We start from the raw sequence: 56,905 nt of genomic DNA on the forward strand, positions 1-56,905 counted from the left end.
CACGTCGAGGAGGTCTCCTCCTTGCCCGTGGTCCAGCCGGGTAGCCGGTTCAGACCGAAGTAGTACTCCGTACCCTCGGTCGTGGTGATCTTCCAGTGCTCGCCGTTGTTGTCGCCGTTGTTGGTGGCGTAGTTGGCGCTGGTGAGCTGCTCGACCTTCGCCCCGGACTCGGAGGCGAAGTGCCACGTGCCGTCCTTGTCGCTCTTGACGAGCGTGCTGGCCGAGCCGTTGAGCATCACCGTGGCGTTCTCGAACGCCCAGCACTGCTCCCCGGAGGTGCTGTGTCCGTCTTCCGAACACGGCTTGTACGAGCGTTCCACGTAGCCCGGTTCGTAGCTGAAGCCCTCGCCGGCCCAGGAGCCCTGGTTGTTCGTCGCGGAGGTCCGGCCGTCGGCGGACTGGGAGGAGTAGCCCAGGCCGACCGTCGGAGACATGCCTCCCGGCGTCGGAACCATACGCATCGGGTAGTTCCACGAGAACGCACCGGAGGAGTTCGCCATCGACCAGCTCGCCGAGGGGGAGAGCGGGGTGGCCTTGTAGTCACCCTTAGACGACGAGGCACCGGCAGTCAGCGCGAACACGCTCGCGCCGGTGCTGGTCGGTGCCGCTGCCACCTGTGCGCTGACCGTGCGAGCGACCGGATCGTTGGTGGACCCCATCGTCTTGTGCGTCGCGGCGCAGTCCTTGCTGCCCGGCGCCCGTGTCGCGGCGCAGGCGGGGAGCTCGATCAGCCGGAGCCTGGAGCCATAGGCCCCACCCGCGCCGTCGGCGAACTTCGAGTAGTCGAGCGAGAGCCCCACCGGTGCCGCGACGGCCCCCGCGTCCGTGCGCTCGACGGTGAACAGGGCAGCGCTGCCCCAGCGGGCGGCGTCCTTCTGCCCCAGCGAGGTGATCTTGATCTTCGACGGCGAAGGCGCTGCTTGGCGGCCCTGACCGACGGCGCGCTTCACGGTGATCGGAAGGCCACCCGCATCGGCTTTCGAGGCGGGGGCCGCACTTCGCGCCGTTCTGGCGGCGGTGGAGGCAGGGGGGAGGATGACCTCTGCGCTTCCCCGCTGTGGCCAGACGGAACGGTCAAGCGTCGTGACCGCCGCCTTCCTGGCCGCGTCGGAGCCCTTCGGCTTCGCCTTGGCCGCGTTCTTCCCCTGGATGGGGTCCGGGTTGTCGGAGAAGCCTGGAAGCCGGGCGGCTTCGGGTTGCGAGGGCACTGCTTGCGCAGCGCCTGCCGACAAGGCAAGCGCCAGACCGATGACTGTGCCTGTCACCGCACGCCTGGGCATGCGGGAGGCGAGCAGTCGGCCGCGTATGGGCATGACAAGACTCCGCAGAAGATGAAGGTTTACGGATGGAAAGCGAATACAGGTGCCGCGAGCCCAGGGGCTCGCCGGGATGGCGAGCCCCTGGCACCGCGAGCAGCGCTAGATGTTGGGGTTGGGATACAGGTCGACGAGCTGGGTGATGCCGATCTGGTCAAGTGCCCCTGTGTAGACCCGAACCTCGTCGACGGCACCCGCGAAGTGCTCCGCGGCGCCGCTCTTCGTGGATCGGCCGAGTTGCAGGCCACCCGAGGTGGGCCACGGCGTCCTGTCCAGGCGGACGTCCTCGGGGAGGCTCTGGCCATTGACATAAAGCCGTACCTGCCGCGTCACCGCGTCATGGACCACGACGATGTGGTCCCCCGGACCGTCGACCGCGGGCGGCTGGCCGGAATGGGTCAGAACGGTCGCAGACGCGCCGGCGGTATCGGACGCGCGCACCACCACCTGCCACCGCTGGGTCGGCGCGTCGTACCTGACGACGAGGCGTTCCGCGTTCTGCCCAGGGAGCGAGAGCAGCGTCTGGGACTGTGTGGCACCGGTCGAGGTCAGCCTCGCCCGCGCGCTGACGGTGTAACTGCCTTCCGCGGTCAGAACCCCTTGTGCGGCGCCTGCCCAGTCGTCCACGCCGTCGAACTCCATGTGCGCGTTACCGGACAGGGGGGAGGGCGGGTTGTCGGCCGGATTGCCCATCTCGTAGAGGACCGGGCCGTCCACGGTCAAGGCCTGGCCACCGCTCTGCAGATTGGGAACCGAGCCGTTGTCGAGGGATTCGAACTGCCAGTAGGCCCTGCGCTCCGGCCTCACCTTCTGGAACTTCTCGATTTCTTCCGGAGTGACGACCCGTGTGTACGCGCGGACCTCGGCGAGTTTGCCCTCGAAGTTCTTGCCATAGGCACCGGCAGTCAGACTTCGCCCGATCTGGAAGTCCTCACCCGCCGGCATGGTCGTGGACCGCGGAGCCGTCGCCGGTGGCAAGTTGTTGACCCGAAGGGAAAGCTTCTCCCCGGCGGGGGCGTTGGCGTCGAAGATGCCTGTCAGGTGCACCCAGCGGTCCGGGGCCACGGCTCCGTCCGCCTTGACGCGCCAGTTGGTCGTCGTCGTGCCGTCCATGCCCGGTGCGTCGAAGACCCACGCGCCGGCGGTGGCGTCGTACCCCAGGAAAAAGCCGGCGCCGTCCGTGCTGTCTTGGCTGAGTACGGCCATGTCCCGGGCCGTGGCCGCGGGGTTGACCCAGGCGCTGACGGAGAAACTCTGTGTCGTGTCGACGACGGAGGCCCGCTTCGACGGCTCGGCGTCCCCATCTGCGTCATGCACGGTCAGGAAGGCGTCCGGGGTCCCGTCAAGACGTGCGGCGCCGTCGGGCACCATCGCGTCGACTGCCTCCCTGCCCGGACCATCGGCGCCGAAGGTCACACCCGGGCCGGCCGCGGCCGCGAGTCGGCCCATCTCCTCGTGAGCTTCGGTGGACCCTTCCGGGTCACCCAGGTTCCACTGGCCGACGGGTCCGTCGTCGACGACCTTGAACGGGTGCTGCGTTATCCCACTGGTCCTGCCGGCACCGTCGAACGCCTCCACGTAGAGCTTGTGCAGCCCCCATTTCATGGGCGTCCATGTCCGGGACACGGCCTGTCCGCCGGTCGTCGGCACGGTCTGCGCGGTCTCGTCGTTGAACCAATACCGATAGCCCACCACATCCGCGTCGACGGCGTCGAACGTGAAGGTTCCGGGCTTGCCCACGCCGCTGCGCCATACCTCGTCGGCCTTGTAGGGATCGCCGGACACCCTCGGAGCCGTCGGTGTGAGCCCGTCGCGCTTGACGACGCATCGCCCGGCCGCGTTCGCCGAACTCCAGGGGCCCCAGTTCTCACCGTCATAGGCGCGGGCCTGCCAGGAGATCGTCGTCTCGGAAGGGATCCCGGTCTCGGTGCTCCAGATTCCGCTCAGAGGGAGCATTCCGGCGGCGCCGTACACGAAGGAGAGGTCCGCGCCGTTGTTGGTGTTCTCGTTGTTCAGATAGAAGTAGTGCGTACCGGGCCGCCACACGCCGACGGTGTCGACCTTGTTCTGGTTCCAGTCCCCCACCACCGGCTTGTCGCCCGGGCTGCCGTAGCGGATCTCGTGGTGGTTGCCTCCCGCGCTGTTGGAGTTGCGCAGGTAGACCATGATGTTGGTCGAGTCGTACATCCCGATCGTGTCGTAGCCGTCACCGTTCCAGTCGCCCGCGAGGGGCGTCATCCCGGTTGCTCCGTACACGAAGGGCACGCCGTCGGCGACGTTGTTCGTGTGCTCGTTGTTCAGATAGAAGTAGTGGGTACTGGGCCGCCAGACACCGATCGTGTCCGAGCCGTCCCCGTTCCAGTCACCGACCACCGGGATGTCACCCCCGCTGCCGAACGTGAGGACGTGGTTGGCGGCCGCCGTGTTGGAGTCGCGCAGGCGGAATGTGCGGGTGGCCGGTTCGTACAGGCCGATCGTGTCGATGCCGTCACCGTTCCAGTCCCCCGTGAGGGGTACGGTGCCGGCGTCGTCGTCCACGGGCTTGGTGTCGGGCCATCCCGCGTTCGGCGTGTTGCGGAGGTGGAAGGTCTTCGTAGCCGGTTCCCACATGCCGACACCCGCGCCGAGTACAGGCTGGGTCACCTGGTGCGAAAACGTGGTCCCGGCGTTCGGGGACTTGTAGCCGGTCTCCGCGAAGTAGTTCTTCTCGGCGCCGGCCCTGTCCTTGTAGAAGACCTGGAACTGCATCTTCACCTGGTCGGTCTGCGACGAGCTGTGATCCGGGTCCCGAGCCTCGGCCCGCAGCTGGGGCAGCGAGTCGACGTAGGGCGCCTTCGTGGCGTCGATGACGCACCTGCCACCAGGGTTCGTCGACATCAGCGCGGTGGAGACCTGCAGGGGCGGCGTGTTGTACGTGATCGAGAGGTAGCTGTTGCCGCAGACGCGCTTCCAGCCGTAGTAGGTCGTCTCGTCCTTCGCCTTCAGGCCGAGCGACATGCTCGACCATCCGCCCGTTGCGGCCGCCCGGGCCTCTTCCAGCAGTTCGCCGTTGCTGAAGTGCAGGTTCGCCTGGCTCGAACACGCCGTGGGCGAGATCTTCTGGTCCACCGTCATGAGGTAGTCGGACCAGTCGCCCTGCGTGTTGGACCAGTTGCTCGCCGAGGTGACGGTGTGGTTCTGCCCGCCGATCCGGTACAGATCGAGCGGTTCGGCCTTAGCGTCCGCCCAGTACACGGCTCCGACCCGGGCGGAGAACGATGTGCTGAGGATGTTCTTCCCGCTGTAGAAGGACATGGGGAAGCTGAAGAGCAGACGGCGCACACCGATGCCGGAGCATTCGGCGGGGTTGTAGTTCAGCGGGCACTTGCCCACACCGGCGTGACCGGCATACTTCCAGTCCTGCTCGTTGGGCATGCCGGACATCACGGATGTCCACGCCGTGGTTCCGGTGGTGCGCGGAATAGGATCGATCACGACCGGATAGACCGTGTCCTTACCGCGCAGCAATGCCCGGTCCGGGGTGAGGCTGATCGTGTCCTTGGTGACGTCCAGGGCGACCGGAGCCTTGCGGCCGCCGTCGGCGGGGTCCAGCTCACCCTTCGGAGCGGCCGACGTCCCCGTAGTGAAGGCGGTCCGTGCCGCCGTCTTGGCGACGGCGGAGTCCCACATGACGGCGCGGCCCGACTCGAAGACGGTGCCACCGACCGCGGCGTCGACAGCCTGCAACGTGCCGCCCGCCGTTTCCGTGACCTGCAGACCCTTGGTGGACAGGCCGAATTCGACGCGGTCCAGTTCCGGGTTGGCGGCGGCCTCCGCCGTCTTCACGACGAGGTAGTGGGCGAAGCCCTCCACGTCGGCACGGACGGCAAGGTCGACTCCGGGCAGCACCTCCGCGTAGCGGGCCGTGTTCCCCTCGACCGTCGGCTGGGGCAGCGCGCCTCCCGGCCAGGTCAGCGCGTACTCGCGACCGGCGCGGCTCATGCGGGCGAACGGGCCCTGTCCACCGCCGGAGAACTCCAGGTCCACGGTGGCAGCCTTGGGAGACCAGCCGCCGTCGCTCCTCCTGGCGAGCGAGTCGTCCACCGGAACCCAGGAGTCCCCCCGCTGTGTGCGTACGGGCTGGGCGTACTCGCGCGCGGTGAACGACCCTTCCGGGTTCGCGAACACCTCCCGGCGTTCCTGCCGCAGGCCGGTCACCTCCACCTGCCGGCCACTCGCCCGCGCCGCCGCCTGGGCCAGGTCGTCGGTCGGCGCCCCGCCCGACTCCACGGCCGCGTCGAGAGCCGCCTTCGGCGGTGCGTCCTCCTCGCCGACGGCGGCGGCCGGAACCGCGGCCGCACCGGCGGTCAGCAACGCCGTCAGCGCACCGATCGCCACCCCCCGCGTCGCTCCCCAGCGACGCCTGCCCCACCCCATGTGCACTCACTTCCTGAAGGAACCATAAAGATCGCGTAAGCGTATGTGAACGCAACCTTCACAAGAGGGAACGGACAGACGGACTTATTTTCCGCATGCATGCGAATCACCCGATCCAGACAAATCACTTTGTGAGCTGCGACACAGGGGATTCCGCGACCTACAACACAGCGCCGGAATCCACCAGCACAATTCACGACGGCCGGCCGCGGAAAGAAATCCAGGCAGCCACCCACAAAGGGGAGGTCCGAAGACGAGGCCGCCATGAGAGCGGCACGCAAGGCGAGGGGGTCCCAACCGCCCACGGTGTAACAACCTGGGTGGCCAGGCGCACCCTGAAAAAATACCCCCTGTGGCGATTTGACCGGCAAAGCGCTCCACACCGGCTACGGGGCAGCCGCTTACGCAGCGATCCGCCGATCTTGTGGCAGCGTGATACGTTCCCGGCAGGGACAATTTCAGTTTGAATCGACCGTCAGCCCAGCCGTCCGCATATCTCACACGGCACGAGGGCTCGCTAACCCCTCCAATGGTGATCACGAAACGGGCACCCATGCCTTCTCACCTGGGAGGCTTTTAGGGGTACGGAATTTCTACTGCCACTGAAGACCGAAGCCTGCCCGCAGCGGGCTCGGCCACAGCATCCGACGCAGCGCAGTCCTCGCGTTCCCGCGAAGCACGCTGGGCCATGCCGCTGGGCGGCACCCGCGTGGACTCGCTGACCGGCCTGCGCTGGTTCGCCGCCCTGGGCGTGTTCTTCTTCCACACGCGGTGGTACTTCGGCGAATCCGAGGCGCTTCTCCACCTCTCGGCGATCGGCTACGAAGGCGTCCCCTTCTTCTTCATCCTGTCCGGCTTCGTCATGGCCTGGGTCGCCCGGCCCGAGGACACCACCCTCAGCTACTACTGGCGGCGGTTCGCCCGCATCTGGCCCCTGCTGGCGGTGACCACGGCCGTCGTGGTGGTGCTGCTGAAGTGGTGGTGGCACCTGCCGGTGTCGAAGGTGGACATCCTGTACACGCTCACCTTCGCCCAGGCGTGGAGCGCGGACCACTTCATCTCCCTGAACGCCGTCACCTGGACCCTGTCCGTGGAAGCGTTCTTCTACCTGCTCTTCCCCTTCCTGTACTGGGTCCTCTCGCGCTGCTCCTCGCGGCTGCTCATGGCGTTCTCGGTGCTCTCCGTCGCCGCCACCGCCGGCACGCGTCTTCTGACAGTCCGCTACGACTTCTCCCCCGAGACCGAGCGCTTCATCGTCGCCTCTCCCCTCTCCATGACGTCGATGTTCGTCATGGGGCTCTGCGCAGCCCTCCTCGTGCGGCGTGGCTGGAAGCCGCCCTTCGGAGTCGGGGTCGCACTCTGCCTGGCAGCAGGATCGGTCCTGCTGTGCTGGTTCTGGCTGCGTCATCCCGACGCCGTGCCGGGGATCGCCCCGAAGTACGGAGTCTTCGACACCCTCCTCATGCCGGCCTTCACCCTGCTGATCGTCACGGCGACACTGCGGGACGTGGGAGGCAAGCGCTCCCTCCTTCGTTCGAAGCCGCTGGTCAAGCTCGGCGAGTGGTCCTTCGCCTTCTACATCTCCCACGTCGTCATGCTGCGCGTCTTCGGCCACATCGGGATGGTGCCGAGCGGAGGGCTGCGCCGGGACGCCGTGGAGGTCGTGATCGTGGCCCTGGCCACCGTGGTCGTCGCCGCGGTCCTGCACGAGTGCGTCGAGAAGCCGGCCGAGCGGCGGCTGCGGCGGCTGATGCCGTCCCGCGGAGCAGCCGCGCGCCCCTCCGTCTCCCCCTCGTCCACGTGACCCACCCCACCACCCACAACCGCCCCGCACCCCCGACAATGGCCGTGTGATCACTTCGGCGCCACGAAGCGCGCCCGGCAACGGCAACAGCCATGGCAAGGGCAACGGCAAGGGCAACGGCACCGGCCAGCGCCGGGCCGAGGTCTCGCCGTACGTCGACCTCACGCGTGACGAGTGGAGTGCGCTGCGCGACAAGACGCCGCTGCCGCTCTCCGCGGACGAGGTCGAGCGGCTGCGCGGGCTCGGGGACGTCATCGACCTCGACGAGGTACGGGACGTCTACCTTCCGCTGTCCCGGCTGCTCAACCTGTACGTGCAGGCCACCAGCGGCCTGCGGGGCGCCCTGAACACCTTCCTCGGCGAGAACGCCGAGCAGCGCGGCACGCCCTTCGTCATAGGCGTCGCCGGCTCCGTCGCCGTCGGCAAGTCGACGGTGGCACGGCTCCTCCAGGCGCTGCTCGCCCGCTGGCCCGAGCACCCGCGCGTGGAGCTGGTGACCACCGACGGCTTCCTGCTGCCGATGGAGGAGCTCAAGGCCCGCGGGCTGCTGTCCCGGAAGGGGTTCCCCGAGTCGTACGACCGCCGGGCGCTGACCCGGTTCGTCGCGGACATCAAGGCCGGGAAGGACGAGGTCACCGCCCCCGTCTACTCCCACCTGATCTACGACATCGTCCCCGGCGAGCGGCTCGTCGTGCGCCGCCCCGACATCCTGATCGTCGAGGGGCTCAACGTCCTCCAGCCGGCGCTGCCGGGCAAGGACGGCCGCACCCGGGTCGGTCTGGCCGACTACTTCGACTTCTCGGTGTACGTCGACGCCCGGCCCGAGGACATCGAGGGCTGGTACCTCAACCGCTTCCGCAAGCTGCGCGACACCGCGTTCCAGAACCCGTCCTCGTACTTCCAGCGCTACACCCAGGTCTCCGAGGAGGAGGCCCTGGACTACGCCCGCACGATGTGGCGCACCATCAACAAGGTGAACCTGCTGGAGAACGTGGCCCCGACGCGCGGCCGTGCGACCCTCGTCGTCCGCAAGGGCCCGGACCACAAGGTCCAGCGGCTCTCCCTGCGCAAGCTCTGATCGCCCGTTAGGGTGCGGCCATGCTGCACCTTCGGATGATCGTTCCGGCCGACCGTACGGACGCCGTTCTCGACCTGATCGGCGAGACCGTGGGCACGGCCCATCTGGCGGTGGTCTCCGGGGCCGCGCGCGACCCGGCCGGGGACATCGTCCTGTGCGACGTGGCCCGCGAGGCGTGCGACGAGCTCCTGCACCGCCTGCGGAAGCTGGGGATCGACAAGGACGGCTCGATCGCGGTCGAGGACATCGGCGTGTCCCTCTCCGAGCGTGCCGAGCACGCCGAGAGGGAGGCACCGGGCGAGGGCGCGGACGCGGTGGTGTGGGAGCAGCTGACCGAGGCGACCCACGAGGAGTCCACCCTCTCCTACACCTATCTGCTCTTCATCTGCCTGGCGACGATGATCGCCGCCTGCGGTGTGGTCCTCGACAACGCGGTCCTGATCGTGGGCGCGATGGCCGTCGGCCCGGAGTTCGGTCCGCTCGCCGGGATCTGCACGGGGCTGGTGCGGCGCGCTCCGAGGCTGGCCTGGCGCTCGCTGAACGCTCTCCTCGTGGGATTCGCGGCCGCGATCGTGACGACGACCCTGTTCAGCCTGCTGATGGACGCGACGGGCCAGTTCGAGGCGTCCATGCTCAACGAGCCGCGCCCCAACACCGGCTTCATCTGGCAGCCCGACCCCTTCTCCTTCGTCGTGGCCGTCCTGGCGGGGGTGGCCGGCATGCTCTCGCTGACGTCGGCGAAGTCCGGGGCGCTGGTGGGTGTCGCCATCTCGGTGACGACCGTCCCGGCGGCCGCGAACGCGGCGGTGGCCCTCAGCTACGGCGAACTGGGCCAGATGTGGGGCTCCGTCGAGCAGCTGCTCCTGAACCTGCTCGGCATCATCGTCGCCGGTGTCCTCACGCTCGCCTGCTGGAAAATGCTGTGGCGCACCCAGCGGGGGCGGATGACCCGCCCGCCGGGTACGCCACAGGACACGCGCGCACGGGACGCGCGAAAGAGCTAGCCCAGCGCCGACTTCACGACGTCGGCCAGGCGTCCCGCCACCGCGCGCGCCTGCTCGATGTCGGCCGCCTCCACCATGACCCGTACCAGCGGCTCCGTCCCGGAGGAACGCAGCAGCACGCGGCCGGTGGTGCCCAGCTCGCGCTCGGCCTCGGTGACGGCGCCGGCCAGCTCGGCCGACGTGGTCACCCGCGACTTGTCGACGTCCGGCACGTTGATGAGGACCTGCGGCAGGCGCTCCATCACGGCGGCCAGCTCCGCGAGCGACCGGCCCGTGGCCGCGACCCGGGCCGCGAGCATCAGGCCGGTCAGGGTGCCGTCGCCGGTGGTCGCGTGGTCGAGGACGATCACGTGGCCGGACTGCTCGCCGCCCAGGGCGTAGCCGTGCTCCTTCATGGACTCCAGGACGTACCGGTCGCCGACGCCCGTCTGCACCAGCTGCAGCCCCTCCCGCTCCATGGCGAGCTTGAAGCCGAGGTTGGACATCACGGTGCCGACGACGGTGTCGCCGCGCAGGGTCCCCGCCTCGCGCATGGCGAGCGCGAGCACCGCGAGGATCTGGTCGCCGTCGACCTCCCGGCCGGCGGCGTCGACGGCGAGGCAGCGGTCCGCGTCGCCGTCGTGGGCGATGCCGAGGTCCGCGCCGTGCTCGACGACCGCGGCCTTCAGCAGGTCCAGGTGCGTGGAGCCGCAGCCGTCGTTGATGTTGAGCCCGTCGGGGCTGGCACCGATCGTGACGACTTCGGCGCCGGCCCGGGAGAACGCCTCGGGCGACACGCGCGCGGCCGCGCCGTGCGCCTCGTCGAGGACGACCTTCAGCCCGTCGAGCCGGTTCGGCAGGACCGCGATGAGGTGGGCGACGTACTTGTCGAAGCCCTCGTCGTAGTCGCGGACCCGGCCGACGCCGGCGCCGGTCGGCCGCTGCCACGGGGCACCGGTGCGGTGCTCCTCGTAGACGGACTCGATCCGGTCCTCCAGCTCGTCCGCGAGCTTGTGGCCGCCGCGGGCGAAGAACTTGATGCCGTTGTCGGGCATGGCGTTGTGGCTCGCGGAGAGCATCACGCCGAGGTCGGCGCCGAGCGCGCCGGTGAGGTAGGCCACGGCAGGGGTCGGCAGCACGCCGACGCGCAGGACGTCCACGCCCGCGCTCGCGAGGCCGGCCACGACGGCGGCCTCCAGGAACTCTCCCGACGCACGCGGGTCGCGACCGACCACCGCGGTCGGGCGATGGCCTTCAAAGGTGCCCGCCTCGGCGAGCACATGCGCCGCGGCGACCGACAGACCGAGCGCGAGCTCCGCCGTCAGATCCGCGTTGGCAACACCGCGCACACCGTCCGTGCCGAAGAGTCGTCCCACCACTGTCCTCCGAAACTGCTACGAAAAATTGCGATCCCGTACGGATTCCTTGACGGCCGATGCCCGTTTGACCGCGAAATCCGCCCAGAAGTGCCCGAGGTGATGAAAAGACGTACGCCCCGGCAGCACGGGCAGTGCCGCCGGGGCGTACGTACGAACCAGGACGAGCAGGCGCGATTTAGCGCTTGCTGTACTGCGGGGCCTTACGGGCCTTCTTGAGACCGGCCTTCTTGCGCTCGACCGCACGGTCGTCGCGGGAGAGGAAGCCGGCCTTCTTCAGGGCGCCGCGGTTGTTCTCCACGTCCGCCTCGTTCAGCGCACGGGCCACGCCGAGGCGCAGGGCACCGGCCTGACCCGAGACGCCGCCACCCGCGATGCGGGCGATGACGTCGTAGCGGTTGTCGAGCTCGAGCACCTTGAAGGGCTCGTTGACTTCCTGCTGGTGCACCTTGTTGGGGAAGTAGTCCTCAAGGGTGCGACCGTTGATCTTCCACTTGCCGGTGCCCGGAACGATCCGGACGCGGGCGATGGCGTTCTTGCGACGGCCCAGACCGGCGGCCGGCTGCGGGTCGCCGAAGCGGGACGCCAGGGACTCCGAGGTGTACTCGCCCTCGACGGGGGCCTCGGACTCGAAGGTGGTGACCTCGGCGTAGGTCTCCTCGCCCTCGATGGGGTTCTCAACAGTGGTCTCGGCCACGATGCTCCTCAGATTTCTTTTCGTCTTAGGGGGTGGCCGGAACTACTGCGCGACCTGGGTGATCTCGAACGGGACCGGCTGCTGAGCAGCGTGCGGGTGGTTCTCGCCCGCGTAGACCTTCAGCTTCGAGAGCATCTGACGGCCGAGGGTGTTCTTGGGGATCATGCCCTTGATGGCCTTCTCGACGGCCTTCTCGGGGTTCTTGTCCAGGAGCTCGTCGTAACGGACGGAGCGCAGACCACCCGGGAAGCCGGAGTGGCGGTACGCCAGCTTCTGGGTGCGCTTGTTGCCCGACAGGTGAACCTTGTCGGCGTTGATGATGATGACGAAGTCGCCCATGTCCATGTGGGGGGCGTAGATCGGCTTGTGCTTGCCTCGCAGGAGGTTCGCAGCCGTGGTCGCCAGACGGCCCAGGACGATGTCCCGCGCGTCGATGATGTGCCACTGGCGAGTGACATCGCCGGGCTTGGGGCTGTACGTACGCACTTCGTAGCCTTCGCTTCTTCAGTGGATGGAGTCCAGACACACCTGAAGCGATCATGCAGCTGGGGCCTGCACTGCCGGGAACATCGCCCGTATGCGAGCCACTGGTAACTGCTCCAGGGAACCTGCGTAAGGGCCCTTCGCGTGAGAACGACGAAGCCACTACGCATAACAAACCGCAACAGTACCCGCGCCCCCCCGGACGGGTCAAAACGCGCCGCCCTACCGCGCCCGGTCCACCCGCCGCTCGTCCCACACCGGCTCGGTCGTCTCCCGTACGACGCCGTCCGAGCCGAAGACGAGGAACCGGTCGAAGGTCTTCGCGAACCACCGGTCGTGCGTGACGGCCAGGACGGTCCCCTCGTACGACTCCAGGCCGTCCTGAAGGGCCTCCGCCGACTCCAGGTCGAGGTTGTCGGTCGGCTCGTCGAGCAGCAGCGCCGTCGTCCCGGACAGCTCCAGGAGCAGGATCTGGAAGCGGGCCTGCTGGCCGCCGGAGAGCTTCTCGAAGGGCTGGTCCCCCTGCCCCTCCAGTTCGTAGCGCCGCAGGACGGACATGGCCCCGCCCCGGTCCTTGGCGTGCTCCGACCACAGGATGTCCACCAGGGTCCGGCCCTGGAGCTCCGGGTGGGCGTGGGTCTGGGCGAAGTGGCCGGGCACGACCCGGGCGCCCAGCTTCCAGGTGCCCGTGTGGGCGACCGCCGGGTCCCCGGCGAGCAGGCGCAGGAAGTGGGACTTCCCCGACCCGTTGGAGCCGAGGACACCGACCCGTTCGCCGTAGAAGATCTCCAGCGAGAACGGCTTCATCAGGCCGGTCAGCTCCAGGTTCTCGCAGGTCACGGCGCGCACACCGGTACGGCCGCCGCGCAGCCGCATCCGGATGTCCTGCTCGCGCGGCGGCTCGGGAGGCGGGCCGGCCTCCTCGAACTTGCGCAGCCGCGTCTGGGCGGCGGCGTAGCGGGAGGCCATCTCATGGCTCACCGCCGCCGCCTGGCGCAGGTTGACCACCAGCTTCTTCAGCTGCGCGTGCTTCTCCTCCCAGCGGCGCTTCAGCTCCTCGAAGCGGGCGAACCGCTCCCGCCGCGCGTCGTGGAAGGTCGCGAAACCGCCGCCGTGCACCCACACGTCCGACCCGGCCGGCCCCGGCTCGACCGCGACGATCTTCTGGGCGGCCCGCGCGAGCAGCTCCCGGTCGTGGGAGATGAAGAGCACGGTCTTACGGGTCTCCCGCAGCCGCTCCTCCAGCCACCGCTTGCCGGGGACGTCGAGGTAGTTGTCCGGCTCGTCGAGCAGCAGCACCTCGTCCGTACCCCGCAGCAGGGACTCCAGGACCAGCCGCTTCTGCTCGCCGCCGCTGAGCGTGCGCACCTCGCGGAACTGCGCCTTCTCGTACGGGACGCCCAGCGCCGCCGTCGTGCACATGTCCCAGAGGGTCTCGGCCTCGTACCCCTGGACCTCCGCCCAGTCGCTGAGCGCCTGCGCGTACCTCATCTGGGCGGCCTCGTCGTCGACCGTCATGATCAGGTGCTCGGCCTCGTCGACCGCCTTCGCCGCCTCGCGGATCCGCGGCTGGGCGACGGAGACCAGCAGGTCGCGGACGGTGCGCTCGTCGCGCACCGAGCCGACGAACTGTGGCATGACGCCGAGCCCGCCGCTGACGGTGACGGTGCCGCCGTGCGGCTGCAGCTCACCGGCGATCATGCGGAGCAGGGTGGTCTTCCCGGCGCCGTTGGCGCCGACGAGGGCGACCACGGCGCCCTCGCCCACCCGGAAGGAGGCGTCGGCGAGCAGCACCCTCCCGTCCGGAAGGTAGTACTCCAGATGCGCGGCCTCGACATGTCCCATGAGGGGCATTGTCGCCGCCCGCACCGGTGTCTCCCAACCGGTTTAGGATGCGCGGCATGAGCTTTGGGGGACCGCAGTGGCCGCAGGAGCCGCAGCAGCAGCCGTACGGACAGCAGCCGAACCCGTTTCCGGGGGCGCAGGCGCCGGGGACCCCGGACTGGGGCGCCCTCGCCGACGCGTCGGCGGCCCGTAGCCGGCGCAAGCGCTGGCTGACGATCGGCGGCGGCGCGCTCGCCACGCTCGCGGTCGGCGCCATCGTCGCCACCGCGATCGTCAGCGGCGGCGACGGCGACCCCGCCAAGAACGGCGGCACCACCCCCACCGGCTCTGTGGGCCCCAGCGACTCCCCCACGCCGGAGCCGACGTTCTCCTCCGTGGCCCCGCCGCCCCCGCCGGACCCCATGGACTACATCTCCGACGAGAAGAAGGACAAGGCACCGCTCAGCGCCGAGGGCCTCTTCCCGGGTAAGAAGTTCACGATGAACGACCGCGCCTACACGAAGGGCGCGACCTCGGCCACGAACAACTGCGCGAGCGTCACCCAGGGCGCGCTCGGCTCCGTCCTGCAGAAGAACGGCTGCGACCGGCTGCTGCGCGCCACGTACGTGAAGGACGGGGTGGCCATCACGGTCGGCGTGGCCCTCTTCTCCACCGAGGCCGAGGCCCTGAAGGCGAAGAGCCAGGCCAAGGGCGGCATCGCCCCACTGACGGGCGCGGGGGTGGCCGACTTCTGCCGCGCCACGGTCTGCCTGCGCCGCGCGAACGCGATCGGCCGGTACGCCTACTTCACCCAGGCCGGCTTCACCAACGGCAAGAAGGTCACCTCGGCGGACAAGGCCGTCTTCCAGGCCAGCGACGATCTGGGCACCTTCGCCTTCAACCAGATCTACGCCCGCGGCCGCACCCAGGCCGCGGCGGCGGCGGGCGCGCCCGGGGAGTGAGGGCGGCGCTCCAGGAGCTGGACGGTCATGAGGTTCAGCCGCTCGGTGCGGACCACGGTGAAGCCCTGCTTCAGCGCCTTCTCCTTGTCCCGGGGCATGTACGCGTACGGATCGCCGTTCCCTGGCGAGACGAACCACACCCGGGCGGTGTCGGCCAGGTGCGCGGCGGGCGGCTCGTACTCGTACCCGTAGAACAAGCCCGTCTCCTGCGGTGGCTGCTTCAGCAGCACGTCCCTCGGACGGGAGCCGTCGCGTAGCTGGTACGCCAGGGCGAGGCGCGAGCCGAGGCTGCGGTGGAAGACGATGGCGTCGCCGGGTCGCTGGCCGGCCTTCACGACCCGGGCCGCGCCCTCATAGTCGGGCTCGAACGCCGGGTCCTGCCGAGCCTGCACCAGCGCGGGCACGAGAGGGACCGCCAGGAGGGCCGAGGCCGCGGCACCCATGAGCGCTCCCCGCGCCCACCACCAGAGGCCTTTGCGGCCCTCTCCGGTGAGCACGTCGTGACACCGGACGGCGCCGGCCGCCGCCAGCAGCGTCCAGGCGGGCACGGTGAACAGAAGGTACCGGGGCAGGAAGAGGTGCAGCCATCCACCGGTCAGGGCGGTCGCCACCGCCGGCAGCACTGCCCAGAGCAGGAGGAAGAGGCCGGTCCCCGGGCGTGGTCCGGGGCGGCGCACGGCCCACAGCCCCAAGAGCGCGAGCGTCAGGACCACGCCGAAGGCGACCCCGGACCCGAACAGGTCCACCCCGAACATCCGCAGGTCCCGGTCGGTCACGTCGTTCCAGCCGATCTGGCCGCTCTGCGCCGAGCCTCGGTACACCATGGGAAGGACGGCGGACGTGCCGACGAGCGCCGCGCAGCCGAACGCCCACGGCGCTACGGGGTCACCGCCCCTGCGGGCGTGCATGACGGCCAGGGCGTGGGCCGCGAGGACGCCGAGCGCGACCATGTGGCTGAAGCCGGTCAGCGCGACCGCCGCCGTGTACCCCGCCCAGGTCCGCAGCGACGGCCGGTCGAGGGCGCGGAGCAGCAGCAGCGTGGCCGTCAGCGCGAAGAGCATCGCGAAGGCGTAGGGGCGGGCTTCCTGCCCGTACCGGGTGACGGTCGGGACCAGGGCGAAGAGCAGCCCGGCCACGACTCCGGTGCGGGTGGTCAGGAGCCGGCGGCCGATGAGGGCCACCAGTCCGGCCGAGGCCCCCATGGCGAGCGCCTCGGGGAGGCGCAGGGCGGCCTCCGAGGTGCCCGTGAGCCAGGTCCAGGCCCGCATGGCGGTGTAGAACGGCACGAAGACGATGTCGATGTTGCCGGTGAGCCGGGTGAAGTCCCGGTACGACAGGGTGGTCGCCCACCAGGTGGCGTACTCGTCGAACCACAGCTGACGGCGGCCGAGGCCCGGCACGATGAGCGCCAGTGCGAGGGCGGTGGGCGCCAGGAAGCCCGCGAGCGCGCGGCGCCGGTCGGTTCGCTCGAACGGTGGGTTCATCGCTTCACCCAGATCCGGTAGTCGCCCGGTCCACCGCCGAGCCGGTACGGCACGACGCCGAGCAGCCGGTAGCGGCCGCTGTCCTTCAGCGCCTCGGCGACGGCCGCGTCCCCGGGCGAGCGCCCGTCCTGCACGACGAGGTCGAACCGTCCGACGTCGAAGGCCTCGCGGTGACCGGGCAGGGCGCCCCCGCCGTCCCGGTAGCCGATGCCGTGAAGGGAGGTCCAGTGCGTCCGGTCGGTGATGTCCCGCAGGTAGTAGGCGGCGACGTCGGGCTGGGGGGCGAGATAGCGTCCGGCGCCCGGGGTCACGTACTGCCGCAGCGACGCGGTGAGCCGGTCCGACTCGGGCCAGGAGACGAAGCGTTCGGCCGACTGGGCCGCGCCCAGGCAGAGCGTGAGCACCCAGAGGCCACAGGCGAGCTGCGGATGACGGACGTGGGCGCCGACGAGCCTCGTCAGGCCGACCCCGGCCATCGGCGCGGCGAAGAGGAGGCCGAACCCCAGATGCTTGTACAGCGCGACGTGCGTCGCGAGGTGGATCTGGTACGCCGGGGCGAGCAGCGCCGTCCCGCACAGCAGCAGCCCCAACGACACCCGCCAGGCCCGGCCGGGGACGCCGGACGCCCGGGCTCGCGGTGACTCGTTCATCCGCCCGCGGCGGGCGTACGCCACCGCGCCGAAGCAAGCCGTCAGAAACAGCAGACCGCTCCAGCCCGCCGACTTCGCGAGGAGGTCGAGGACCGTGTCGGTGCCGTGCGCGCGTGCCGTGGTGGTGGCGCGGACTCCGTCGAGCACACCGGTCCACCGGAGGCCCGCCACGAGGGGGACTCCGGTGCCCAGTGCGAACAGGGCCGCCCGGACCAGACCCGCCGCCCTGCCCCGGTGCGGCCACGAGACCAGCGCGGCGAGCAGGACCAAGGTCGGCAGGTACAGCGCGGAGGCGTATTTCGTACCCACCGCGAGCGCGGCGACCGGCGCCGCGAGCAGCACCATGGCCGGGTGCGCCCGGGCGGTCCGGACGGCGATCCAGGCCGCCAGCGCGAGCAGGAAGACCGTCGGAGCGTCGTACGTGGCGAAGTTGCCGAGCACGATGGTCGACTGGGTCACCGCGTACAGGGCCGCCGCCGCGAGCGCCGCCCGCTCGTTGAACAGCCGGCGGGTGAGCGCGTACAGCAGCGTCGTGGCGCCGAGCATGAACAGCAGGCTGAGCAGGCGGGCGCCGGTGAGTCCGAACCACTCGTCGACCAGGGCGGCGAGGACGGGATGGAGGACCGGGGACCCGGAGAAGTAACTCCCGTAGTCCGTCGGCAGCTCGGTCCCGTGCAGCAAGTGCGCGATCTGCGCGTGTCCGGCGCTCAGGTACACGGCCTCGTCCTGGTGGGCGGTGTTCTCCAGGCGCAGCGACAGGGCCGCCTGCAGGGCCAGGACCGTGAGGAGGACCGCCCGCGCGATCCACGTGCGCCGCGGACCGCCCGCCGCGCTCCAGGCCGCTTCCGGGGGGCTCGGGACGCTGTACGCCGGTTCGCCCGGGGGCCGGGAGGCCGGGGGGAGCACCCCGGCCCGTGGCTCGGTGGAGGTCATGAGGCCCTCCGGACGTCGAAGCCGTAGAGGTCGTCGGCGGCCAGGCGCCTGAACTCGTCGAGCCCGTCCGGGCCTCGGGCCAGCCGCCAGTCGGCGCGGGGCGCCTTGTGGTCGAACCAGACGAAGCCGAGGATGTCGCGGTTGGCGCTCACCCCTTCGAACAGCTGCCGCATGTCGGCGCTTCTGCGTCCGCCGGGCTCGGCGGCCGTCTCCAGGATGAGCAGGGGCTTGGAGCTGAACCCGCGGACCTGTTCGATGGTCGGCCCGAAGAGTTCGGCGAAGGTGTCCGGCGGGTCGTCGTAGGTGAAGTAGCCGACCATGCCCACCCAGTCGACGAACGCGTCTCCCGGGTAGTACGGCTCCAGCGGCACGTCCTTCACGGGGTTGACGACGTTCGGCGACCAGGCCCAGATCACGTTGGCCGCGCCGACCTCCGTGAAGACGTCGTGGATGTGGCGCCAGGCGTCGACGTAGACCTCGGGCGTGGTGTGTTCCGTTCCCCACCGGTCCCAGAAGCCGTTCATCTCGTCGGCGAAGGTGATGACGACGGGCAGGTTCAGCTTCCGTACCGCCGTCGCGTACTTCTTGATGTAGGGGTCCGAGGCGCCGGAGGCGATCTCCTTCAGGGAGGTGCCGAAGGGCTCCCAGGACACGACGGTCAGCGCCCCCGACTGCCAGGCGTTGCGCACACCGCTGATGTCGAACCCGTCGCCCCAGGCCGCGTAGTAGCCGATGAGGTTGGGGCGCTTGCCGACCCTGCCGGCGTAGTCGTCGACCGGCTTCATGGAGTTCGGCGCGCCCGCCACCGACGTACCGAAGTACTTCTTCGCCGGGTGCAGCAAGGGCCGCACGTCGTAGGGGAGTTCGAGCGCCGGCTTGGGCGCCTCGGGGTGCGGGGCCGGCGCGGCCGTACGCGGATCCGGCGCGCATCCGGTCAGGGCCAGCAGCGCAGCGAGGAGCAGCGCCGCCGCTGCGGTGAGACGCGGGCCCATCAGTCGTCCCCTTCCGTCCGGGGGTGTACGAGAGCCCGGCCGACGATCAGTGCGTAGAAGAGTCCGGAGGAGAGCAGCAGGGCGAAGTCGTAGGCGTCGAGCGTGAGCGTCCGCCAGATCGCGGCCGTCACCCAGACCACGGCGGTGCCACCGCCCCAGACCCACAGTCCGGCCCGGAACCGTCCGGTCCCGTCCCCCCTGGCCTGGCTGGATCCGGTGGCCTGCCAGCCCCTGCGCCGCCCGCCCAGGCAGTCCCAGATCGCGAAGACGTGCGCCCAGCCGTACATCATGCGGACGGCCCAGGCCTCCAGGCGGTAGGGGACGCGGTGCCACAGGGGGAAGACGACCGTGGTGTAGACGATGCTGGGCAGCACCAGCCAGAGGAACTCCACCCGGGGTTTGTCCGGGAAGGCCAGCAGCAGCACGATCGGGACGAGGGGGGCGGCGAAGGTGAAGAGCGCCGTGTGGAGGTAGTAGAAGAACCCGGACAGATAGCACAGGCGGCTGCCGAGGGTGAGCTTCGCCTGCCAGAACTTCATGCTGCCCAGCAGGCTCATGGAGCCGGCGCACCAGCGGTACTGCTGGTTGAAGAAGGCGCCGGCGGTGTCCGGGCACACCCCCGCCGACAGGGCGACGGGCACGTAGCGCAGGTCCCAGCCGAGGCAGCGCAGGTCGAAGCCGGTGTGGACGTCCTCGGAGTGCTCGATCAGCGTGGTCCCGCCGTTCTCCGCCAGGGCCGCCCGCCGGTAGACGGCGCAGCTTCCGACGCAGATGGCGCCGTCCCGGCCCTGCCGGGAGACCTGGACGGCGCGGTAGAACAGTTCCTGTACGGCCCCGGCTCCGCGCTCGATCCAGTTCTGCGCGTCGAGGACCCGGAAGTACTGCGGTGACTGGACGATCGCGGTCCGCCCGTCCGCCTCCAGGTACGGGAGCAGCTCGTCGAGCAGGTCGGCGCGCGGGGCGAAGTCGGCGTCGAGGACGAGGATGTAGGTGCCGTCCGACCGGCCGAAGCCGAAGTGCAGATTGCCCGCCTTCTTGAACCAGCCGCGCTCGGGTCGGCTGCCGTAGCGGAAGCCGAAGTCACCGGCCATCGCGCGCAGTTCGGGGGCGGCCGAGTCGTCAAGGACGTACGGCACGCAGACGCCGGGGTACCGGTCGGCCAGTGCCCGTACATGGGTCCAGGTGTTGTGCAGCACCTCGATGGGCTCGCCGCACACCGGCAGGAAGACATCGACCGAGGGGTGGGCCGCGGGCCGCCAGGAGCGCACCAGCCGGCGGTGCCGGGCGAGGTCGAAGTCCCGGCTGAAGGCGTTCACCCGCAGGGAGACGAGGTAGTAGACGACCGTGAAGGCGAGCAGGGGGGCGAACATCCACAGCAGGGGCGTGGAGGACGCCAGCCGGAACTGGCTGACCGCCAGGCAGCCGACGCTGACCAGCGAACTGGCCGTCAGCACCCAGAGGTGGCGCCGGGCGTAGCCGTCCCGCTCCTCGTCGGTAGGGGGTGCCGGCAGCAGGCCGGACGGAGCCGATCCCGGATCGTCCCTCGCCGGCCGCGGTTCTGGCCGTTGTCGTCCTGTGGCGAGCCCGGTCGCACGGGCGGCCTCGGTTGCACTCATCTGAACTCCCGACCGCCCTCCTCGCACCGAACGAGGTGGCGTGCCGGAAATCTATGGCGGGAGGGGACGGGCGCCCTGGCGACGCGGCTGCGCGCGTTTGCCTTTTAACCCGAAATGCCGGAATAAATGATAAGTCAGCAGCAGCCACTTCCGGGCAGTGTCCGCCTGTTGCGGGCCTCCACGTTGCGGGCGGCCAGCAGGTCGTCCGCCGGGTAGCCGACCTCTTCGAGGGTCAGCCCGTGCGGCCGCACGACGTGAACGGCCGAGTCCCGCACGCCCGCCGCGAGCACCTTCGCCGGCCAGTCCACCGGCCGGTGCCCGTCACCCACGAACAGCAGCGCGCCCACCAGCGAACGGACCATGTTGTGGCAGAAGGCGTCCGCCTTCACCGTCGCCTCCAGCACACCGCCGGGCCGCCGCTCCCAGCGCAGCTCCTGGAGCGTGCGGATGGTGGTGGCACCCTCGCGCCTCTTGCAGTAGGCGGCGAAGTCGTGCTCCCCCACCAGACGCTCGGCGGCGGCGTTCATGGCGTCCATGTCGAGGGTCCAGTCGTGCCAGAGGACATGGCCGCGCAGGAGCGGGTCGACCCCGCCGGGGTTGTCGGTCACCCGGTAGGCGTAGCGGCGCCAGATCGCGGAGAAGCGGGCGTTGAACCCGGCCGGGGCCTCGGTGAGCCGCCAGATCCGGACGTCGTGGGAGAGGCGTCCCGCGAGCCGCCGCAGCAGCTTGTCCCGGTGCTCGGCCCACAGCTCGACGGGGAGATCCACGTGGGCGACCTGCCCCCGCGCGTGCACACCGGCGTCGGTGCGGCCGGCGACGGTCAGCTCGTACGTCTCCTTGGAGCGGGTCACGGTCTTCAGGGCGTCCTCGATGTCACCCTGGACCGTCCGCTGCCCCTGGGCCTGCTTGGCCCACCCGGAGAAGTCCTTGCCGTCATAGGACAGGTCGAGCCGGATGCGTACGAACCCGGCCTGCACGTCGTCGCTCACGCGCTGCTTCCTCTCGAACCCTCTGCGTACGGGAGCGGGCCCGTACCCCAGGGGTACGGGCCCGCCCACGAGAAAAACGGAAGAACGCTTACGCGTCCTTCGCCTCCTCGGCCGGAGCCTCGGCGGCGTCCTCGGCCTTGGTCTCCTCGACCTTGGCCTCGTCCGACTCCTTGACCGCACGCTTGGTGGCGGCCTCGGCCTCGGCGACGGTCGCCTTCTTGGCGATCTCACCCTCGACCAGCTCGATCACGGCCATCGGGGCGTTGTCGCCACGACGGTTGCCGATCTTGGTGATACGGGTGTAGCCACCCGGGCGCTCGGAGTAGCGCGGCGCGATCTCGGTGAAGAGGGTGTGGACGATGCCCTTGTCGGTGATCGTCTGCAGCACCAGGCGACGGTTGTGGATGTCGCCCTTCTTCGCCTTGGTGATCAGGCGCTCGGCGACCGGACGAAGGCGGCGGGCCTTGGCCTCGGTCGTCGTGATGCGGCCGTGCTCGAAGAGCGACTTCGCCAGGTTGGCGAGCAGCAGACGCTCGTGAGCGGCGCTGCCGCCGAGGCGGGCACCCTTGGTGGGACGCGGCATGGTGATTCTCCTTGTGATCTGCACCGGCCGTATGAGGTACCGGTGTCAGTGTCCGCGCGGGCGTCTGCCCGACGGAGATCCGGGCTACCCCCGTAGGGGGGCGCCCGGAGGGGGCGCGGGGCGGTGTCGATGTGCGACTCCGTCGCGTGGGCGCGACAAGCCGCAGCGCACCCGCACCCGAGGTACGGACCGGAACGGCCCGAGCTCTTAGTACTGCTCGGTCTCGACGAAGCCCGCGTCCGCGTCGTCGTCGGCGCCGAAGGCGTCGGCGGCGGCGGTCGGGTCGAATCCGGGCGGGCTGTCCTTGAGGGCCAGGCCCATGCCGGCCAGCTTCGCCTTGACCTCGTCGATCGACTTCGCACCGAAGTTGCGGATGTCGAGCAGGTCGGCCTCGGAGCGCGCCACGAGTTCACCCACGGAGTGGATGCCCTCACGCTTGAGGCAGTTGTACGAACGAACGGTGAGCTCGAGCTCCTCGATCGGCAGCGCCAGGTCGGCGGCGAGGGCGGCGTCCGTCGGGGACGGGCCCATGTCGATGCCCTCGGCGTCGATGTTGAGCTCGCGCGCCAGACCGAACAGCTCGACCAGGGTCTTGCCGGCGGACGCCATGGCGTCACGCGGCCGCATGGCCTGCTTGGTCTCGACGTCGACGATCAGCTTGTCGAAGTCGGTGCGCTGCTCGACACGGGTCGCCTCGACCTTGTACGTGACCTTGAGCACCGGGGAGTAGATGGAGTCGACCGGGATACGGCCGATCTCCTGGCCCAGCTGCTTGTTCTGCACGGCGGAGACGTAGCCGCGACCGCGCTCGACGGTCAGCTCCATCTCCAGCTTGCCCTTGCCGTTCAGCGTGGCGAGCACCAGGTCGGGGTTGTGCACCTCGACACCGGCCGGCGGGGCGATGTCGGCAGCCGTGACCAGGCCGGGACCCTGCTTGCGCAGGTACATCACGACCGGCTCGTCGTGCTCCGAGGAGACGACCAGCTGCTTGATGTTCAGGATGAGGTCGGTGACGTCCTCCTTGACGCCCGGCACGGTGGTGAACTCGTGCAGGACACCGTCGATGCGGATGGACGTGACGGCCGCACCCGGGATCGAGGAGAGGAGCGTACGACGGAGGCTGTTGCCGAGCGTGTAGCCGAAGCCCGGCTCCAGGGGCTCGATGACGAACCGCGAGCGGAATTCGTCGACGACCTCTTCGGTCAGCGAAGGACGCTGAGCGATCAGCATGGTGTGTGTTCCTTCAGTCGTGGACGCCCACTATTTGACGCCCGACAGGTACTGCTCGTACTGCAAGGGTACGGGCGGCACGGCCCCCGAAAGGGTCGTACCGCCCGGACACCCAGACCGTCGCCGGTCGTGCGTCAGACGCGACGACGCTTCGGCGGACGGCAGCCGTTGTGCGGCGTGGGGGTGACGTCCTGGATCGAACCGACCTCGAGGCCCGTGGCCTGGAGGGAGCGGATCGCGGTCTCGCGGCCGGAGCCCGGACCCTTGACGAAGACGTCGACCTTGCGCATGCCGTGCTCCTGCGCGCGGCGAGCGGCCGACTCGGCGGCCATCTGCGCGGCGAAGGGGGTGGACTTGCGCGAGCCCTTGAAGCCGACGTGGCCGGCGGAGGCCCAGGAGATCACGTTGCCGGACGGGTCCGTGATCGAGACGATCGTGTTGTTGAACGTGCTCTTGATGTGCGCGTGGCCGTGAGCGACGTTCTTCTTTTCCTTGCGGCGCACCTTCTTGGCAGCGCCCTGACGACCCTTGGGGGGCATCTATATCTCCTACGGGAGGTGGTCGGTCCTACAGCGAAGACCGTGTGGTCAAGCGTCCGCTGAGGACTACTTCTTGCCCGGCTTCTTCTTACCGGCGATGGCGCGACGCGGGCCCTTGCGGGTACGGGCGTTCGTGCTGGTGCGCTGGCCGTGGACCGGAAGGCCACGACGGTGACGCAGACCCTGGTAGCAGCCGATCTCGACCTTGCGGCGGATGTCGGCCTGGATCTCGCGGCGGAGGTCACCCTCGGTCTGGAGGTTGGCGTCCACGTACTCGCGGATCTTGACCAGGTCCTCTTCGGCCAGGTCACGAACGCGGGTGTTCGGGTTCACGCCGGTGGAGGCGAGGATCTCCTTGGACCGGGTGCGCCCGATACCGAAGACGTAGGTGAGTGCGATCTCCACACGCTTTTCGCGCGGGATGTCAACACCGGAAACGCGTGCCATGCAATGGCTCCTGTGTGTTCGGGGGTCTTCCGCAAAGCCGCTCCCGACCGCCGACCCCTCGGATTCGAGAGGTGGTACGTCCGGGTCCCCGGCCCCCGCCGGAGGTGCCGCCGACCCTTACGGGCTGGGCGGGCCTTGCGTATGTACGTTGCTTGCGTCGCGCGAAGAACTGCGGAGGTGCAGGTCGGTCGGCGTGCGTCAGCCCTGGCGCTGCTTGTGGCGCAGGTTGTCGCAGATGACCATGACCCGGCCGTGACGGCGGATCACCTTGCACTTGTCGCAGATCTTCTTGACGCTCGGCTTGACCTTCATGGGATGTGAGGTTCTCCGGGTCAGTGCCACCACCCGCGCACCGGAAGATGCGGGATGCGGGCAAGATCTACTTGTACCGGTAGACGATCCGGCCACGCGTCAGGTCGTACGGAGAGAGCTCCACGACGACCCGGTCGTCCGGAAGGATTCGGATGTAGTGCATCCGCATCTTGCCGGAGATGTGCGCGAGGACTTTGTGACCGTTCTGGAGCTCCACCTTGAACATGGCGTTCGGGAGGGACTCGATCACGGTGCCCTCGATTTCGATGGCACCTTGCTTCTTGGCCACGCTTCGCCTTTCGAATCGGCTACCTTGATCGACTCTCGATCCGGGTGAGGACACACGGGTACACGAGAGCCGACGCATCAGTCTACGTCAGGCACCTGGAAAAGACGAATCCGGGAAGTTTGCCCACCCGGCAAGATCCTTACGCAAGGAGCCACGCCGCAGTCCGTCCCCCCGGCGTCGGGGCGGCTACGCCAGGGGGTCCGGCGCCGCCGTCACGCCCAGCTCGGCCAGCTTCGCCTTGCCGCCGTCGGGGGCCGTCAGGACGAGCGGGCCGGCCTCCGTGAGGGCGACCGAGTGCTCCCAGTGGGAGGACCATGTGCCGTCCGTCGTGATGACCGTCCAGTCGTCGGCCAGGACCTCCGTCCGGGGCGTGCCCAGGGAGACCATCGGCTCGATCGCCAGGCAGAAGCCGGGGACCAGCTTCGGGCCCTTGCCCCGCTTGCGGGAGACGTAGTTCAGCAGGTGCGGGTCCATGTGCATCTCGGTGCCGATGCCGTGGCCGCCGTAGTCCTCGACGATGCCGTACTTGCCGCCGCCCGGCTTCGGCTGGCGGCGGATGTACGTCTCGATCGCGCGCGAGATGTCCACCAGCCGGTTGCCGTTGCGCATGGCGGCGATGCCGGCCCACATCGACTCCTCGGTGACCCGGGAGAGCTCGATCAGCTCCGGGGCGTGCCCCGAGCCCACGAAGGCCGTGTACGCCGCGTCCCCGTGCCAGCCGTCGATGATGGCGCCGCAGTCGATCGAGATGATGTCCCCGTCCTTCAGGACGGTCTTCTCGTCGGGGATGCCGTGGACGACGACCTCGTTCACCGAGGTGCAGATCGTCGCGGGGAAGCCGCCGTACCCGAGGAAGTTCGACTTGGCCCCGTGGTCCGCGATCACCTTGCGGGCGACCTCGTCCAGGTCCTTCGTCGTGGCGCCCGGCACGGCCGCCTCACGGGTCGCCGCATGGATGGCGGCGACGACCAGCCCCGCCTCGCGCATCTTCGCGATCTGCTCGGGGGTCTTGATCTGCACCATCGTGGCGGGGGCCTTTCCATCGGTTACGGGACGACAGAACAACGATACGGCCGCGGCGCCCCTGAGGGGCACCGCGGCCGTATCGCACGAACCGGGGTCGACCGAGGTCAGTTCTTCTTCAGGGCCGCCATCGCGCGGCCCGTGACCTCGTCCACCTTGCCGAGCGCCGAGATCGTCACGACCAGGTTCTGCGCCCGGTAGTAGTCGATGATCGGCTCGGTCTGGGTGTGGTAGACCTCCAGGCGCCGGCGGACCGTCGCCTCGGAGTCGTCGTCACGCTGGTAGAGCTCGCCGCCGCACACGTCGCACACGCCCTCGGCCTTCGGCGGGGTGTACACGACGTGGAAGACGTGCGCGCTGTCGTTGCGGCAGATGCGGCGCCCCGCGATCCGCTTCACGACCTCGTCCTCGGGGACCTCCAGGTCCAGGACCGCGTCGAGCTGCATGTCCTCGGCCTTCAGAACCACGTCCAGCGCCTCGGCCTGAGCCACGTTGCGCGGGAAGCCGTCGAGCAGGAAGCCGTTCGCGGCGTCCGACTGCTCCATGCGGTCCTTGGCCATCCCGATGGTCACCTCGTCGGGCACGAGGTCGCCGGCGTCCATGAACGCCTTGGCCTTCACGCCCAGCTCCGTGCCCTGACTGATGTTGGCGCGGAACAGGTCACCCGTGGAGATGTGCGGGATGTCCAGGTTCTTGGCAAGGAACGCGGCCTGCGTACCCTTGCCGGCCCCGGGCGGTCCGACGAGGACGATTCGCATCAGCGGAGGAACCCTTCGTAATTGCGCTGCTGGAGCTGGCTCTCGATCTGCTTCACGGTCTCCAGCCCCACACCCACGATGATGAGGATGCTCGTCCCACCGAAGGGGAAGTTGGCATTGGCGCCACCGAAGCCTGCCAACGCCATTGTCGGCACAAGAGCGATCAGACCCAGATACAGCGAGCCCGGCCAAGTGATCCGGTTGAGCACGTAGCTCAGATACTCGGCAGTAGGTCGACCAGCCCGGATACCCGGGATGAAGCCACCATACTTCTTCATGTTGTCCGCGACTTCCTCGGGGTTGAACGAGATCGCCACGTAGAAGAAGGCGAAGAACACGATCAGGAGGAAGTACGTAGCGATGTAGTAGGGGTGGTCACCCTTGACGAAGTGGGCTTCGATCCAGGTCTTCCACCCGGCGGTGGAGCTGGAGAACTGGGCGATCAAGGCCGGGATGTAGAGCAGCGACGAGGCGAAGATGACGGGAATCACACCCGCCTGGTTCACCTTGAGCGGGATGTATGTGGACGTTCCGCCGTACGACCTGCGGCCGATCATCCGCTTCGCGTACTGCACCGGGATCCTGCGCTGGGCCTGCTCGACGAAGACGACGAGCGCCACCATCACGAAGCCGATCAGGATGACGGTGCCGAACTCGATCCAGCCCTTGGCGAGCTTGCCGCTCTCCTTGATGGCCCACAGCGCGCCCGGGAAGCCGGCGGCGATCGAGATGAACATCAGGATCGACATGCCGTTGCCGATGCCGCGGTCGGTGACGAGCTCACCGAGCCACATGACGACGGCGGTGCCCGCGGTCATCGTGATGACCATGGTGACGGTCACGAAGATGGACTGGTCGGGGACGACCTGGTTGGCCACCGTGCAGCCGCTGAAGAGAGCGCCGGTGCGGGCGGTCGCCACGAGACCGGTGCCCTGGAGGATGGCGAGAGCGATCGTCAGATAGCGCGTGTACTGCGTGATCTTGGCGGTGCCGGACTGCCCCTCCTTCTTGAGGGCCTCCAGGCGCGGGATCACGACGGTCAGCAGCTGCAGGATGATGCTCGCCGTGATGTACGGCATGATGCCGAGCGCGAAGATGGTGATCTGCAGCAGCGCCCCGCCACTGAACATGTTCACCAGGCCGAACAGAGAGTTGTTGCCCTGGCTGGCCTGATCGACACACTGCTGGACGGCCTCGTAGCTGACGCCGGGTACGGGGATGTGCGCCCCGAGCCGGTACAGCACGATGATGCCGAGCGTGAAGAGCAGCTTCTTGCGCAGGTCGGGCGTCTTGAACGCCCGGGCGAACGCGGTGAGCACGGTGCCTCCTGCGACCCCCGCGCCATGCGCATGAGGTGACGGTCTTGAGGTTCGACGAATAGGTAACGGTCACGAAAACCGTGCGGGCATACCGCACGGAGCCTAGACAGTGCACGCCACCTTACCGGCGACCATGCCCCCCTAGGAACGACCAACCGGGGATGCCCCTTTTGGGAGGCATCCCCGGTCGGATGTTCAGGCCATCGAGTCGTCTCAGACGAGCTCGGTGACGGTGCCGCCGGCGGCGGCGATCTTCTCCTTGGCGGAGCCGGAGACGGCGTCGACCGTCACCTGCAGCGCCACGGAGACCTCACCGGTGCCGAGCACCTTGACGAGGCTGTTCTTGCGCACCGCGCCCTTGGCGACCAGGTCGGCCACCGTGACCTCTCCACCCTCGGGGTAGAGAGCGCCGAGCTTGTCCAGGTTCACGACCTGGTACTCGGTGCGGAAGGGGTTCTTGAAGCCCTTCAGCTTCGGCAGGCGCATGTGGAGGGGCATCTGCCCACCCTCGAAGCGCTGCGGAACCTGGTAACGGGCCTTCGTGCCCTTGGTACCACGACCAGCGGTCTTACCCTTGGACGCCTCACCACGACCCACACGGGTCTTGGCGGTCTTGGCGCCCGGGGCAGGCCGGAGGTTGTGGGCCTTCAGCGGGTTGTTCTCCGCCATGTCAGTCAACCTCCTCAACCGTCACGAGGTGGCGGACGGTGTGCACCATGCCGCGGAACTCGGGGCGGTCCTCCTTGACAACCACGTCGCCGAGGCGCTTGAGCCCGAGCGAACGCAGGGTGTCGCGGTGGTTCTGCTTGCTGCCGATGTACGACTTCGTCTGCGTGACCTTGAGGCGAGCCATTACGCACCCGCCCCAGCACGCGCACGGAGAAGAGCCGCGGGAGCGACGTCCTCGAGGGGCAGACCACGGCGAGCCGCGATCTCCTCGGGACGCTGCAGGCCCTTGAGGGCCGCCACGGTCGCGTGCACGATGTTGATCGCGTTGTCGGAGCCGAGCGACTTCGACAGGATGTCGTGAACGCCGGCGCACTCGAGCACGGCACGCACCGGGCCACCGGCGATAACACCGGTACCGGGGGAAGCCGGCTTGAGCAGGACGACGCCCGCGGCCTTCTCGCCCTGGATCGGGTGAGGGATGGTGCCCTGGATGCGCGGAACCTTGAAGAAGTTCTTCTTGGCTTCCTCGACACCCTTGGCGATGGCCGCGGGAACTTCCTTGGCCTTGCCGTAACCGACACCTACGGTGCCGTCACCGTCGCCCACCACGACCAGCGCGGTGAAGCTGAAGCGGCGACCACCCTTGACAACCTTGGCGACGCGGTTGATCGCGACAACGCGCTCAACGTACGCGGTCTTCTCGGCGGCAGCGCCACCGTCGCGGCCCTTCCGGTCCCGCCGCTCGCCGCCACCGGCACCGCTTCCGCGGCGCTGGGGTCCAGCCATTGGATTACCTCTCTCTGTTACGTCCGTTAGTCCCGGAACCGGGGCTTAGAACTTCAGCCCGGCTTCGCGGGCGGCGTCAGCCAGAGCGGCAATGCGCCCGGCGTACCTGTTGCCACCACGGTCGAACACGACAGCCTCGACACCGGCGGCCTTGGCGCGCTCGGCGACCAGGGAACCGACCTGCTTGGCCTGCGCGGACTTGTCACCCTCGCCGCCACGGATCGACGCGTCCAGGGTCGACGCCGACGCAAGGGTGTGACCCTTGAGGTCGTCGATGACCTGAGCGGTGATACCGCGGTTGGAACGCGTCACGACGAGGCGCGGACGCTCCGCCGTACCCGACACGTTCTTGCGGATGCGGATGTGGCGGCGCTTCTTGGCGGCGCCCTTGTAGGCGTCGCCCTTGGCGATCTTCACACCGTATGCCATGGCTTACTTACCAGCCTTTCCGACCTTGCGGCGGATGACCTCACCCGCATACTTCACGCCCTTGGCCTTGTAGGGGTCGGGCTTGCGAAGCTTGCGGATGTTGGCGGCGACCTCGCCGACCTTCTGCTTGTCGATGCCCTCGACCGAGAACTTGGTCGGCGACTCGACCTTGAACGAGATGCCCTCGGGCGCCTCGACCATGATCGGGTGGCTGTAGCCGAGCTGGAACTCCAGACCGGAGCCCTTCGCGGCGACGCGGTAACCGACACCGCTGATCTCGAGCGCCTTGATGTATCCCTGGGTCACACCGGTGATCATGTTGGCCACCAGCGTGCGGGACAGGCCGTGGAGGGCCTTGTTCTGACGCTCGTCGTTCGGGCGGGTGACGTTGAGAACGCCGTCCTCACCCTTAACGATCTCGATCGGCGCGGCGACGGTGTGGCTCAGGGTGCCCTTGGAACCCTTGACCGTGACCGTGCGGCCATCGATGGTGACGTCCACACCGGCGGGAACCTGGATAGGCAGCTTGCCAATACGCGACATTAGCTATTCCTCCGTTCCCGACTACCAGACGTAGGCGAGGACTTCCCCACCTACGCCCTTCTTGCCTGCCTGCTGGCCGGTCAGGAGACCGTGGGACGTGGAGATGATCGCCACGCCCAGGCCACCGAGAACCTTCGGCAGGTTGGTGGACTTCGCGTAAACCCGGAGGCCCGGCTTCGAGATCCGCTTGATGCCCGCGATGGAGCGCTCACGGTTCGGACCGAACTTGAGCTCCAGGACGAGGTTCTTGCCGACTTCGGCGTCCTCGACCTTCCAGCCCGTGATGAAGCCCTCCTGCTGGAGGATTTCCGCGATGTGAGACTTGATCTTGCTGTGCGGCATCGTCACGGAGTCGTGGTATGCCGAGTTCGCGTTACGCAGACGAGTCAGCATGTCCGCGATCGGATCAGTCATGGTCATGAATTGGCCTTCGGCCTCTCTCGCCGGGGTTTCCTGTATGCGCCATCCCTCTCCCCACACAGGGGCGGGACGGGTGCGGCGCGGGGACCTACGGCGTAGTAAGTCGTACGGGCGCAGACGCCCAACCCTCCTAGCCTAAGCCATGGAGAGGTGGGCCTCTGCAACCCTCTGCTTACCGAGAGACTCCGGTTACCCCTGAAGTACGGGGATTACCAGGAGCTCTTGGTCACGCCCGGCAGCTCGCCACGGTGAGCCATCTCACGAAGGCACACGCGGCACAGGCCGAACTTGCGGTACACGGAGTGGGGACGACCGCAGCGCTGGCAGCGCGTGTACGCACGCACACCGAACTTGGGCTTGCGGGCAGCCTTCGCGATGAGAGCCTTCTTCGCCATCTCGCTTACGCCTCCTTGAACGGGAAGCCGAGGTGACGGAGAAGGGCACGGCCCTCAGCGTCGTTGGTCGCCGTGGTGACCACGGTGATGTCCATACCCCGGACACGGTCGATCTTGTCCTGGTCGATCTCGTGGAACATGACCTGCTCCGTGAGACCGAAGGTGTAGTTGCCACGCCCGTCGAACTGCTTGGGGGACAGACCACGGAAGTCGCGGATGCGCGGGAGCGCGAGCGACAGGGTGCGGTCCAGGAACTCCCACATGCGGTCGCCACGGAGGGTGACGTGGGCACCGATCGGCTGTCCCTCACGCAGCTTGAACTGCGCGATGGACTTGCGGGCCTTGGTGACGGCCGGCTTCTGACCGGTGATCGTGGTGAGGTCGCGGATGGCGCCCTCGATCAGCTTGGAGTCGCGGGCGGCGTCGCCCACACCCATGTTGACCACGATCTTGACGAGGCCGGGAACCTGCATGACGTTCTCGTACGAGAACTCCTCACGCAGCTTGCCCGCGATCTCCTCGCGGTACTTCGTCTTGAGACGCGGAGTCGTGGTGGTAGCCATCAGATGTCCTCACCCGTCCGCTTGGCAACGCGGATCTTGTTGCCCTCGTCGTCGAAGCGGTAACCGACACGCGTGACGACCTTCTTGCCGTCCTTCTCCACGACGAGCTGAACGTTGCTCACGTGGACCGGCGCCTCGGTCGTGACGATGCCACCGGCCTGCGACGGGCCGGCCTTGGTGTGCTTCTTGACCCGGTTGACACCCTCGACCAGGACACGGTCCTCGCGGGGGAAGGCCGCGATGACCTTGCCCTGCTTGCCCTTGTCCTTACCGGTGATGACCTGGACCAGGTCGCCCTTCTTGATCTTCATGCTTACAGCACCTCCGGCGCGAGCGAGATGATCTTCATGAACTTCTTCTCGCGCAGCTCACGGCCCACCGGGCCGAAGATACGGGTGCCGCGAGGGTCGCCGTCGTTCTTCAGAATGACAGCGGCGTTCTCGTCGAAGCGGATGTACGAGCCGTCCTGGCGGCGGCGCTCCTTGACGGTGCGAACGATGACCGCCTTGACGACGTCACCCTTCTTCACGTTGCCACCGGGGATCGCGTCCTTGACGGTGGCGACGATGACGTCACCGATGCCCGCGTAGCGGCGACCGGAACCACCGAGAACACGGATGCAAAGGATCTCCTTGGCACCAGTGTTGTCGGCGACACGCAGTCGCGACTCCTGCTGGATCACGTCTATCTCCTGTTTGTCTGCCGGTTCCCGGCGAGGGGTCCGTCACCGGAACCCCTCGCCGAGCCTGGCGGAACTGACCCGAGGGAAACCCCTCGAGTAATTACTTGGCCTTCTCGAGGATCTCGACGACGCGCCAGTGCTTCGAGGCGGACAGCTTCCGGGTCTCCATCAGGAGGACGCGGTCGCCGACGCCGGCAGCGTTCTGCTCGTCGTGAGCCTTGAGCTTGTTGGTACGGCGGATGACCTTGCCGTACAGCGCGTGCTTGACGCGGTCCTCAACGGCGACGACGACGGTCTTGTCCATCTTGTCGCTGACGACCAGGCCCTCACGGACCTTGCGGGCGTTGCGCTCGGTCTTCTGCTCAGTCACATTGTTCTCGCTCATCAGGCGTTCTCCACCGTCTCGATGCCCAGCTCGCGCTCACGCATCAGGGTGTAGATCCGGGCGATGTCCTTACGGACGGACTTGAGCCGACCGTGGTTCTCGAGCTGGCCCGTCGCCGCCTGGAAGCGGAGGTTGAACAGCTCTTCCTTGGCCTCGCGGAGCTTGTTGAGAAGCTCCTCGTTGCCCAGCTCGCGCAGCTCGGACGCCTTGGTACCGGCCGACATCACAGCTCACCTGCCTCGCGCTTGACGATCTTGCACTTCATCGGCAGCTTGTGGGCGGCACGAGTCAGGGCCTCACGCGCGATCTTCTCGTTCGGGTAGGACAGCTCGAACATCACCCGACCGGGCTTGACGTTCGCGATCCACCACTCCGGCGAACCCTTACCGGAACCCATGCGGGTCTCGGCAGGCTTCTTGGTCAGCGGGCGGTCCGGGTAGATGTTGATCCAGACCTTGCCGCCACGCTTGATGTGGCGGGTCATCGCGATACGGGCCGCCTCGATCTGGCGGTTGGTCACGTACGCCGGAGTGAGGGCCTGAATGCCGTACTCGCCGAACGCAACCTGCGTACCACCCTTGGACATACCGCTGCGCTTCGGGTGGTGCTGCTTGCGGTGCTTGACCCTACGGGGGATCAGCATTTCGGTCAGGCCTCCGTTCCGGTGCTCTCAGCCGGAGCGGCAGCGGCGGCGGGAGCGTCGGCCTTGGGGGCCTCGGCAGCCGGCGCGGACTGCTGCTGCGGCTTGCGGCCGCGGCCGCCACGCTCGCCACCGCGGCCACCACGGCCGGCGGGACGGTCGCCAGCGCCTGCACCACGGGCCGGGCGGTTACCCGCACGGGCCGCAGCGTTCTCGGCGCGGACCTCGGCGATGTTCTTGACGTCGCCCTTGTAGATCCAGACCTTCACGCCGATGCGACCGAAGGTGGTCTTGGCCTCGAAGAAGCCGTAGTCGACGTTCGCGCGGAGCGTGTGCAGGGGCACACGGCCCTCGCGGTAGAACTCCGAGCGGGACATCTCGGCGCCGCCGAGACGGCCACCGCACTGGATCTTGATGCCCTTGGCGCCGGCCTTCATCGTGCCCTGCATGCTCTTACGCATGGCGCGACGGAAGGAGACGCGGGAGGAGAGCTGCTCGGCAACGGCCTGGGCGACCAGCTGAGCGTCCATCTCGGGGTTCTTGACCTCGAGGATGTTCAGCTGGACCTGCTTGCCCGTGAGCTTCTCGAGGTCGCCGCGGATGCGGTCGGCCTCGGCGCCACGGCGGCCGATGACGATGCCGGGACGAGCGGTGTGGATGTCCACCCGCACGCGGTCACGGGTGCGCTCGATCTCGACCTTCGAGATGCCGGCGCGCTCCATGCCGGACGTCATCATCCGACGGATGGCGACGTCTTCCTTGACGTAGTCCTTGTACAGCTTGTCGGCGTACCAGCGGGACTTGAAGTCCGTGGTGATGCCGAGCCGGAACCCATGCGGGTTAACCTTCTGGCCCATTACCGGGTTCCTTCCTTGCTGCTGACGACCACGGTGATGTGGCTGGTCCGCTTACGGATCCGGTAGGCGCGGCCCTGAGCACGCGGACGGAACCGCTTCAGGGTCGGGCCCTCATCCACGAACGCCTCGCTGATGTACAGCGAAGAGGCGTCACTGTGGTCGTAGTTGTGCGCGGCGTTGGCGATGGCGCTGTCCAGCACCTTGCCGACCGGCACGCTCGCGGCCTGCGGGGCGAAACGCAGGACCGCCTGAGCCTCCGTGGCATCCATGCCACGGATAAGGTCCACCACACGGCGGGCCTTCATGGGCGTAACGCGGATGTACCGCGCCTGGGCCCTGGCTTCCATGGTTGTCCTTCCAGTGTCTGTCATGGTCATTCCACCCCGCTACTAGCGGCGCTTCGACTTCCGGTCGTCCTTCACGTGACCCCGGAAGGTGCGCGTCGGCGAGAACTCGCCGAGCTTGTGGCCGACCATCGACTCGGTGACAAACACCGGAATGTGGGTCTTGCCGTTGTGCACCGCGATCGTGTGGCCGAGCATGGCCGGGATGATCATCGAGCGACGGGACCAGGTCTTGATGACGTTCTTGGTGCCGGCTTCGTTCTGGGCGTCCACCTTCTTTACGAGGTGGTCGTCGACGAAGGGCCCCTTCTTGAGACTGCGCGGCATCTAAACCCGCTCCTAGCGCTTCTTGTTCGTCTTGCGGCGGCGGACGATGTACTTGCTCGAAGCCTTCTTCGGCGAGCGAGTACGACCCTCCTTCTGACCCCACGGGGAGACCGGGTGGCGACCACCGGAGGTCTTGCCCTCACCACCACCGTGCGGGTGGTCGACCGGGTTCATCGCCACACCGCGAACGGTCGGGCGAACGCCCAGCCAGCGCTTGCGGCCGGCCTTGCCCCAGTTGATGTTCGACTGCTCGGCGTTGCCGACCTCGCCAACAGTGGCGCGGCAGCGGACGTCGACCAGACGGATCTCACCGGACGGCATACGAAGGTGGGCCATCGTGCCCTCCTTCGCCAGCAGCTGCACGGAGGCACCCGCGGAACGGGCGAACTTGGCGCCACCGCCGGGACGGAGCTCGATCGCGTGGATCGTGGTACCGACCGGGATGTTGCGGAGGGCCAGGTTGTTGCCGGGCTTGATGTCGGCGCCGGGGCCGTTCTCGACCCGGTCACCCTGCGACAGGTTCTTCGGGGCGATGATGTAGCGCTTCTCGCCGTCCGCGTAGTGGAGCAGCGCGATGCGCGCGGTGCGGTTCGGGTCGTACTCGATGTGAGCGACCTTGGCCGGCACGCCGTCCTTGTCGTGGCGACGGAAGTCGATCAGACGGTAGGCACGCTTGTGGCCACCGCCCTGGTGACGGACGGTCACACGACCGGTGTTGTTACGGCCGCCCTTGCTGTGCAGCGGGCGGACCAGCGACTTCTCCGGCGTGGACCGCGTGATCTCGACGAAGTCGGCTACGGAGGAGCCACGGCGGCCCGGCGTAGTCGGCTTGTACTTGCGGATTCCCATTTCTCAGTCCTCGTCCGATTCCGGACGACTCGACCGCCGTCAGGCGGTCGGGCCGCCGAAGATGTCGATACGGTTGCCCTCGGCAAGGGTCACGATGGCGCGCTTGGTGTTGGCACGCTTGCCGAAACCGGTGCGGGTGCGCTTGCGCTTGCCCTGACGGTTGATCGTGTTGACCCCGGTGACCTTGACCGAGAAGACCGCCTCGACGGCCTGCTTGATCTGGGTCTTGTTGGATCCGGGCGCGACGATGAACGTGTACTTGTTCTCGTCGAGCAGCGCGTAGCTCTTCTCGGAGACAACCGGCTTGACGAGGATGTCGCGCGGGTCCGTGAAGGTCTTGCTGGTGATCGTGGCCTCGGACATCAGGCCTCGCTCCCTTCGGTCTCAGCGGTCTGGGGGCCAGACACGAAGGACTCGAAGGCGGCCTTGGTGAAGACCACGTCGTCGGAGACGATCACGTCGTACGTGTTGAGCTGGCCCGGCTCCAGGATGTGAACCTGGGGCAGGTTGCGGGCGGAGAGCCACGCGGCCTCGTCGGCGCGGTCGACGACCAGGAGCAGGTTCTTGCGCTCCGAGATCTTGCCGAACAGCGTCTTCGCGGCCTTGGTGGAGACCTCACCCTCGACCACGCCGGTGACGACGTGGATGCGGGAGTGGCGCGCCCGGTCCGAGAGGGCACCGCGCAGGGCGGCGGCCTTCATCTTCTTCGGGGTGCGCTGCGAGTAGTCACGCGGCACGGGGCCGTGGACGACGCCACCGCCGGCGAACTGCGGCGCACGGGTCGAACCCTGGCGCGCGCGGCCGGTGCCCTTCTGGCGGTAAGGCTTCTTGCCACCACCGCGGACTTCGCCACGGCGCTTGGTCTTGTGCGTGCCCTGACGGGCAGCGGCCAGCTGGGCGACGACGACCTGGTGGATCAGCGGAACGCTGGTCTTCGCGTCGAAGATCTCCGCGGGGAGCTCGACGGTCCCGGCCTTGTCGCCTGCCGGCGAAAGGATGTCAATGGTGCTCATCGGTTCCTCAAACCCCCTTGGCCGCGGTACGGACCAGGACGAGGCCACCGTTCGGGCCGGGGACCGCGCCCTTGATGAGCAGCAGACCCTTCTCCGCGTCAACGGCGTGGACGGTCAGGTTCTGGGTGGTGACCCGCTCGTTGCCCATGCGACCCGCCATGCGGAGGCCCTTGAACACACGGCCCGGGGTGGCGCAGCCACCGATGGAACCGGGGGAGCGGTGCTTGCGCTGCGTGCCGTGACCGGCGCCGAGGCCCTTGAAGTTGTGACGCTTCATGACACCGGCGAAGCCCTTGCCCTTGCTCTTGCCGGTGACGTCGACCTTGACGCCCGACTCGAACACGGCGGCGGTGATCTCCTGGCCGAGCGTGTACTCGCTGGCGTCAGCGGTACGAAGCTCCACCAGGTGGCGGCGCGGGGTGACGTCTGCCTTGGCGAAGTGACCCTTGAGGGGCTTGTTCACCTTGCGCGGGTCGATCTCGCCGAAGGCGATCTGGACCGACTCGTAGCCGTCGATGTCGTTGGTGCGCACCTGGGTGACGACGCACGGCCCGGCCTTGACGACGGTCACCGGGACGACCCGGTTGTTCTCGTCCCAGACCTGGGTCATGCCGAGCTTCTCGCCCAGGACGCCCTTAATGTTCTTTGCCATCTCGCGCGTCACCTCAGAGCTTGATCTCGATGTCGACGCCGGCCGGCAGGTCGAGACGCATGAGCGAGTCGACCGTCTTCGGCGTGGGGTCGAGGATGTCGATGAGGCGCTTGTGCGTGCGCATCTCGAAGTGCTCGCGCGAGTCCTTGTACTTGTGCGGCGACTTGATGACGCAGTACACGTTCTTCTCAGTGGGCAGCGGCACCGGGCCCGCGACCGACGCACCAGTGCGGGTCACCGTCTCGACGATCTTCTTCGCCGAGGAGTCGATGACCTCGTGGTCGTAGGCCTTGAGCCGGATGCGGATCTTCTGTCCCGCCATGGCTACTCAGTAGTCCTGTCTCTCGTAACGCTCTGGAACTCGGGGCTTCTCTTGACTCCGCCTCCGACCCACGCGGTCGGGCGTGTCGCACTCCCTCTACGCAGAAATCCCTGAGGATTTCCCAACCAAGGGGGTGCGGTCCCTGTGACCGCGAGCCGGGGGCAGAACACCCGCCGAGTGCCTGGTCGGTACCCCGCTGACGCTTCCCAGAAGATTCCCGTACGTCCGACCCGCATGGGGTCGACGAGTACTGTGGGACTCGCTTCCGGTCCTCCCGACGGGAGGCGCGCAGCATCGGCACTCAACCGAGCAACCCCGACAGTCTGCCATACGGGGGCATCCGGCCGCCAATCGGGGCGCAAGACTGTACCCCACGTCACGTTGGGGTACACGCGGGGTCACGAGCGAACGGGCCCGCTCCCCCGGCGGCTCAGCTGCGGGTGACCGTGCCGCACTCCTGCGGAAGATCGTCCAGGCTCGTGCTGCGGTCGTACGGATCCACGGCCGGACCCGATCGCGCGGGGCCGGGATCGGCGAGCAGGTCCTCCCGGAACACCGGGTGGTAGAAGCCGTCCTCGGGACGGTGGCAGTCGTCGTTGCCGGCGGCCGTCTTCCAGCTGGTCACTCCCAACGTCCCCTTGGTGACCAGGTACTTGGCCGGATTGGCGAAGGAGAACGTGATCACGCGCCGGACGATCGTCCGGGTCACCTCGTCGGCGCCGGGCCGGGTCTTCACCACCGGGTAGACGAAGGTGTAGTCCGTGTGCACCAGGACCTCGCCGGCGTTCTTGCCCTCGCCCTTCGCCAGGGTCATCCGCCCCCGGACCTTCACCACCGTGCCGACGGGACGCACCTCGCGCGGGTCGAAGCGGCTGAAGAGCAGCGTCGGGTCCTGCTGCTCACCGGGCGCGACCAGTGACCGCTCCATCCGCGACCGCAGCCCCTCCTGCTTCGGGTCGAGCAGCGCGAGCGCGGCGGCGGGCTTCCCGCCCTGAAGCACGGCCGGGTCGAGGTTGGCCGCGACCAGGAAGGCCTTGGTCTTCTCGAGCGCCGCCTTCGTACGCTCCTTCGACATCCAGCCGAGGGCCTTCGCCGGAGGCGGCTCGATGCCCGCGGCGCCGTCCGCCCAGCGCAGGGCCGGGGATCCCCGGAAGGGCTCCTTCAGGGTCGGGGCGTCCGGGACCGCCTCCTGCGAGGGGGCGGCGGAGGGCGGCGCGGTCTCGGCGGCCAGGGGGGCCGTCTCCGTACCGCCGGACCATCCGTCCGGAAGCCGGTCGGTCACCAGCTCGGGGCGCAGGGCCAACAGGCCGAGTCCGACCACGAGCACCATCCCCAGGGCGCCCTTCGCCTGGCGCCGGGCGTTGCCGCGGCCGTCCCTCTCGCGCCACGCGGGCCCCGTGCGCCGGCCTTCCGGCTGCTCGGCGGACCGGACCGGAGCGGCCTTGCGCCCGAAGCGCCGCCCCCGCGGCTTCGGCACCCCCGCGCCGAGCCCTTCCAGCTCCGCGCCCCTGACGAGCGCCGCCCACTCCTCGTCGGAGACCGACGGTTCCTTCTCGCTCATGTTCCCCACCCCTGTCGAACGTGTCGGACCGGAGACTCTCACGGGGCGGGGCACCACGAAGAGGCAGGTCAGGCGTTCACCGATCCGTGATCCGAGCGCGGGGGGGGGCGAGCGCGCGGGGGCCGGCGTACGCCTGGACACGGGCGAGAGGCGGCGGGCCTCCTCCCCCGGCTCCGGGGCGGCTCGCAGGCCCGCGCGGGCCGGCCGCCCGGCCACGGCGGTGTGACGTGCGTCCGTGTGACCGACTTCCGTACAACCTTTCGCCTGCGGCCATCGTCTTCCCAGGCGCTCGATGACCGGTACCCAGCGCGGGGGAAGCACCACCAGTGGACGACATATCCGTTTCCGGGACCGCCCGGCCCCGCCGACGCGGGGTGCTCGCCACCGCCGTCGCCGCGACCGCCCTCGCCGGGAGCGCAGCCCTCACCGGGTGCTCCGTCCCGGCCCCCCGCCGGTCGGCGCCCACCGCCGACCCCGCGCCCGGGATGCCGATCGCCCGGTCCCGGCGCGCCCGGCTGATGCAGTTCGCCGCGCACCCGGACGACGACCTCTACTTCATGAACCCGGACACCCAGCGCATGCTCGACGCCGGTGTCCCCCTCGTCTCCGTCTACGTCACCGCCGGCGAACACACCGGCGTGAACCGCGTCAAAGGCATGCCGGCGGCGGCGCCCGACAAGGCCGCCTACTCCTCGGCCCGCCACCAGGGCCTGCGCCAGGCGTACGCCGAGGCGATCGGGCTCGACCGGTTCACCCCCTGGGACCGGGGCGTCGTCACCCTGCGCGGCGGCCGTGGGGCCGAGATCGACACGTTGGCCCACGCCGGACGCCGGGTCGAGCTGATCTTCCTCAACCTGCCGATGCACACCCCGCGCCGCTACATGGCCCTGCCCGCCCTCTGGAACGACCGCGCCCTCGAACTGCCCACCCACGTCTCCGCCGGCTCCCCCGTCGACCGCTCCCAGCCCTACGACCACGAAGGTCTCGTCGACGTCCTCGTGGGCCTCCTGGAGCGGTACCGGCCGACCGTCGTCCAGACCCTCGACCCGGACCCGGACATCCAGCTCGGTGACGAGGCCACCCGCAAGCGCGACAGCGAGCAGCCCGGCTACTCCGACCACGGCGACCACACCGCCGTCGCCTGCTTCTCGTGGGCCGCGCTCATCCGCTGGGTCGCCGACTCCGCCCGTGACGGCGAGCCCGTGCCGGCGTTCACCACGACGGCGTTCCGCGGCTACTACAACCGCCACTGGCCGAAGAACCTCCCCCCGCAGGTCCTCGCGGAGAAGGCCCGGCACCTCGTCCCGTACGGCGGCGACCCGTCCTGGGAGTGCGGCAACCCCTCAGGCTGCGGCGACTACGGCGTCGGCGGCGACCGCCCTCTCACCAACAGGAAGGGCTGGGTACGCGCCACCCACCACCGCTGGCCCGGCCGCGGGCCGGCCGTCCTCACCCGGCCCGACGGGCGGCTCGACGCCTACGGGGTGCTCGGTCTCCGCGCGGTCCGCTGGCGCGAGACGGAGAAGGGCTCGGGGCTCTGGGGCGAACCGGAGGACCTCGGGGGCGGCCCGCTCGCACCGGAGCTGGGCTCGGCGGTGCTGCCCGACGGCCGGGTGCTCCTCGTCGGGGTGCGTTTCGCCGCCCTCGACGGCCGCGGCGGCCCGAACCGGCGTGAGGTCGTCCTCCTGGAGCAGCGCTCCCCCGGCGGGCCCTTCCGCGCCTGGCGGGGCCTCGGCAATCCGGAGCGCGGCGACGACCGGGGCCGCCGGATCGGCGTGCCGGTGGCCGTCACCGCCCCCGACGGCCGGGTCCACCTCTTCGTACGCGACGCGGGCAAGGGCGTGTCGACGCGGGTACGGGGCACCGACGGCGCCTGGAGCCCGTGGCGCGCCCTCCCGGGAGACGCGGAGGTCCAGGACGGGCTGACGGCCCTCGCCGACGGCGCCGGGCGGGTCCACCTCCTGGCGGCGGGCCGGGAGACCGTGGAGCACTGGATCGACGGCGTTCGGGCCGCGCCGCTCCCGGGTGCCGGCGACCCCGTCGCCGCGGTCCCCGCCCCGCGCCGCCCCGACGGCGTGGAGGTGTACCGCCGCGAGCCCGCTGCCAAGGAGCTGCTGTCGAGCGGCGGCGGGGACGCGGCCTTCGACGGGTACGGCATCGTGACCGCGGCCGCCGACGCCCGGTCGACCGTCCTGCTCGGCAAGGACCTCCGCGGCCGGATCCAGTTGCGCCGGGGCGGCCGCCTGCACACCCGTACCCAGGGCACGGCCCCCGTGGGGGGCGCCGCCCTGCTGCTCGGCGCGGACGGTGCCACCGCCGTCGGCCTGGGCGCCGACGCCCGCCCGTGGGCGTGGCGGCCGGAGCGGGGCGCACGGAGCTGAACGCGGCTCGGGCCCGCCTCCCCGGAGGGAGACGGGCCCGAGCTCTCGCGTGCGGTCAGATCACCGGGTGAAGTAACCCGTGATGTCGGCGATCAGGTCGACCGACCCCGCGTGGTTGTAGAAGCTGACCTTGCCGTTCACGACCGGGACGACCACGAGGTTCGGGATCGTCTGGCCGGCGGTGAAGTTCAGGTTCGACGCGCTCGTCCGGGTCGTCCCGTCCGGGTAGACGGAGACGAAGCTCCCCGAGGTGGGGCTGGTCGCCGTCACGTTGAGGACCACGGCGGTCACGCCCGAGGCGGGCACGCCCTGGACGCCCGCGACCGGGAGGGTCACGACGCTGCCCCCGGCGACCGGGGCCTTGGCGACGCCGAGGCCGGAACGGGTGTCCATCAGCCGCTTCGGACCCAGGTTGATGTGGGACGCGCCCTCACCACCGGAGGTGAAGTAGCCGGTGATGTCCGCGATCAGGTCCACGGAGCCGGAGCGGTTGTAGAAGCTGACCTTGCCGTCGACGACCGGGACGACCACGAGGTTCGGGATCGTCTGGCCGGCGGTGAAGTTCAGGTTCGACGCGCTGGTACGGGTCGTTCCGCTGGGGTAGACCGAGACGTAGCTCGCCGAGGTCGGGGCGGTCGCCGTCACGTTGAGGACCACGGCGGTCACGCCGGTCTCCGGAACGCCCTGCACGCCCGCGACCGGCAGCGTCACGACGCTGTCCGGGCCGACCTTGGCCTTCGGCACGCCGAGACCGGAGCGCGTGTCCATCAGCCGCAGCGGGCCGTGGTTGACGTGCGTGGAGCCCGTGGTCTCGGTCGTGTAGTAGCCGGTGATGTCGGCGATCAGGTCGACGGTGCCGGCGTGGTTGTAGAAGCTGACCTTGCCGTTCACGACGGGGACGACGACCAGGTTGGGGATCGTCTTGCCGGCGGTGAAGTTCAGGTTCGACGCGCTCGTCCGGGCCGTGCCGTTCGGGTAGACCGACACGAAGCTCGTGGCCGTCGGGGCGGTCGCGGTGACGTTCAGCACGACGGCGCCGACGTTGGTGGCCGGGATGCCGTTGGCTCCGGTGACCTGGAGGGTCACCACACCGGCGGGGCCGACCTTGGCCTTCGGCACACCGAGACCGGCCCGGGTGTCCATCAGGCGGGTCGGGGTGACGGGCTTGAACGTCTTGGGGCCGGGGACGGTCACGGTGACGGCCGGGGTGGTGGTCGTCCTGCCGGACGTGTGCGTGGCCCGGACGGCGACCTGGTGGGCGCCGTAGCCCGCGAGCGTGGCCGAGGCGCTCCGCATGTGGCCCCAGGACCAGTTCGCCACCTGACCGTCGACGAGCAGCTCGAACTTGTGGACGAGGGCGTTCGGGGTGCTCGTGGACCAGTTGACCGTCAGCGGTCCCGGCGTCTCGTAGCCACTGCCGGCGGCGGTCGCGCCGCCGGATATGGAGTCGATCTTCAGGTTGGCGACGGTGCCGGAGGCGTAGCTGCGGATGGTCGGCAGCTGCGGGTAGAGCATGTTGCCCGGGCACTGGGTGTTGAAGCCGTTGCGGTGACCGGAGATGGCGTCGAACGAGTACGTCTGGCCCGTCGTGAACGAGGTGCCGAAGTAGTTGTTCTGCGTGGCGCCCGCGGTCAGCGTGGCCTTGCTCAGCGGGTCGACGCCGTACTGCCCGAGCTTGTACGCGGTCACGCGCGAGGCGGAGATCAGCGCGGCGTTCGAGGCGGCCTGGTTCGTGTAGTCACCGATGATCGAGACACTGGTGGACTCGGAGTTCCAGCCGTAGGTGTGCGCGCCGAGGACCGGCTGGTCGATGCCGCCCTGGCGGCCCTCGAAGATCGTCCCGCACTTGTCGACGAGGAAGTTGTAGCCCAGGTCGCGCCACCCGTTGGTCTTCACGTGGTAGACGTGGATGGACTTGACGACGGCCGCGGACTCCGAGCATTCGTAGTCGGCGTTCGTCGTGTGGTGGACGAAGACCGCCTTGATCTTGCCTCCGGGGAGGTAGATCGGGCCCTCGTTGTTCAGGCTCTCGTCCGCCTCCCACGCGGCGCGGGTGACGACCTTGGGCTGCGGGGCGGTCGACGCCGGGCCGGTGGGGGTCGGCGGGACGTCCGCGGAGAAGGCGGCGGGCTCGGCGTTCAGCTCGCCGTCCTCCTTCGCCTCCGAGGCCGCGGCGCCCGGGTCGACCATCTCCAGCCGCAGACCGGGCGGCAGCGTGCCGGCGGTGGCTCCGTCGCTGACCCTGACCTCGGCGCCGTCGGAGGCGCCCACCCAGACCGGCTCGGTGGAGCCGCGGGCGCCGGCGCGCTTGCCGTCGAGCAGCGCCGGATACGGCTCCAGCTCCTGCCAGTCGGTCCACTCACCGGTCTCGGCGTCGCGCGTGCGGGCCTCGATCTTTCCCTTGACCGTCTCCTCGGGGTCGGTCCAGGAGACGCCCAGGAGGCCGAACGGCTCGGTGGTCCGCTGGGTGAGGACGGCCTCGCCCTTGCCCTTGTCGGTCAGCGCCAGCTTGTGCAGCTCGCTCTTGCCCGAACCGTGGTCGCCGGTCTCGGTGCTGTACACGCCGGGCTTGTCCGCCGCCGCGCCGTTCTCCTCGGTGCCGAAGACGGCTCCGTTCGCGGCGGCCTGGATGCCCAGGACCGTGACGACCCCGATGGCGGTCCCTATGGCGGTCCGGCGCACGCGCGCCGCCACTGTCGTACGTCTCGCTCGACGTCCCGAACTCAAGTTGTCTCCCACCCCTGATGGACATGACACGGCCAATCGAACGCATGCTACTGGCCGGCAATGACACGACCGCCACCGGGGTGGAAACAAAAGGGCCCCTGTCCCGCCGCGAACGGCGGGGCAGGGGCCCCTTCTTGACGCTCCGTCAGGAGCGGCACAGGTCAGACGATCGACAATTACTTGTTGATCTTGACGACCTGGCCGGCGCCCACGGTCCGGCCACCCTCACGGATGGCGAACTTCAGGCCCTCCTCCATGGCGACGGGCTGGATCAGCTCGACGGTCATGGAGGTGTTGTCGCCCGGCATGACCATCTCGGTGCCCTCGGGGAGGGTCACGACGCCGGTCACGTCCGTGGTACGGAAGTAGAACTGCGGGCGGTAGTTGTTGAAGAAGGGGGTGTGACGGCCACCCTCGTCCTTCGACAGGATGTAGGCCTGGGCCTCGAAGCTCGTGTGCGGCGTGACCGAACCGGGCTTGATGATGACCTGGCCGCGCTCGACGTCCTCGCGCTTGATGCCACGGAGGAGCAGACCGACGTTCTCACCGGCCTGGCCCTCGTCGAGCAGCTTGCGGAACATCTCGATGCCGGTGACCGTGGTGGTGACCTTCTCGGTCTTGATACCGACGATGTCGACGGTCTCGTTGACCTTGAGGACACCACGCTCGATACGACCGGTGACGACGGTGCCACGACCGGTGATCGTGAAGACGTCCTCGATCGGCATCAGGAACGGCTTGTCGACGTCACGCTCGGGCTGCGGGATCGCCTCGTCGACGGCGGCCATCAGGTTCAGGACCGACTGGCCCCACTCCTTGTCGCCCTCGAGCGCCTTGAGCGCCGAGACCTTGACGACCGGAAGGTCGTCGCCCGGGAACTCGTACTCGGAGAGGAGCTCACGCACCTCGAGCTCGACGAGCTCCAGGATCTCCTCGTCGTCCACCATGTCGGCCTTGTTCAGGGCGACGACGATGTACGGAACGCCGACCTGGCGGGCCAGGAGCACGTGCTCCTTGGTCTGCGGCATCGGGCCGTCGGTGGCGGCGACCACGAGGATGGCGCCGTCCATCTGCGCGGCACCCGTGATCATGTTCTTGATGTAGTCCGCGTGACCGGGGCAGTCGACGTGGGCGTAGTGACGCGACTCGGTCTGGTACTCGACGTGCGCGATGGAGATGGTGATACCGCGCTGGCGCTCCTCAGGAGCCTTGTCGATCTGGTCGAAGGCCGAGGCCTCGTTCAGGTCCGGGTACGCGTCGTGCAGCACCTTGGTAATGGCGGCCGTGAGGGTCGTCTTACCGTGGTCAATGTGACCGATGGTGCCGATGTTGACGTGCGGCTTAGTCCGCTCGAACTTCGCCTTCGCCACTGGGTCCTCCTGTGGAGTGGTTCTGTACGCCTTGCTTCATCGGCGCCAGGTGATCTTTGCTGGGATGCCAGGCGCCGGGGCCCGAACCCTCGGGTTTTCGGGGGAATGAGCCCCGGCGACTGGTGTCAAGCCTAAAGCGTGAACTTGGGAGAGTTACTCGCCCTTGGCCTTCGCGATGATCTCCTCGGCGACGTTCCGCGGAACCTCGGCGTAGGAGTCGAACTGCATCGAGTAGCTTGCGCGACCCGAGGTCTTGCTGCGGAGGTCGCCGACGTAGCCGAACATCTCCGAAAGGGGCACGAGGCCCTTCACGACGCGAGCGCCGCTGCGCTCCTCCATGGCCTGAATCTGACCACGGCGGGAGTTGATGTCACCGATGACCTCGCCCATGTAGTCCTCGGGCGTGGTGACCTCGACGGACATCATGGGCTCGAGGATCACGGGGGAGGCCTTGCGCGCGGCCTCCTTGAACGCCTGCGAACCGGCGATCTTGAACGCGAGCTCGGAGGAGTCGACCTCGTGGTAGCCACCGTCGAGAAGAATGACGCGAACGCCGGTCATCTCGTAGCCGGCCAGGATGCCGAACTGCATGGCCTCCTGCGCACCGGCGTCGACCGAAGGGATGTACTCCTTCGGGATGCGGCCACCGGTGACCTTGTTCACGAACTCGTACGAGGCGTCGCCGCCCTCGATGGGCTCGATCGCGATCTGCACCTTGGCGAACTGACCGGTACCACCGGTCTGCTTCTTGTGGGTGAAGTCCACGCGCTCGACGGCCTTGCGGATCGTCTCGCGGTACGCGACCTGCGGCTTGCCGACGTTCGCCTCGACCTTGAACTCGCGACGCATACGGTCGACGAGGATGTCGAGGTGAAGCTCGCCCATACCACCGATGATGGTCTGGCCGGTCTCCTCGTCCGAGTGAACCTGGAAGGAGGGGTCCTCCTCCGCGAGACGCTGGATGGCGACACCCAGCTTCTCCTGGTCACCCTTGGACTTGGGCTCGATCGCGACCTGGATGACCGGCGCCGGGAAGTCCATGGACTCCAGGATCACCGGGTTCTTCTCGTCGCACAGCGTCTCACCGGTGGTGGTCTGCTTCAGGCCCATGACGGCGACGATGTCGCCGGCGCCCACCGAGTCGATCTCCTCACGCTTGTTCGCGTGCATGCGGTAGATCTTGCCGATGCGCTCACGCTTGCCCTTGACGGAGTTCAGCACCGAGGTGCCGGCCTCCAGGCGGCCGGAGTAGATCCGGACGAAGGTGAGCTTACCGAGGTGCGGGTCGCTCGCGATCTTGAAGGCGAGCGCGGACAGCGGCTCGTCCTCGGACGGCTTGCGCTTGACGACCAGCTCCGCGTCCTTGACGTCGTGGCCCTCGATGGCCTCGACGTCCAGGGGGGAGGGGAGGTAGCGCACGACGGCGTCGAGCAGGGGCTGAACGCCCTTGTTCTTGAACGCGGTGCCACAGAAGACGGGGGTGATCGTCTTCTCGCCGCCACCCTTGCCGGAGGCGATGGTGATACGACGGATCGCGGCGTACAGCTGCTCCTCGGTGGGCTCCTGGCCCTCGAGGAAGAGCTCCATGATCTCTTCGTCGTTCTCGGCGACGGTCTCGACCAGCTTGCCGCGCCACTCTTCAGCGGCCTCGGTGTGCGTGGCCGGGATGTCGACGACGTCGTACATCTCGCCCTTGGTCGCTTCCGCGGACCAGACCAGGGCCTTCATGCGGACGAGGTCCACGACACCCTGGAAGTCCATCTCGGAACCGATGGGGAGCTGCATGACGATCGGGACGGCGCCGAGGCGCTCCACGATCATGTCGACACAGCGGTGGAACTCGGCACCCGTACGGTCGAGCTTGTTGACGAAGCAGATACGCGGCACGCCGTAGCGGTCCGCCTGACGCCAGACAGTCTCGGACTGGGGCTCGACACCGGCGACGCCGTCGAACACCGTCACGGCACCGTCGAGCACGCGGAGCGAACGCTCCACCTCGACGGTGAAGTCGACGTGGCCCGGGGTGTCGATGATGTTGATGGTGTGGTCGACGTCCTCGAGCGGCCAGTGGCAGGTCGTCGCGGCGGACGTGATCGTGATGCCGCGCTCCTGCTCCTGCTCCATCCAGTCCATCGTGGCAGCGCCGTCGTGGACTTCACCGATCTTGTACGAGACGCCGGTGTAGAACAGGATCCGCTCGGTGGTGGTCGTCTTGCCCGCGTCGATGTGAGCCATGATGCCGATGTTGCGCACCTTGGCAAGGTCAAGCGAAGTGGTAGCCATATCGGCTCAGTCTTCTCTCGGTCTCGATGTGGGTTGCGACTACCAGCGGTAGTGCGCGAAGGCCTTGTTGGACTCGGCCATCTTGTGCGTGTCCTCACGCTTCTTGACCGAAGCACCGAGGCCGTTGGAGGCGTCGAGGAGCTCGTTCATGAGGCGCTCGGTCATGGTCTTCTCGCGACGGGCGCGGGAGTAACCCACGAGCCAGCGGAGCGCGAGGGTGGAGGCGCGACCGGGCTTGACCTCGATCGGCACCTGGTAGGTGGCGCCACCGACACGGCGGGACTTGACCTCGAGGGACGGCTTCACGTTCTCGAGGGCGCGCTTCAGCGTGATGACCGGGTCGTTGCCGGTCTTCTCGCGGAGGCCTTCCATGGCGCCGTAGACGATGCGCTCGGCGGTGGAACGCTTGCCGTCCAGCAGGATCTTGTTGATCAGCGAGGTGACAAGAGGAGAGCTGTAGACCGGGTCGATGATGACCGGGCGCTTCGGGGCGGGGCCCTTACGAGGCATTCTTACTTCTCCTTCTTGGCGCCGTAGCGGCTGCGAGCCTGCTTACGGTTCTTGACGCCCTGCGTGTCGAGGGAACCGCGGATGATCTTGTAACGAACACCCGGCAGGTCCTTCACACGGCCACCACGCACGAGCACGATGGAGTGCTCCTGCAGGTTGTGACCCTCACCCGGGATGTAGGCCGTGACCTCGATGCCGGAGGTCAGACGCACACGCGCGACCTTACGGAGGGCCGAGTTCGGCTTCTTCGGGGTGGTCGTGAACACACGCGTGCAGACGCCGCGACGCTGAGGGGAACCCTCGAGTGCGGGCGTCTTGTTCTTCTCGACCTTGTCCTGCCGGCCCTTCCGGACCAGCTGCTGGATCGTAGGCACTACTTCTCCGGTTTCTGTGTGCCGTCGTAAAACTAACCTGGAACATCGCCGACCCACGCGGTCGGGTGTGTCGAATACTGCGGACCCCCGCGGGAAGCGGAGAAGGCGCAGATTGCGGTGGCCGTAGACGGACTCGCCATGCGGTTGAGGACACGCACACGAGCCCAGGCACACCCCAGGCACAAGGTCTGAGCGTACCTACCGTATGGACTCCGGTCAAAACAAATGCCCACGCGCGGGAAGCGCGGACCGGCCCCGGAGAACGCGGACGCTCGAACGGCCGTGGATCGAGGGGCAATCGGGCGAAAACCGGACGGCCGGAAGCGGTGATGGTCGGCGGTGCGGTCGGGGCGGGCCGGCGGGGAGCTGGGACGCCGGGCGGGGCGGCGGCGGGCCTCGCCACCGCGCGAAAGTGCCGTAGCGAGGTCGCCCCGGCACCCTCCGTGCCCTCGGCGCGGCCCCTCCCCCGGCCCTCACGCCACCGGAGGGGCTCCTCCCGCCCCAGGGCTCGTCGGGAACGCCCCCAGACCGCCCAAGGGCGCCGCCATGGGCTGCCGCCGCTACCGCTTCACCGGCGGCCCCCTGTCGGCCGGCCGGGGGCGGCCTCCTGAAGGCACTCAGGGGCCCGTGGACGAGCGCGGACCCGACGGTCGCGGGTCGGGGACCCGGTCGGCCGGAACGAGGCGAGAACGCCGAAGGGCGGCCACCCCGTACGCAACGGGGGGACCGCCCTTCAGTGCTTCAAGCGACTCACTTACTGGTTGTACGGACCGTAGTCGTAGTCCTCCAGCGGAACGGCCTGGCCGGAGCCCGTGCCGAACGGCGAGTAGTCGATGTCGTCGTAGCCGACGGCCGAGTACATCGCGGCCTTGGCCTCTTCGGTCGGCTCGACCCGGATGTTGCGGTAGCGGGACAGGCCCGTACCGGCCGGGATGAGCTTACCGATGATGACGTTCTCCTTGAGGCCGATGAGGCTGTCGGACTTGGCGTTGATCGCCGCATCCGTCAGGACTCGGGTCGTCTCCTGGAAGGAGGCGGCCGACAGCCAGGATTCCGTCGCCAGCGAGGCCTTGGTGATACCCATCAGCTGCGGACGGCCGGAGGCGGGGTGACCGCCCTCGGTGACCACACGACGGTTCTCGGTCTCGAACTTCGAGCGCTCGACGAGCTCGCCCGGCAGCAGCTCCGCGTCGCCGGACTCGATGATCGTCACACGGCGCAGCATCTGCCGGATGATGATCTCGATGTGCTTGTCGTGGATCGACACGCCCTGCGAGTTGTAGACCTTCTGGACTTCGCCGACCAGGTGGACCTGGACCGCGCGCTGACCGAGGATCCGGAGCACGTCGTGCGGGTTGGTGGCACCCACGGTGAGCTTCTGGCCCACCTCGACGTGGTCACCCTCGCCCACGAGCAGACGGGCACGCTTCGAGATCGGGAACGCCGTCTCGTCGCTGCCGTCGTCCGGGGTGACGACGATCTTCTTGGTCTTCTCGGTCTCCTCGATACGGACGCGGCCGGCCGCCTCCGAGATCGGGGCGACACCCTTGGGCTGACGCGCCTCGAAGAGCTCGACGACACGGGGCAGACCCTGGGTGATGTCGTCACCGGCCACACCACCGGTGTGGAAGGTACGCATCGTCAGCTGGGTGCCGGGCTCACCGATGGACTGGGCGGCGATGATGCCGACCGCCTCACCGATGTCGACCAGCTTGCCGGTGGCCAGCGAACGGCCGTAGCAGAAGGCACAGGTGCCGACCGCGGACTCACAGGTCAGGACCGAACGGGTCTTGACCTCCTCGACACCCGCGTTGACGAGGGCGTCGATCAGCACGTCGCCCAGGTCGACGTTGGCCGGCGCGATGACCTTGCCGTCCACGACGACGTCCTCGGCGAGCATCCGCGCGTACACGGAGGTCTCGACGTCGTCCGTCTTCCGCAGGATGCCGTCGGCACCCTTCTCGGCGATCTTCAGCTTCAGACCGCGCTCGGTGCCGCAGTCCTCCTCGCGGATGATCACGTCCTGCGAGACGTCCACCAGACGACGGGTCAGGTAACCCGAGTCGGCGGTACGCAGGGCGGTGTCGGCCAGACCCTTACGGGCACCGTGCGTCGAGATGAAGTACTCGAGGACGGAGAGACCCTCACGGAAGGACGCCTTGATGGGACGGGGAATCGTCTCGTTCTTGGCGTTCGACACCAGACCACGCATACCGGCGATCTGCCGCATCTGCATCATGTTTCCTCGGGCACCCGAGTCAACCATCATGAAGATGGGGTTCGTCTTGGGGAAGTTGGCGTTCATGGCCTCGGCGACCTCGTTGGTCGCGCGGGTCCAGATGCCGATGAGCTCGTGAGTGCGCTCTTCCTTGGTGATGAGACCGCGCTCGTACTGCTTCTGGACCTTCTCGTCCTGCTCCTCGTAGCCCTTGACGATGGCCTTCTTGGCCTCGGGCACGACGACGTCCGAGATGGCGACGGTGACGCCGGAGCGGGTCGCCCAGTAGAAGCCGGACGCCTTCAGGTTGTCGAGCGTCGCCGCCACGATGACCTTGGGGTACCGCTCGGCGAGGTCGTTGACGATCTCGGAGAGCTGCTTCTTGCCGACGGAGTAGTCGACGAACGGGTAGTCCTCGGGCAGCAGCTCGTTGAAGAGCGCGCGGCCCAGGGTTGTCCGCAGGCGGAACGAGTCACCCTGCTGCCACTGCGGCTCGCCCTCCTCGGCGACCGGGGGGACCCAGCCGCGCGGCGGAACGGTGCCGATCGGGAAGCGGATGTCGATCGGCGACTGCAGCGCCAGCTCGCCGGCGTCGAACGCCATGATCGCCTCGGCCGTGGAGCCGAACGCGCGGCCCTCGCCCTTGGTGTCACGCAGCTCACCGTCGGTGGTCAGGAAGAACAGACCGAGGACCATGTCCTGGGTCGGCATCGTGACCGGACGGCCGTCGGCCGGCTTGAGGATGTTGTTCGAGGACAGCATCAGGATGCGGGCCTCGGCCTGCGCCTCCGCGGAGAGCGGCAGGTGCACGGCCATCTGGTCACCGTCGAAGTCCGCGTTGAACGCGGTGCAGACGAGCGGGTGGATCTGGATGGCCTTGCCCTCGACCAGCTGGGGCTCGAAGGCCTGGATGCCGAGGCGGTGCAGCGTGGGCGCACGGTTCAGCAGGACCGGGTGCTCGGCGATGACCTCTTCGAGGACGTCGTACACGACCGTGCGGCCGCGCTCGACCATCCGCTTGGCGCTCTTGATGTTCTGCGCGTGGTTCAGGTCGACCAGGCGCTTCATCACGAACGGCTTGAAGAGCTCCAGCGCCATGGCCTTCGGCAGACCGCACTGGTGCAGCTTCAGCTGCGGACCGACGACGATGACGGAACGCGCGGAGTAGTCCACACGCTTGCCGAGCAGGTTCTGACGGAATCGACCCTGCTTGCCCTTCAGCATGTCGCTGAGGGACTTCAGCGGACGGTTGCCGGGGCCCGTGACCGGGCGACCGCGACGGCCGTTGTCGAAGAGGGCGTCGACCGCCTCCTGGAGCATCCGCTTCTCGTTGTTCACGATGATCTCGGGGGCACCGAGGTCGAGCAGACGCTTCAGACGGTTGTTGCGGTTGATCACGCGGCGGTACAGGTCGTTCAGGTCGGAGGTCGCGAAGCGGCCACCGTCCAGCTGCACCATCGGACGCAGGTCCGGCGGGATCACCGGCACGCAGTCGAGAACCATGCCCTTGGGGCTGTTCGCGGTCTGCAGGAACGCGGAGACGACCTTGAGGCGCTTGAGCGCACGGGTCTTCTTCTGGCCCTTGCCGGTACGGATGATCTCGCGGAGGCGCTCGGCCTCCTCGTCCAGGTCGAAGGACTCCAGGCGCTTCTGCAGCGCCGCGGCGCCCATCGAACCGTCGAAGTACGTGCCGAAGCGGTCACGCAGCTCGCGGTAGAGGAGCTCGTCGCCCTCCAGGTCCTGGACCTTGAGGTTCTTGAAGCGGGACCAGACCTCGTCCAGACGGTCGATCTCGCGCTGCGCACGGTCGCGCAGCTGCTTCATCTCACGCTCGGCACCCTCGCGCACCTTGCGGCGCACGTCGGCCTTGGCACCCTCGGCCTCGAGCTCGGCCAGGTCGGTCTCGAGCTTCTTGGCGCGGGCCTCCAGGTCGGAGTCGCGACGGTTCTCGATCTGCTGACGCTCGACGGAGACGTGAGCCTCCAGCGACGGCAGGTCACGGGTACGACGCTCGTCGTCGACGAACGTGATCATGTACGCGGCGAAGTAGATGACCTTCTCGAGGTCCTTCGGCGCGAGGTCGAGCAGGTAGCCAAGACGCGACGGAACGCCCTTGAAGTACCAGATGTGGGTGACGGGAGCGGCGAGCTCGATGTGGCCCATCCGCTCACGGCGCACCTTCGCGCGGGTGACCTCGACGCCACACCGCTCACAGATGATGCCCTTGAAGCGGACACGCTTGTACTTGCCGCAGTAGCACTCCCAGTCCCGGGTCGGACCGAAGATCTTCTCGCAGAAGAGTCCGTCCTTCTCGGGCTTGAGCGTGCGGTAGTTGATGGTCTCCGGCTTCTTGACCTCGCCGTGGCTCCACTGACGGATGTCGTCAGCGGTGGCCAGACCGATCCGGAGCTCGTCGAAGAAGTTGACGTCGAGCACTATGCGTCAATCCCTCTCAGGGTTGTAAGTCTTGGGGTCTGATACGGGGGTCCTGGGGCCGGCCGGGGGCTTCGCCATGTCATGGCGCAGCCCCCGTACCGGACTCCCGTCAGACCTCTTCGACGCTGCTCGGCTCGCGCCGGGACAGGTCGATACCGAGCTCCTCCGCTGCGCGGAAGACGTCCTCGTCGGTGTCGCGCATCTCGATGGACATGCCGTCCGAGGACAGCACCTCCACGTTGAGGCACAGGGACTGCATCTCCTTGATGAGCACCTTGAAGGACTCGGGGATGCCGGGCTCAGGGATGTTCTCGCCCTTGACGATGGCCTCGTAGACCTTCACGCGGCCGGTGACGTCGTCGGACTTGATCGTCAGCAGCTCCTGGAGGGCGTACGCGGCGCCATAAGCCTCCAGCGCCCACACCTCCATCTCACCGAAGCGCTGGCCACCGAACTGGGCCTTACCACCCAGCGGCTGCTGGGTGATCATCGAGTACGGACCGGTCGACCGGGCGTGCAGCTTGTCGTCGACCAGGTGGTGGAGCTTGAGGATGTACATGTACCCGACCGAGATCGGGTCCGGGAACGGCTCGCCGGAGCGGCCGTCGAACAGACGCGCCTTGCCGGAGGGGAGCACCATGCGCTCGCCGTCGCGGTTCGGGATCGTGTGCTGGAGCAGACCCGCGAGCTCGTCCTCACGCGCACCGTCGAAGACGGGGGTGGCGACGTTGGTGCCCGGGGCGACCTGGTCGGCGCCGATCGCCTGCAGGCGCTCGGCCCACTCGTCCGCGAGGCCGGAGACGTCCCAGCCGCGGCTGGCGAGCCAGCCGAGGTGGATCTCCAGGACCTGTCCCGGGTTCATTCGGGACGGGACACCCAGCGGGTTGAGGATGATGTCGACCGGGGTGCCGTCCTCGAGGAAGGGCATGTCCTCGATCGGAAGGATCTTGGAGATGACACCCTTGTTGCCGTGACGGCCGGCGAGCTTGTCACCATCGGTGATCTTGCGCTTCTGGGCGACGTAGACGCGGACCAGCTGGTTCACGCCCGGGGGAAGCTCGTCGCCCTCCTCGCGGTCGAAGACGCGGACGCCGATGACCTTGCCGGTCTCGCCGTGCGGCACCTTCAGCGAGGTGTCACGGACCTCACGCGCCTTCTCACCGAAGATCGCGCGGAGCAGACGCTCCTCCGGGGTCAGCTCGGTCTCGCCCTTGGGCGTGACCTTGCCGACGAGGATGTCGCCGGCGACGACCTCGGCACCGATACGGATGATGCCGCGCTCGTCGAGGTCGGCGAGGACCTCCTCGGAGACGTTCGGGATGTCCCGGGTGATCTCCTCCGGGCCGAGCTTGGTGTCACGGGCGTCGACCTCGTGCTCCTCGATGTGGATCGAGGAGAGGACGTCGTCCTGCACGAGGCGCTGCGACAGGATGATCGCGTCCTCGTAGTTGTGACCCTCCCACGGCATGAACGCCACGAGCAGGTTCTTGCCCAGCGCCATCTCGCCGTTCTCGGTGGCCGGACCGTCGGCGAGGACCTGGCCCTCGACGACGCGCGCGCCCTCGTCCACGACGACCTTCTGGTTGACAGAGGTGCCCTGGTTCGACCGGGAGAACTTGTGCAGGCGGTACGTGGTGTACGTGCCGTCGTCGTTCGTGGTGGTGATGTAGTCCGCGGAGACCTCCTGGACCACACCGTCCTTCTCGGCCTTCAGCACGTCGCCGGCGTCGGTGGCACAGCGGTACTCCATGCCGGTACCGACGAGCGGGGCCTCGGACTTAATCAGCGGCACCGCCTGACGCATCATGTTCGCGCCCATGAGGGCACGGTTGGCGTCGTCGTGCTCGAGGAACGGGATCATGGCGGTCGCGACCGACACCATCTGGCGCGGCGAGACGTCCATGTAGTCGACGTCGGCCGGCGGGACGTAGTCGACCTCGCCACCACGGCGGCGGACCAGAACGCGGGGCTCGGTGAACTGGAGCTCGTCGTTCAGGGTCGCGTTCGCCTGGGCGATGACGTAGCGGTCCTCTTCGTCGGCCGTGATGTAGTCGACCTCGTCGGTGACCTGGCCGTCGACGACCTTGCGGTACGGCGTCTCGATGAAGCCGAACGCGTTGACGCGGCCGTACGAGGCGAGCGAACCGATCAGACCGATGTTCGGGCCTTCGGGGGTCTCGATCGGGCACATGCGTCCGTAGTGGGACGGGTGCACGTCTCGGACCTCGAAGCCGGCCCGCTCACGGGACAGACCACCGGGACCCAGCGCCGAGAGACGACGCTTGTGCGTCAGACCCGACAGCGGGTTGTTCTGGTCCATGAACTGCGACAGCTGGCTGGTGCCGAAGAACTCCTTGATGGAGGCGACGACCGGCCGGATGTTGATCAGGGTCTGCGGCGTGATCGCCTCGACGTCCTGGGTGGTCATGCGCTCGCGCACGACGCGCTCCATACGAGCCAGACCCGTGCGGACCTGGTTCTGGATGAGCTCGCCGACGTTGCGCAGACGGCGGTTGCCGAAGTGGTCGATGTCGTCGGTCTCGACGACGATCTCCCGGCCCGACTCGCCGACCGTCTCGGTCTCGCCCGCGTGGAGCTTCACGAGGTACTTGATGGTCGCGATGATGTCGTCGGTGGTGAGGACACCCGCGTCCAGCGGCTCGTCCGCGCCGAGCTTCTTGTTCACCTTGTAGCGGCCGACCTTCGCGAGGTCGTAGCGCTTGGGGTTGAAGTAGAGGTTCTCGAGCAGCGTCTGAGCGGCCTCACGCGTCGGCGGCTCGCCCGGACGGAGCTTGCGGTAGATGTCGAGCAGCGCGTCGTCCTGGCCCTGGGTGTGGTCCTTCTCCAGGGTGGCGCGCATGGACTCGTACTCGCCGAACTCCTGCAGGATCTGCTCGGTGCTCCAGCCGAGCGCCTTCAGGAGGACGGTGACGGACTGCTTGCGCTTGCGGTCGATGCGGACACCGACCATGTCGCGCTTGTCGATCTCCATCTCCAGCCAGGCACCCCGGGACGGGATGATCTTGGCCGAGAAGATGTCCTTGTCGGACGTCTTGTCGATCGAGG

General features: G+C 68.4%; 54 protein-coding genes (2 of these 54 only partly in view). 5 read left to right on the plus strand and 49 right to left on the minus strand.

From position 1 onward, the window contains the following. Together ACZ68P_RS15970 and ACZ68P_RS15975 are read right to left on the minus strand one after the other, a co-directional pair. Positions 1-950: the 5' end (the start) of a polymorphic toxin-type HINT domain-containing protein gene (locus tag ACZ68P_RS15970; RefSeq protein ID WP_471006466.1), read on the minus strand. It extends 5,647 nt beyond the left edge of the window; 950 of the gene's 6,597 nt are visible here — the first part of the coding sequence; the start codon lies at positions 948-950; the stop codon falls past the left edge of the window. Between the two features lie 468 nt (positions 951-1,418). Further along, entirely contained in the window at positions 1,419-5,693 is a 4,275-nt protein-coding gene (locus ACZ68P_RS15975; RefSeq protein ID WP_471006468.1) for a LamG domain-containing protein, read from the minus strand. A gap of 727 nt (positions 5,694-6,420) precedes the next feature. Here ACZ68P_RS15975 and ACZ68P_RS15980 point away from each other — a divergent pair. The 3 genes from ACZ68P_RS15980 to ACZ68P_RS15990 are packed head-to-tail and all read left to right on the plus strand — an operon-like array spanning position 6,421 to position 9,618. Further along, positions 6,421-7,536, plus strand: coding sequence for an acyltransferase family protein (locus ACZ68P_RS15980; RefSeq protein ID WP_471006469.1), 1,116 nt, complete (start codon positions 6,421-6,423; stop codon positions 7,534-7,536). 46 nt (positions 7,537-7,582) lie between these two features. After that, positions 7,583-8,614 (plus strand): type I pantothenate kinase, encoded by a 1,032-nt coding sequence (gene coaA, locus ACZ68P_RS15985; RefSeq protein WP_471006472.1) that lies wholly within the window; start codon positions 7,583-7,585, stop codon positions 8,612-8,614. Between the two features lie 20 nt (positions 8,615-8,634). After that, entirely contained in the window at positions 8,635-9,618 is a 984-nt protein-coding gene (locus ACZ68P_RS15990) for a DUF389 domain-containing protein (RefSeq protein ID WP_471006475.1), read from the plus strand. On the opposite strand, the gene glmM is transcribed toward ACZ68P_RS15990, so the two are convergent. The 4 genes from glmM to ACZ68P_RS16010 all read right to left on the minus strand — a co-directional run bounded on the left by glmM (position 9,615) and on the right by ACZ68P_RS16010 (position 13,998). Beyond that, positions 9,615-10,973 carry a phosphoglucosamine mutase gene (glmM, locus tag ACZ68P_RS15995; protein WP_471006477.1) on the minus strand — a complete coding sequence of 453 codons (1,359 nt, stop codon included), beginning with the start codon at positions 10,971-10,973 and terminating at the stop codon, positions 9,615-9,617. The two genes, ACZ68P_RS15990 and glmM, sit on opposite strands and share 4 nt — an antisense overlap. A 178-nt stretch (positions 10,974-11,151) precedes the next feature. Beyond that, a complete protein-coding gene (gene rpsI / locus ACZ68P_RS16000) occupies positions 11,152-11,670 on the minus strand; it encodes a 30S ribosomal protein S9 (RefSeq protein ID WP_471006480.1) in 519 nt (172 codons plus the stop codon). Between the two features lie 42 nt (positions 11,671-11,712). Then, complete coding sequence (gene rplM, locus ACZ68P_RS16005) at positions 11,713-12,156, minus strand: 50S ribosomal protein L13 (RefSeq protein WP_365718507.1); 444 nt, start codon at positions 12,154-12,156, stop codon at positions 11,713-11,715. Between the two features lie 219 nt (positions 12,157-12,375). After that, positions 12,376-13,998, minus strand: coding sequence for an ABC-F family ATP-binding cassette domain-containing protein (locus ACZ68P_RS16010; protein WP_471006483.1), 1,623 nt, complete (start codon positions 13,996-13,998; stop codon positions 12,376-12,378). Between the two features lie 56 nt (positions 13,999-14,054). Here ACZ68P_RS16010 and ACZ68P_RS16015 point away from each other — a divergent pair, with 56 nt between their 5' ends. After that, positions 14,055-14,939 (plus strand): hypothetical protein, encoded by an 885-nt coding sequence (locus ACZ68P_RS16015; protein ID WP_471006486.1) that lies wholly within the window; start codon positions 14,055-14,057, stop codon positions 14,937-14,939. On the opposite strand, the gene ACZ68P_RS16020 is transcribed toward ACZ68P_RS16015, so the two are convergent. From ACZ68P_RS16020 to ACZ68P_RS16195, 36 genes are all read right to left on the minus strand, one after another. Continuing rightward, a complete protein-coding gene (locus ACZ68P_RS16020) occupies positions 14,885-16,423 on the minus strand; it encodes a glycosyltransferase family 39 protein (protein WP_471006488.1) in 1,539 nt (512 codons plus the stop codon). The two genes, ACZ68P_RS16015 and ACZ68P_RS16020, sit on opposite strands and share 55 nt — an antisense overlap. Further along, the gene (locus ACZ68P_RS16025) at positions 16,420-18,006 is read right to left on the minus strand and encodes an ArnT family glycosyltransferase (protein ID WP_471006490.1); all 1,587 of its coding nucleotides are present in this window, start codon (positions 18,004-18,006) and stop codon (positions 16,420-16,422) included. The genes ACZ68P_RS16020 and ACZ68P_RS16025 overlap by 4 nt, the downstream gene beginning before the upstream one ends. Next, a complete protein-coding gene (locus tag ACZ68P_RS16030) occupies positions 18,003-18,998 on the minus strand; it encodes a glycoside hydrolase family 26 protein (RefSeq protein ID WP_471006492.1) in 996 nt (331 codons plus the stop codon). The genes ACZ68P_RS16025 and ACZ68P_RS16030 overlap by 4 nt, the downstream gene beginning before the upstream one ends. Continuing rightward, positions 18,998-20,614, minus strand: coding sequence for a glycosyltransferase family 2 protein (locus ACZ68P_RS16035; protein WP_471006494.1), 1,617 nt, complete (start codon positions 20,612-20,614; stop codon positions 18,998-19,000). Before ACZ68P_RS16035 ends, ACZ68P_RS16030 begins: the two co-directional genes overlap by 1 nt. Before the next feature lie 134 nt (positions 20,615-20,748). Next, positions 20,749-21,603, minus strand: a complete 855-nt coding sequence (truA, locus tag ACZ68P_RS16040) for a tRNA pseudouridine(38-40) synthase TruA (protein WP_471006496.1) — start codon at positions 21,601-21,603, stop codon at positions 20,749-20,751. Positions 21,604-21,691: 88 nt separating this feature from the next. Next, entirely contained in the window at positions 21,692-22,186 is a 495-nt protein-coding gene (rplQ, locus tag ACZ68P_RS16045) for a 50S ribosomal protein L17 (protein ID WP_365718493.1), read from the minus strand. Positions 22,187-22,393: 207 nt separating this feature from the next. Further along, positions 22,394-23,416, minus strand: a complete 1,023-nt coding sequence (locus ACZ68P_RS16050) for a DNA-directed RNA polymerase subunit alpha (RefSeq protein ID WP_069171149.1) — start codon at positions 23,414-23,416, stop codon at positions 22,394-22,396. A gap of 134 nt (positions 23,417-23,550) precedes the next feature. Next, positions 23,551-23,955: a 30S ribosomal protein S11 gene (rpsK, locus tag ACZ68P_RS16055; RefSeq protein ID WP_003956432.1), complete on the minus strand. Its 405-nt coding sequence runs from the start codon at positions 23,953-23,955 to the stop codon at positions 23,551-23,553. Between the two features lie 66 nt (positions 23,956-24,021). Next, positions 24,022-24,402, minus strand: coding sequence for a 30S ribosomal protein S13 (gene rpsM, locus ACZ68P_RS16060; protein WP_365718491.1), 381 nt, complete (start codon positions 24,400-24,402; stop codon positions 24,022-24,024). A gap of 198 nt (positions 24,403-24,600) precedes the next feature. Beyond that, on the minus strand, positions 24,601-24,714 hold the full coding sequence (gene rpmJ / locus ACZ68P_RS16065) for a 50S ribosomal protein L36 (protein WP_003956441.1): 114 nt from the start codon (positions 24,712-24,714) through the stop codon (positions 24,601-24,603). A gap of 67 nt (positions 24,715-24,781) precedes the next feature. Beyond that, a complete protein-coding gene (gene infA / locus ACZ68P_RS16070) occupies positions 24,782-25,003 on the minus strand; it encodes a translation initiation factor IF-1 (RefSeq protein WP_003956442.1) in 222 nt (73 codons plus the stop codon). Positions 25,004-25,189: 186 nt separating this feature from the next. Continuing rightward, positions 25,190-26,026 carry a type I methionyl aminopeptidase gene (gene map / locus ACZ68P_RS16075; protein ID WP_365718489.1) on the minus strand — a complete coding sequence of 279 codons (837 nt, stop codon included), beginning with the start codon at positions 26,024-26,026 and terminating at the stop codon, positions 25,190-25,192. Positions 26,027-26,133: 107 nt separating this feature from the next. Continuing rightward, positions 26,134-26,784 (minus strand): adenylate kinase, encoded by a 651-nt coding sequence (locus ACZ68P_RS16080; protein ID WP_471006500.1) that lies wholly within the window; start codon positions 26,782-26,784, stop codon positions 26,134-26,136. Beyond that, entirely contained in the window at positions 26,784-28,103 is a 1,320-nt protein-coding gene (gene secY / locus ACZ68P_RS16085; RefSeq protein WP_471006502.1) for a preprotein translocase subunit SecY, read from the minus strand. Before secY ends, ACZ68P_RS16080 begins: the two co-directional genes overlap by 1 nt. 213 nt (positions 28,104-28,316) lie before the next feature. Continuing rightward, entirely contained in the window at positions 28,317-28,772 is a 456-nt protein-coding gene (gene rplO / locus ACZ68P_RS16090; protein ID WP_158989434.1) for a 50S ribosomal protein L15, read from the minus strand. A gap of 1 nt (position 28,773) precedes the next feature. Then, positions 28,774-28,956 (minus strand): 50S ribosomal protein L30, encoded by a 183-nt coding sequence (gene rpmD / locus ACZ68P_RS16095; RefSeq protein WP_041130781.1) that lies wholly within the window; start codon positions 28,954-28,956, stop codon positions 28,774-28,776. Beyond that, on the minus strand, positions 28,956-29,558 hold the full coding sequence (gene rpsE / locus ACZ68P_RS16100) for a 30S ribosomal protein S5 (protein ID WP_017239585.1): 603 nt from the start codon (positions 29,556-29,558) through the stop codon (positions 28,956-28,958). Before rpsE ends, rpmD begins: the two co-directional genes overlap by 1 nt. Before the next feature lie 45 nt (positions 29,559-29,603). Then, positions 29,604-29,987 carry a 50S ribosomal protein L18 gene (gene rplR / locus ACZ68P_RS16105; RefSeq protein ID WP_056651228.1) on the minus strand — a complete coding sequence of 128 codons (384 nt, stop codon included), beginning with the start codon at positions 29,985-29,987 and terminating at the stop codon, positions 29,604-29,606. A gap of 3 nt (positions 29,988-29,990) precedes the next feature. After that, positions 29,991-30,530: a 50S ribosomal protein L6 gene (gene rplF / locus ACZ68P_RS16110; protein WP_365718481.1), complete on the minus strand. Its 540-nt coding sequence runs from the start codon at positions 30,528-30,530 to the stop codon at positions 29,991-29,993. Positions 30,531-30,551: 21 nt separating this feature from the next. Then, complete coding sequence (rpsH, locus tag ACZ68P_RS16115) at positions 30,552-30,950, minus strand: 30S ribosomal protein S8 (RefSeq protein ID WP_015035585.1); 399 nt, start codon at positions 30,948-30,950, stop codon at positions 30,552-30,554. A 209-nt stretch (positions 30,951-31,159) separates the two neighbouring features. After that, positions 31,160-31,345 (minus strand): type Z 30S ribosomal protein S14, encoded by a 186-nt coding sequence (locus tag ACZ68P_RS16120; protein WP_003956452.1) that lies wholly within the window; start codon positions 31,343-31,345, stop codon positions 31,160-31,162. Between the two features lie 5 nt (positions 31,346-31,350). Next, a complete protein-coding gene (gene rplE, locus ACZ68P_RS16125) occupies positions 31,351-31,908 on the minus strand; it encodes a 50S ribosomal protein L5 (RefSeq protein ID WP_019329632.1) in 558 nt (185 codons plus the stop codon). Next, entirely contained in the window at positions 31,908-32,219 is a 312-nt protein-coding gene (gene rplX / locus ACZ68P_RS16130; RefSeq protein WP_137993932.1) for a 50S ribosomal protein L24, read from the minus strand. Before rplX ends, rplE begins: the two co-directional genes overlap by 1 nt. 2 nt (positions 32,220-32,221) lie before the next feature. Then, positions 32,222-32,590, minus strand: a complete 369-nt coding sequence (gene rplN, locus ACZ68P_RS16135; RefSeq protein ID WP_003956455.1) for a 50S ribosomal protein L14 — start codon at positions 32,588-32,590, stop codon at positions 32,222-32,224. Between the two features lie 100 nt (positions 32,591-32,690). Further along, positions 32,691-32,975, minus strand: coding sequence for a 30S ribosomal protein S17 (gene rpsQ, locus ACZ68P_RS16140; protein WP_158989424.1), 285 nt, complete (start codon positions 32,973-32,975; stop codon positions 32,691-32,693). Continuing rightward, the gene (rpmC, locus tag ACZ68P_RS16145; RefSeq protein ID WP_017239580.1) at positions 32,975-33,199 is read right to left on the minus strand and encodes a 50S ribosomal protein L29; all 225 of its coding nucleotides are present in this window, start codon (positions 33,197-33,199) and stop codon (positions 32,975-32,977) included. Before rpmC ends, rpsQ begins: the two co-directional genes overlap by 1 nt. After that, positions 33,199-33,618, minus strand: a complete 420-nt coding sequence (gene rplP, locus ACZ68P_RS16150; RefSeq protein ID WP_015035580.1) for a 50S ribosomal protein L16 — start codon at positions 33,616-33,618, stop codon at positions 33,199-33,201. Before rplP ends, rpmC begins: the two co-directional genes overlap by 1 nt. 5 nt (positions 33,619-33,623) lie before the next feature. After that, the gene (gene rpsC, locus ACZ68P_RS16155) at positions 33,624-34,472 is read right to left on the minus strand and encodes a 30S ribosomal protein S3 (RefSeq protein ID WP_017239578.1); all 849 of its coding nucleotides are present in this window, start codon (positions 34,470-34,472) and stop codon (positions 33,624-33,626) included. Continuing rightward, positions 34,472-34,819: a 50S ribosomal protein L22 gene (rplV, locus tag ACZ68P_RS16160; RefSeq protein WP_041662774.1), complete on the minus strand. Its 348-nt coding sequence runs from the start codon at positions 34,817-34,819 to the stop codon at positions 34,472-34,474. Before rplV ends, rpsC begins: the two co-directional genes overlap by 1 nt. A gap of 42 nt (positions 34,820-34,861) precedes the next feature. Continuing rightward, on the minus strand, positions 34,862-35,143 hold the full coding sequence (gene rpsS / locus ACZ68P_RS16165; protein ID WP_019888752.1) for a 30S ribosomal protein S19: 282 nt from the start codon (positions 35,141-35,143) through the stop codon (positions 34,862-34,864). A 12-nt stretch (positions 35,144-35,155) separates the two neighbouring features. Continuing rightward, positions 35,156-35,992 (minus strand): 50S ribosomal protein L2, encoded by an 837-nt coding sequence (gene rplB / locus ACZ68P_RS16170; protein ID WP_158989422.1) that lies wholly within the window; start codon positions 35,990-35,992, stop codon positions 35,156-35,158. A gap of 39 nt (positions 35,993-36,031) precedes the next feature. Then, positions 36,032-36,355, minus strand: a complete 324-nt coding sequence (gene rplW, locus ACZ68P_RS16175) for a 50S ribosomal protein L23 (RefSeq protein ID WP_158989420.1) — start codon at positions 36,353-36,355, stop codon at positions 36,032-36,034. Continuing rightward, a complete protein-coding gene (rplD, locus tag ACZ68P_RS16180) occupies positions 36,355-37,005 on the minus strand; it encodes a 50S ribosomal protein L4 (RefSeq protein WP_158989419.1) in 651 nt (216 codons plus the stop codon). Before rplD ends, rplW begins: the two co-directional genes overlap by 1 nt. A 7-nt stretch (positions 37,006-37,012) precedes the next feature. Beyond that, entirely contained in the window at positions 37,013-37,657 is a 645-nt protein-coding gene (gene rplC / locus ACZ68P_RS16185) for a 50S ribosomal protein L3 (protein WP_147980750.1), read from the minus strand. Positions 37,658-37,670: 13 nt separating this feature from the next. Further along, positions 37,671-37,979 carry a 30S ribosomal protein S10 gene (gene rpsJ / locus ACZ68P_RS16190; protein ID WP_003948644.1) on the minus strand — a complete coding sequence of 103 codons (309 nt, stop codon included), beginning with the start codon at positions 37,977-37,979 and terminating at the stop codon, positions 37,671-37,673. 430 nt (positions 37,980-38,409) lie between these two features. Further along, the gene (locus tag ACZ68P_RS16195; protein WP_471006506.1) at positions 38,410-39,540 is read right to left on the minus strand and encodes a hypothetical protein; all 1,131 of its coding nucleotides are present in this window, start codon (positions 39,538-39,540) and stop codon (positions 38,410-38,412) included. 485 nt (positions 39,541-40,025) lie between these two features. On the opposite strand from ACZ68P_RS16195, the gene ACZ68P_RS16200 reads away from it, so the two are divergent. After that, positions 40,026-41,921, plus strand: coding sequence for a PIG-L family deacetylase (locus ACZ68P_RS16200; RefSeq protein WP_471007139.1), 1,896 nt, complete (start codon positions 40,026-40,028; stop codon positions 41,919-41,921). Positions 41,922-41,981: 60 nt separating this feature from the next. Here the strand turns inward: ACZ68P_RS16200 and ACZ68P_RS16205 are convergent, their stop codons facing one another. The 7 genes from ACZ68P_RS16205 to rpoB form a co-directional block, all read right to left on the minus strand. Continuing rightward, positions 41,982-44,603, minus strand: coding sequence for an N-acetylmuramoyl-L-alanine amidase (locus ACZ68P_RS16205; RefSeq protein WP_471006508.1), 2,622 nt, complete (start codon positions 44,601-44,603; stop codon positions 41,982-41,984). Between the two features lie 221 nt (positions 44,604-44,824). Beyond that, positions 44,825-46,018, minus strand: a complete 1,194-nt coding sequence (gene tuf / locus ACZ68P_RS16210; RefSeq protein ID WP_147980746.1) for an elongation factor Tu — start codon at positions 46,016-46,018, stop codon at positions 44,825-44,827. A 153-nt stretch (positions 46,019-46,171) separates the two neighbouring features. Then, the gene (gene fusA, locus ACZ68P_RS16215) at positions 46,172-48,301 is read right to left on the minus strand and encodes an elongation factor G (protein WP_471006510.1); all 2,130 of its coding nucleotides are present in this window, start codon (positions 48,299-48,301) and stop codon (positions 46,172-46,174) included. Between the two features lie 39 nt (positions 48,302-48,340). Next, on the minus strand, positions 48,341-48,811 hold the full coding sequence (gene rpsG, locus ACZ68P_RS16220; RefSeq protein ID WP_003966970.1) for a 30S ribosomal protein S7: 471 nt from the start codon (positions 48,809-48,811) through the stop codon (positions 48,341-48,343). Between the two features lie 2 nt (positions 48,812-48,813). Beyond that, a complete protein-coding gene (rpsL, locus tag ACZ68P_RS16225) occupies positions 48,814-49,185 on the minus strand; it encodes a 30S ribosomal protein S12 (protein ID WP_003948652.1) in 372 nt (123 codons plus the stop codon). Between the two features lie 754 nt (positions 49,186-49,939). Next, positions 49,940-53,839 carry a DNA-directed RNA polymerase subunit beta' gene (locus ACZ68P_RS16230; protein WP_471006513.1) on the minus strand — a complete coding sequence of 1,300 codons (3,900 nt, stop codon included), beginning with the start codon at positions 53,837-53,839 and terminating at the stop codon, positions 49,940-49,942. A gap of 109 nt (positions 53,840-53,948) precedes the next feature. Continuing rightward, positions 53,949-56,905, minus strand: the 3' portion of a protein-coding gene (gene rpoB, locus ACZ68P_RS16235; protein ID WP_471006515.1) for a DNA-directed RNA polymerase subunit beta. 526 nt of this gene lie beyond the right edge of the window; 2,957 of the gene's 3,483 nt are visible here — the last part of the coding sequence; its start codon lies off the right edge, out of view — the gene reads right to left on this strand; it ends in the stop codon at positions 53,949-53,951.

This window comes from Streptomyces sp. NPDC036822 (assembly GCF_055609145.1).

What these genes read in the sequence shown, in the direction of transcription:
- rpsK (WP_003956432.1), bottom strand. Translation starts at nt 23,955, where the DNA reads ATGCCCCCCAAGGGTCGTCAGGGCGCTGCCAAGAAGGTGCGCCGCAAG.
- ACZ68P_RS16030 (WP_471006492.1), bottom strand. Translation starts at nt 18,998, where the DNA reads ATGGGCCCGCGTCTCACCGCAGCGGCGGCGCTGCTCCTCGCTGCGCTG.
- rplR (WP_056651228.1), bottom strand. Translation starts at nt 29,987, where the DNA reads ATGGCATACGGTGTGAAGATCGCCAAGGGCGACGCCTACAAGGGCGCC.
- rplB (WP_158989422.1), bottom strand. Translation starts at nt 35,992, where the DNA reads ATGGGAATCCGCAAGTACAAGCCGACTACGCCGGGCCGCCGTGGCTCC.
- rplX (WP_137993932.1), bottom strand. Translation starts at nt 32,219, where the DNA reads ATGAAGATCAAGAAGGGCGACCTGGTCCAGGTCATCACCGGTAAGGAC.
- rplV (WP_041662774.1), bottom strand. Translation starts at nt 34,819, where the DNA reads ATGGAAGCCAGGGCCCAGGCGCGGTACATCCGCGTTACGCCCATGAAG.
- ACZ68P_RS16010 (WP_471006483.1), bottom strand. Translation starts at nt 13,998, where the DNA reads ATGGGACATGTCGAGGCCGCGCATCTGGAGTACTACCTTCCGGACGGG.
- rpsH (WP_015035585.1), bottom strand. Translation starts at nt 30,950, where the DNA reads ATGACCATGACTGATCCGATCGCGGACATGCTGACTCGTCTGCGTAAC.
- ACZ68P_RS16025 (WP_471006490.1), bottom strand. Translation starts at nt 18,006, where the DNA reads ATGACCTCCACCGAGCCACGGGCCGGGGTGCTCCCCCCGGCCTCCCGG.
- ACZ68P_RS15980 (WP_471006469.1), top strand. Translation starts at nt 6,421, where the DNA reads ATGCCGCTGGGCGGCACCCGCGTGGACTCGCTGACCGGCCTGCGCTGG.
- ACZ68P_RS16195 (WP_471006506.1), bottom strand. Translation starts at nt 39,540, where the DNA reads ATGAGCGAGAAGGAACCGTCGGTCTCCGACGAGGAGTGGGCGGCGCTC.
- rplW (WP_158989420.1), bottom strand. Translation starts at nt 36,355, where the DNA reads ATGTCCGAGGCCACGATCACCAGCAAGACCTTCACGGACCCGCGCGAC.
- rpsM (WP_365718491.1), bottom strand. Translation starts at nt 24,402, where the DNA reads ATGGCACGCGTTTCCGGTGTTGACATCCCGCGCGAAAAGCGTGTGGAG.
- rpmJ (WP_003956441.1), bottom strand. Translation starts at nt 24,714, where the DNA reads ATGAAGGTCAAGCCGAGCGTCAAGAAGATCTGCGACAAGTGCAAGGTG.
- ACZ68P_RS16080 (WP_471006500.1), bottom strand. Translation starts at nt 26,784, where the DNA reads ATGCGAATCGTCCTCGTCGGACCGCCCGGGGCCGGCAAGGGTACGCAG.
- rpmC (WP_017239580.1), bottom strand. Translation starts at nt 33,199, where the DNA reads ATGTCGGCCGGTACCAAGGCGTCCGAGCTGCGCGAGCTGGGCAACGAG.
- rpsQ (WP_158989424.1), bottom strand. Translation starts at nt 32,975, where the DNA reads ATGAGCGAGAACAATGTGACTGAGCAGAAGACCGAGCGCAACGCCCGC.
- ACZ68P_RS15990 (WP_471006475.1), top strand. Translation starts at nt 8,635, where the DNA reads ATGCTGCACCTTCGGATGATCGTTCCGGCCGACCGTACGGACGCCGTT.
- ACZ68P_RS16035 (WP_471006494.1), bottom strand. Translation starts at nt 20,614, where the DNA reads ATGAGTGCAACCGAGGCCGCCCGTGCGACCGGGCTCGCCACAGGACGA.
- rplO (WP_158989434.1), bottom strand. Translation starts at nt 28,772, where the DNA reads ATGGCGGAGAACAACCCGCTGAAGGCCCACAACCTCCGGCCTGCCCCG.
- rpsJ (WP_003948644.1), bottom strand. Translation starts at nt 37,979, where the DNA reads ATGGCGGGACAGAAGATCCGCATCCGGCTCAAGGCCTACGACCACGAG.
- ACZ68P_RS16015 (WP_471006486.1), top strand. Translation starts at nt 14,055, where the DNA reads ATGAGCTTTGGGGGACCGCAGTGGCCGCAGGAGCCGCAGCAGCAGCCG.
- rpsS (WP_019888752.1), bottom strand. Translation starts at nt 35,143, where the DNA reads ATGCCGCGCAGTCTCAAGAAGGGGCCCTTCGTCGACGACCACCTCGTA.
- rplQ (WP_365718493.1), bottom strand. Translation starts at nt 22,186, where the DNA reads ATGCCGCGTCCCACCAAGGGTGCCCGCCTCGGCGGCAGCGCCGCTCAC.
- rplF (WP_365718481.1), bottom strand. Translation starts at nt 30,530, where the DNA reads ATGTCGCGTATTGGCAAGCTGCCTATCCAGGTTCCCGCCGGTGTGGAC.
- map (WP_365718489.1), bottom strand. Translation starts at nt 26,026, where the DNA reads ATGGTGCAGATCAAGACCCCCGAGCAGATCGCGAAGATGCGCGAGGCG.
- rpsG (WP_003966970.1), bottom strand. Translation starts at nt 48,811, where the DNA reads ATGCCTCGTAAGGGCCCCGCCCCGAAGCGCCCGGTCATCATCGACCCG.
- ACZ68P_RS16120 (WP_003956452.1), bottom strand. Translation starts at nt 31,345, where the DNA reads ATGGCGAAGAAGGCTCTCATCGCGAAGGCTGCCCGCAAGCCCAAGTTC.
- rplC (WP_147980750.1), bottom strand. Translation starts at nt 37,657, where the DNA reads ATGGCAAAGAACATTAAGGGCGTCCTGGGCGAGAAGCTCGGCATGACC.
- rplE (WP_019329632.1), bottom strand. Translation starts at nt 31,908, where the DNA reads ATGGCTACCACCACGACTCCGCGTCTCAAGACGAAGTACCGCGAGGAG.
- fusA (WP_471006510.1), bottom strand. Translation starts at nt 48,301, where the DNA reads ATGGCTACCACTTCGCTTGACCTTGCCAAGGTGCGCAACATCGGCATC.
- ACZ68P_RS16020 (WP_471006488.1), bottom strand. Translation starts at nt 16,423, where the DNA reads ATGAACCCACCGTTCGAGCGAACCGACCGGCGCCGCGCGCTCGCGGGC.
- ACZ68P_RS16050 (WP_069171149.1), bottom strand. Translation starts at nt 23,416, where the DNA reads ATGCTGATCGCTCAGCGTCCTTCGCTGACCGAAGAGGTCGTCGACGAA.
- rpsE (WP_017239585.1), bottom strand. Translation starts at nt 29,558, where the DNA reads ATGGCTGGACCCCAGCGCCGCGGAAGCGGTGCCGGTGGCGGCGAGCGG.
- rpmD (WP_041130781.1), bottom strand. Translation starts at nt 28,956, where the DNA reads ATGGCTCGCCTCAAGGTCACGCAGACGAAGTCGTACATCGGCAGCAAG.
- rpsC (WP_017239578.1), bottom strand. Translation starts at nt 34,472, where the DNA reads ATGGGCCAGAAGGTTAACCCGCATGGGTTCCGGCTCGGCATCACCACG.
- rplP (WP_015035580.1), bottom strand. Translation starts at nt 33,618, where the DNA reads ATGCTGATCCCCCGTAGGGTCAAGCACCGCAAGCAGCACCACCCGAAG.
- rplD (WP_158989419.1), bottom strand. Translation starts at nt 37,005, where the DNA reads ATGAGCACCATTGACATCCTTTCGCCGGCAGGCGACAAGGCCGGGACC.
- ACZ68P_RS16200 (WP_471007139.1), top strand. Translation starts at nt 40,026, where the DNA reads ATGCCGATCGCCCGGTCCCGGCGCGCCCGGCTGATGCAGTTCGCCGCG.